Here is a 56,264-nt window from a genome sequence, read left to right on the forward strand (position 1 = left end):
GAGTGCGCAGCGCTCCCAAGATTTTGGGGCCGCTTCGCAGCCCAGCGGGAGCAAGCTCCCTCGCCACAGCAAGCTCCCTCACTACAGCAAGCGCCCTCACCACAGAGCCTCCCTTGTCCACATTAAGTGTTTTACACGGGCTGAGGTTTCAGCGCTCGAACGCGTAAGACCGCTCCACCTTGCACACCCGCGTATGGCACGCCGAGTACCAGGTGGCGCGGCCCTGTTCGCGCACCTCAGTGTGTTCGGCGTGCTGCTTCCAGGCCAGGATCGCGGCTTCGCTGCTCCAGTAGGACACCGTGATACCCAGCCCGTCGTCCCCGCGCGCCGATTCCACGCCGAGAAAACCGGGTTGTTGCCGGGCCAGTTCCAGCATGCGGTCGGCGGCTTGTCCGTAACCGTTGTCACCTTCAGTGCGCAATGAGCTGAACACCACGGCGTAGTACGGCGGTTTGGGTGTCTTGGCGATCATGCGCAGGCCTTCAGCAGCGCAATGGCCAGCGGCGGGGTGACGTCTTTAAGCGCCGCACGTTCCGGCTGGAACAGGGTGGCGACAAAAAACGGATGGCCCAGCAACTCCACCGCCCGCAGGTCACCCGCCGAGTCATGGCCGCTGGCAATCAGGTCGGCTTCCAGCAATGCGCTTTCGAAGTCTGGATTGATGCCATAGCGGCAACGGTAGCCTTCATGGATATCCAGGGTGGCGTAGGCCTCGGCGATGCGGGTATAGGCCATCAAGCGGATGGTGTCGGTCGCTTCCACCAGCGCACAGGTCAGGGGCGTGAGTACTGCACGGGGCGAATCGGGGGCCAGTTCGCCATGTTCTGCGTCGGCCCAGCCCAGCACGTTGCGGGCATATTCCAGCACCGCGTGTTGAAAACCGCCGCAGGTGCCGAGGAAAGGGCGCCGCTGTTCACGGGCATAACGGATGGCCAGCAGGGCGCCGTCCAGATCACGGTAAGGGCTGGCGGGGACGCACCAGAAGCCGTCGTAGTGCTGCAGTTGTTCGGTGGATTTGATCGTGTCGGTGGCCAGCCAGTCGAACCGCACCGTCAGGCCCAGCGCCGCGCCGGCCTGTTGCAACGCCAGGGGAATGGCCTGGTGGGCGGTGACTTGGGCATCGTAGTCGCCGATCAGGGCCAGGTGCAGGGTGGTTTTATTCATCGAGGGTATCCGTGGCTTGTTGAGTCCTGGCGCTCACTATAGATTGGCGCTCACGCAATCAATATTGGCGTTAACACACATGTTCAATGCAGCGGTGCACTATCAGATCGACTACCCCGACCTTTCCCTGATCCTCGCCCTGGTGCGCGGCGGCACGCTCGCGCGGGCGGCGGCGTTGCTGCGGGTGGATGTGTCTACGGTGTTTCGCGCAGTGCGGCGGCTGGAGACGGCGCTGGGCCAGACGCTGTTCGAAAAGAGCCGCGCCGGCTACCTGCCCACCACCTTGGCCACCACCCTCGCCGAGCAGGCCGAACGTGCCGAACAGGCGCTGGAGGCAGCACGGGTGGGAGTGGAGCAGGGCGGTGAAGTGATCAGCGGTACGGTGCGCCTGACGTGCACGGACTCGGTATTGCAGTCACTGTTGCTGCCGGCCCTGGCGCAGTTCATGCCGGGTTACCCGGCGCTGACCCTGGAGCTGAGCACGTCCAATGACTTCGCCAACCTCAGTCGCCGCGATGCGGATATCGCCCTGCGCCTGACCAAGGCACCGCCCGAGCATCTGGTAGGACGTTGCCTGGGCACGGTGTCGTATCGGGTGTGCGCCAGTGCCGACTATGCCCGCCAGCATGGGGGGGAGGAACTGGCGGCCCTGAACTGGATCGCGCCGGATGACTTCCTGCCGGATCACCCCACCGTCACCTGGCGGCGCCAGCACTTGCCGGGAGTGATGCCAGCCTATCGCTGCAACAGCATGGTTTCGGTAACCGAGCTGGTGCGCGCGGGACTCGGCGTGGCCGCGTTGCCGGATTACCTGCTGGGCGCGGGTCTGGAACCGTTGAGCCCGCCGCTGGTGGGGCACGACACCGCCCTGTGGCTGCTGACGCGCCCCGATTGCCGGGCCTTGCGCTCGGTGGTGACGTTATTTGATCAGTTGGGCCAGCATGTGCGCTTGCCGGTGAGATAACTGTGGGAGCTGGCTTGCCTGCGATACAGGCGCTGTGGTGCATCAGGCATACCGCGGTGATGCAATCGCAGGCAAGCCAGCTCCCACACTGGATGCGTGGGAGGGTCAGGTCTTGCGCACGAATTGGTCGTGCATTTCGCTGGTCAGCCCTTCGATGCGTTCGGTCAGTTGTTTGGTCATCTCGGTGAGCTTGGTGTTCTGCTCCAACAGTTCCAGCAGTTGCTTGGTGGTCTGCGCCGCCTGGGCCTGGCGTTCGGTGTTGGCCACGGCCAGGGCTTCGCGGTGCTGGGCGTCGGCGTCGGATTGGGCCTTGTCCCGTGCGGCCTGGCGGGTCTGGGCGAGCAAAATCAAGGGGGCGGCATAGGCCGATTGCAGGCTGAACGCCAGGTTCAAGAGGATGAACGGGTAGACGTCAAAGTGCGTGATGCCGGTCATGTTGAGCACGACCCACAGAATCACGATTGCCGTTTGCGCCCCCAGGAACGTCGGGGTGCCAAAGAAGCGCGCGAAGGCTTCGGCTTTCAACGCAAAGGTGTCGTTGCCAAAGGTCGGCGCGAGATGGGCGTGTTTACGATGAAAGCGCAGGTGGTCAACGTTGGCTTCAGGTTTATCCGGGGTCATGGCGGGCTCGAATCCGTGGCGTAAGACAAGCCACCACTATAGACCGAGCCCTCGGCCTGGCACATGAAGAAGCCTGTCGCTTACCTGTTGCCCCGTTCATTGGCAAACGCACTCACAGCCTGCACCGCCTCGCTGGCGCCTTCGCGAATCTGCAGGATCACCGTACCCGCCTGGTTGGCCAGGTCCACGCCCTGGGCGGCGCGGTCGCGGGTACCGTCCATGCTGTCGATGGCCTGGCGGGTTTCGGTCTGGATCATCTCGATCATCGACGAAATCTCGGCCGTTGAACCGCTGGTGCGCGCCGCCAATTGCCGCACTTCATCGGCCACCACCGCAAAGCCACGCCCTTGTTCGCCGGCGCGTGCGGCTTCGATGGCAGCGTTCAATGCCAGCAGGTTGGTCTGGTCGGCAATCCCGCGAATGGTGTTGACGATGGCGGTGATCTGCTGCGAACGCTCGCCCAACTTGGCGATCAGCGCGGAAGAACCGTCGATATTGGCGGCAATCTCACGCATGCCGGTGGCGGTCTGCTGGATCACCTCGGCGCCTTTTTCGGCGATGTCCCGGGTTTGCAGCGAGATGTGATAAGCCTGGGTGGCGCTTTGCGCGTCGGCCGCGTGTTTCTCCACCATGGCCGTGACGTCGGAGGCGTATTTCACCACCTTGCACAGGCGCCCGCTGGCGTCGTATACCGGGTTGTAGTTGGCTTCCAGCCACACCACCTGGCCGTTTTTGTCGATGCGTTCGAACTGGCCGTTGAACAGCTCACCCTGGTTCAGCCGTCGCCAGAAATCGCTGTAGGCGCTGCTGTTGGCCAGCTCCGGTGTGCAGAACATGCGGTGATGCTTGCCCTGCACCTGCGCCAGGTTGTAGCCCATGCGCTGCAGGAAATTCTGGTTGGCGCTGATGATGGTGCCGTCGAGGTTGAACTCGATCACCGCCATGGCGCGGTCGATGGCCTGCAACTTGGCGTTGGCTTCACTCTCGGCCTGCATTTTCGGGGTGACGTCCATGGCGTACTTCACCACTTTCACCACGCTGCCGGACTCGTCGCGCACCGGGTTGTAGCTGGCCTCCAGCCAGATCGGCTGGCCGCCGCTGGTCACGCGCTCAAAGGTGCCGGACTGGAATTGGCCGTTGCGCAATTGTGTCCACAGTTGGCCGTACTCGGCGCTGCGGGCAAAGGCCGGGGTGCAGAACAGGCGGTGGGACTGGCCCACGACTTGGTCGGCGGTGTAGCCCATGGCCTTGAGGAAATTCTCGTTGGCCCGCAGGACTGTGCCTTGCAGATCAAATTCAATCACCGCCATGGAGCGGTCGATGGCGTCGAGAAGGCTGGCTTGCTGGGCAAGGGTGGCTTGCAGGGTACTGATGGTTTTTTTATGGGCGTTGAATAGCATGGTCGTGTGCTCGGGGGAAGCAAGCGTCAGGGGTATCCATGGGGGCGCCTGCCACCGTAAGGCCTGGCCATACGGCAAACGTGCTCATTGCCAGCTTCCTTGTGCTGGCAGCGGGGTGGAACAGCGGGTTCTGAGTCGTATGGCCGGCAAGAAGTTCTATGCCAGTCGACCAATGGCGGCATTATGCTATCGGTCGGCGACGGGCGCGTTTAATTCAGACGAGATGCAGAGGGCGGGATTCAGGCGGAATGGGCGACCACGTAGTCGCTGATATTGACTCGGTTACGGCCGGTGTCCTTGGCCGCGTACAGCGCGCGGTCCGCTGCGTTGAGCCACATGGCCGCGTCGGTGAAGGTGCTCTGGAAAGACGCCAGGCCAATGCTCAGGCTGACCCGCAGCTCGGGGATTTCCGGGTTGCGGTAATTGCTGAACACCTCGCGCATGCGTTCCATGACTTGCGCGGCCTGTTCCATGGGCATGTCCGGAAGAATCACACAGAACTCGTCGCCGCCGTATCGCCCGGCCAGGTCGTTTGCCCGCAGGTTGCGTCGAAGTTCCAGGCTTAGTTGGCGCAGAACCTGGTCACCGATGATGTGCCCATAGCTGTCGTTGATCTGCTTGAAATGGTCAATATCGATCAGTGCGATGGTGGCGTTCCCATGTTGTTGCTGGCACTTGTGAAACTTCAGGTGCAGCAGGTCTTTCCACGAACCGTGGTTGAGCAGGCCGGTGAGGCTGTCGGTGCGGCTCAAGGCGCTCAGGGCGCGTTTGTGTTCCGACAATTTGATCGCCAGGCGGTAGCAGACCATGCCCAGCGCCATGGGATACAGGGTCAGCATCGGCAGGCAGGCGTAGACCTGGACCAGGCTGACGTCGGGATTGAAGTGGATGCCAAACAGCAGCCAGGACACGCCGATACCTGCCAGTTGCGCCACGATGCCGTGGAGGAACAGGCGTTTGCCGCCGGCGGCGACGTTGTTCATGGTCATCATCGACAGGATGGTCACGGCCGTCAGTGGCGTGAACTGTGTAGTCGCCGCCCAGAACCCGCCGAGCAGTGAGTCGTAGAGCAGGTTTCGCCGTTCCGCCTTGTAGGGGAAATCAGAGCGGGTCGAAAGTTGATAGGCCAGGTGCGCCCAGCCAAAACCGTTGAACAGCAGCAACGCCCAGACCCAGCCTGGCATTTGCAGTGGGTAGAGCGCGGCGATGACGCTGATGCAGCCGATGCCCAGGCCGATGATCCTTGGCCTGTAGATACGTCTGGCAAATGACAGCCCTTTGCCTCGTTGGTTTTCCATAGATTCCTGGGTCGATTCTTTTTTTGCAGGTACGACGGCACACGTGATCGGGAAAACCACTGGTCGGATAATACGTGTGAATATTGTCAGTTATTCGCGTGGGAATAATCAGTGTCCTTCCAGGCCATTTGCAAAGGACACGCGGCGAATCAGATAAAAACGACCTTGAATGTCGTTCCTGCAACAGGTCAGTGCTGCGGCACGACCTCATAGCCTGCGAGGAACAGGTCGATGGCCGACTCGATGACGTTCGCTTGGGCGTCGGCGTCCAGGGTCGGCTGGCCGAGGGTGATCTGTGGCCAGAAGGCAAAGGCCTTGAGCAGGCTTTGCACCTGGTGGGCGGCGAAGCATGGGTCGGTGCAGCTCAGCCGGCCGTCTTCCTGGGCGGCGCGCACCCATTGGGTGAAGCCTTCTTCACGCTTGCTCAGGCGGTTGACCATGTCCTGGGCACGTTCCGGCGAGTGGATGGTGGCGGCAATCGCGACCCGGGCCAGGTCGAGGAAGTTGGCGTCCGACATCATCGTCATCTTGGCCTGCAGCAACCCGCGCAGTTGCTCCCGCAGCGGGCGGTCGCTGGCGTAGCTGACGTCCAGTTGCGCAACACTGCTGGCCCACAGTTGATGCAGGATCTCGGCGAACAGCTCTTCCTTGCTCGGGAAGTGGTTGTACACCGTGCGCTTGGAAACCCCCGCCGTGGCGGCAATCTTGTCCATGCTGGTGACCTCGAACCCGTTGTCACGAAACTCGGCAATGGCGGCTGCCACGATGGCTTCGCGTTTACGGTCGGTGAGGCGCAGGGGTACAGTCATGGTGGGAGTTCGGCTCTGAAGGGAAACTTACACTCGGTAGTTTACTTGCTCCCGGTTTTGTTGCAATCTAGAAACTACACTGTGCAGTGTAATTTTTAGAGCAGTCTGCAGGAGTTCCTCGGTAATGGCCACGATCTCAACCCGTCTCGACAGTTCTTCTACAGCGCCCAAGTCTTCCGAACAGCATCAAGGTCACTTCACCAATCAGAAGCCCATCCAGCATGGCGGCTTGGGCAAGACCCTGGGCATCATGTGGAAGATGCTCTTCCAGAAGCCCCGCAGCACGCGCCCGGTGGGTGAGATCCCGGTGCAGCCGCTGACTCGCGAGCAACTGTTTGCCGCCCCGGACCATAGCGTTTTCCGCCTCGGCCATTCCACCGTGCTGCTGAAAATGCGCGGCAAGTTCTGGCTGACCGACCCGGTGTTCGCCGAGCGTGCTTCGCCGTTCAGTTGGGCGGGGCCCAAGCGTTTCCATCAGCCGCCGATCAGCCTTGAGGACCTGCCGCCGATCGAGGCGGTGATTCTTTCCCACAACCACTACGACCATCTGGACCACAAGGCGGTGGTGCAACTGGCGGACAAGACCCGCTATTTCCTCGCGCCGCTGGGTGTGGGCGATACCCTGGTCAAGTGGGGTGTGGATGCCAGCAAGGTGCGGCAGCTGGATTGGTGGCAGGGCACTGAAGTGGACGGGATTCGTTTTGTGTCCACGCCGGCCCAGCACTTTTCCGGGCGCGGCCTGTTCGATGGCAACCAGACGCTGTGGTGTTCGTGGGTGATGATCGACGGCTCACGGCGAATTTTCTTCAGCGGTGATACCGGCTATTTCGAGGGCTTCAAGCGTATCGGCGAGCAGTACGGCCCGTTTGACCTGACCCTGATGGAGACGGGTGCCTACAACGTCGACTGGCCCCACGTGCACATGCAACCGGAAGAAACCCTGCAGGCGCACATCGACTTGAAGGGCCGCTGGCTGCTGCCGATCCATAACGGCACGTTCGACCTGGCGTTTCATGCATGGCACGAACCCTTCGACCGCATCATGGCGCTGGCATGGGAGCGTAACGTGTCGATCACCACACCGGCGATGGGGCAGGCGTTCATGCTCAACCAGCCGGAGCGCGGGCAGGCCTGGTGGCTGGAAGTCGAGCATCAGGGCAGTGAAGCGCACGTCAGCGGATAATCACCGTCTGATCGCGCGCTCAGGGATTTTGAACGAGCCATAACCAGCCATTTCCGACAGACATCCACCTCGCTTAAGGGATGCAATCACGCCTCGAAACTTTATTCCGGGGCGTGGGAGTGTATGGAAGATAAGAGTAGGAAGGTCACGGGGCCGGGCGTGCGCTGCCTGTTCAAGCCTTCAGGATCGGGGGACAGTTGTACTCCCCAGCCTTGCGCCCCCGCTGCCAGCCAGGGCGTCGTGTTTGGCAGTCATGCGGCCGGTACGATCGTCAATTCGGCCACTCACCAGGGCGGCCTGGAGTTCGGCTCCACGGGCGGTTACGGCCCCAGGCTCGACCTCCCTGGCCCCATGATGCACAGCGTGCGCGATCCCGCGTTATCACTGATTGCCCTCAGCGGTGTCGACCCCGAGGGGCGGGTGATGGTGGAGATTCCACCCGTCGCTGATCCGGGTCATCTGATCAACACACCGCCCCTGGCTGGCAGCCGTATTGGTTTTGCCAGCGAGTACGTTACCGGTGATGTGCGCAAACCCGCCAAACACAGCCCGCACTTTGCCCGGGTACTGGACGTACTGCGTGCAGCCGGTGCGCAATTGGTGCCTGTGACGGCGCAGGTGACCGATGACACACGTCACTTCACCCTGGACCCCGGGAATGAGATTAACGACCGGGTCACGGAAAACCGCCTGGATGGGGTGGTGGCGGATGCGCAAGGTGTTGCTTTCCACAAAGCAGCGACTGCCGATAACCCACGCTTCAGCGTGCCCGCGGGCACCGACGTCGACGGGGTGTCGAGGGTCGTCTGGTTCTATGGTGCGCACTGGTCCAGAGATCGTCTGGCGGCGTTGGTGCGAGGTTGTCAGCAGGTTCTAGGGCGGCTTTAAGGGCCTACGCCATGGGGAGAGTGATCGTACGCCGCGGTAAGAGTTGCCCCCGAGTCATCGAGTATTTCGCTTCTTAGACTGAGGCAGGGATATCGAACGGTATTCCCAACATTCAGGCAGGCGGGGAGTATTTATGATTGGACCAGGTTTGGGCGCGGGATGGGCAGCGGGGCTTTTCGATGCAGTGGTGAACCCGCCACAGGCCTACAGGAGTGCCGACGATTTGGCGGCGGCCATGACCCGGCCCAATGGGGCCAGTTCCGATTCGGTGGTGAGGGATTCGCTGAAGCTGATCGCCAACATGGACAAGGGCTTGCAGGGCGGCAATGCATTCATTGAAATCAATCCTGACGCTCGTGTGAAAGCCCGTGCGCTGGATCTGGAACGGGCCGAAGGCAAAGTGCGCGGGCCTTTGCATGGCGTTCCGATAGCGCTCAAGGATGTGTTCGAAACCGGCGACAAGATGCAGACCAGCGGTGGCTCCATGGCGCTGGTGGGCAGGCCCGCTTCAAGGAACGCCAGGGTGGTGGACAACCTGCTGAAGGCTGGCGTTGTGATTATTGGAAAAACCAACATGAGCGAATTGTCCAATTTTCGCTCTGAGGCTCCGGTTGATGGCTGGAGCTCCAGGGGCGGCTTGACCCTCAACCCGCATCGGCTGGATGGCCAGGCGGCGGGCTCGAGTACGGGCTCTGCGGTAGCCGTTGCTCAAGGGATTGTGCCCTTGGCATTGGGGGTCGAAACCAATGGTTCAATCATTACGCCGGCGGCTTACAACGGTGTTATTGGTTTCAAACCGACCGAAGGGTTAGTGAGCACTGAAGGGGTGATGACCAGTTCCCGCCAGGACACGGTGGGCACCTTCACCCGTAACGTACGTGATGCGGCGCAAGCACTGGATGCGATGACGGATACCAACCGCTACACCCAGGGAATCAAGCCTGACGCCTTGGTGGGCAAGCGCATCGGCTATACGCCGTTGCCTGAGTTATCAGCAGAAGATGCCAACGACCCGGCGAAAATAGCCGACAGGCAGCACTTCGAGGATGCCATTACGTTGCTGCGGGGCAAGGGCGCGACATTGGTACCCGTGGGTCAACTGGGTGAGGGCGTCCCGTACGAAACCCATGAACAATATAACGACGCGTTGTTATCGGACGTTAAACACCAGCTTGAAGCCTACCTGGCCGGACGGGCAGGCTTGCCGGTGAAGTCGCTGGCTGAGCTGATTGAATTCAACGAGCGCAACAGCGGTCCGGGTGTGCCGGACCAACAGATGCTCACCATGATCAACGGGATGGATATCAGTGATGAGGCGCGCAATGAGTTATGGGCTGCCATCGGCCCGATTTTCAAAAGCACCATCGATAAGCCGCTGGCCGAGCATAAGCTTGACGCAATAGTGTCCAATTTTCACTCGTACAGTTACTACTACTCGGCAGTGGCCGGTTATCCCGGTATCTCGATGCCATCGGGAATGGACGACGAAGGGATGCCAACGGCTGTTCACTTTTATGGGGCAAATTTGAGCGAAGCCACGTTGCTGTCGGTCGCCTACGGGTATGAGCAGGCCTCCCATGCAATTAGGAAGCCTGCGTTTACACCCGGCCTGCGCTAGTCCGGATTACTTCAACCCATAACGAGCGGCGGGTTCACGGTGCGACAGGTTCGGGCCTAGGGCCAGCCGTGCGCTTTCGTAGGTGTCCCAATCGGCGCTGTCCGGCAGGGACGGAATCGTCACGGCTTCACCCTGGGCAAGGCCTGCCAGGGCGGCGTCCACCAGGTTCTCGGTGGTCATCACCATGGCTTCCGGCAGGTTGTTCACAGGCAGGCCGGCGATGTCCCAGAACTCCGTGGCGGTAGCGCCTGGCAGCACTACCTGGACCACCACGCCCTTGTCACTCAGCTCATGCTGCAGCGATTCGCTGAACGCCTGCACGAACGCTTTGGTACCGCCATACACGCCGTTCAGCACTTTGGGAGCGAGAGCGACAATCGAGCCGATATTGATAATCGTGCCACGGCCCTGGGCGACAAAGTTGGTTGCCGCGGCTTTGGCCAGGCGGGTCAGCGCCAGTACGTTCAGCAGAATCATCGCGTCCATTTTGTCGGCATCCGACTCCAGCAGCGAAGCCGTGGCGCCCACACCGGCGTTATTCACCAGCAGGCTGATACGGCTGTCTTCGTGCGCGATCCGGGCGATTCGCGCCAAGTCGGCTGGCAGATTGAGATCGGCCGCTATCACCTGCACGTCACGCTGGGTATTGGCTTTCAAGCGTGTTGCCAACTGCTCCAGACGTTGCTGGTTGCGGGCCACCAGAATCAGATCGTAGCCGGCACGGGCCAGGCGGTCGGCATACACCGCACCAATTCCTGACGAGGCACCGGTAATCAGGGCATAACCTTTGTGTTGCGACATGGCAGTTGCTCCAAATGGGCCGGGGAGGGGATCGGCCTTGTTGGAACCAAGATTATGGGTGTAATGTGATGGCTGCAATGTCATATATCCCTCCTTTAGAGACATGAGGTTTGGCCATGGTGTCCGTCGGTATTCTGCTTTTTCCCGGTTTCCAGGTGCTCAGCCTGTCCACCAGCAGCGTGTTCGAATTTGCCAACTTCGTGGTGGGGCGACCGTTCTACCGCGTGGACTTGTTGTCGGAGCATGGCGGGCCGATAAGAAGCTCCATGGGCTTTGCCATTGATAGCCTGGCGTTCGGGCAGCAGGTCTACGACACGATCCTGGTGCTGGGGGACAACGAACTACTTGAGCCCACTCCCGGCATGGTGGAGTACCTGCAAGCGTCATTGACGGCGTCGCGCCGGGTTACATCGGCCTGCACCGGTTCGTTCCACCTGGCAGCGGCCGGCCTGTTGGAAGGGCGCAAGGCAACCACCCACTGGTACCACGCCATGACGTTTCGCCAGCGCTACCCCAATGTGAAGCTGGAGGAAGACCGGATCTTCACCGTCGATGGCCCGCTCTGGACCTCTGCCGGGATGACCGCCTGCATCGACCTGGCCCTGGCCCTGGTCGAGCACGATTTGGGCGTGGAAGTGGCCCGCGACGTGGCGAAAAAACTGGTGGTTTACCATCGCCGTGCCGGTGGCCAGTCACAGTTCTCGGCGTTGCTGGAACTGGACCCAAAGTCCGACCGCGTACAAACCGCCCTGGCGTGGGCCAAAGGGCACTTGCACGAGGACCTCTCGGTAGAGCAACTGGCGCAAGCGGCACACCTCAGCCCGCGTCAGTTCAGCCGACTGTTCCGCGCCGAAACCGGGCAATCGCCGGCCAAGGCGGTAGAACACCTGCGCATTGAAGCGGCGAGGTTGATGCTCGAATCCGGCAGCCACTCCATCGACGTTGTCGCCCGGGAGACGGGCTTCGGTGACCCGGAGCGCATGCGTCGAGCCTTCCTGCGAGCGTTTGGCCAACCGCCACAAATGATCCGTCGGGCGTTGCAGTTGCAGGCGTGAACTTGCGGGAGCCAGAACCTAGGGCAACTCAGGCGAATAGCACTTCAATACGTCCTTGAGTACGTGAAGCTGGCGCAGCCGTAATAACGATTTGCACATCGCGCCCCAGGCGCGACAAACACTCAAGCATTTTGGCTTCACTGATACCCCGAAACCTGCCACGCAGCATTTCAGACACCTTGGGTTGGGATAAACCGAGAATGACGGAGGCTTGTGCCTGAGTGAGGCTACGTGCCTTGAGAATCTCACCAATCTTCGTCGCCAGCTGTGCCTTGACCTGCATTTCACTGGCGTCGGGCTGCCCGATGTCTTCATAGACATTGCCGGTGCTTTCTTCGATCTCAATCGCGTTGTGATGCTTGTGCATGATCCTGCGCCGCCTTGAGTCGCTGTTTGATCAGTTGTATGTCGTGCTGTGCTGTAGCGATGCCTTTCGTCGACTTTTTCTGGAAGCAATGAAGGACATAAACAGCTGAGTCGAAACGGACGGTATACACACCACGATAAGTGTTGCTGTCGAAATCCTCCACCACCTCAAGTACCGCGTTACCGCCAAACCCTTTCAATGCCTTGGTCTGTGAGTGCTTGCCTCCTCCTTGGGCGAGGTGGAGCGCAAAGCCAAACACATCTTGAACAGGCCCAGGCATTTGCTGCAGATCTTTCTTGCTACCGCCCACCCAGAGGAGTGGCTTCCATGAACTCATGAGAGGATATACCTAAATAGGGATAAGCGTCAGCGCGAAGAGAAATCTTACTCAACCGTTTCAAGCACTGAATGCTCTGACGACAGTGGCAAAGAGCCCCGCACATTCATCCCCCAACCCGGCGCAAACCCCGGGAAAAACACCAACCCTTCAGCCTCCAGGCGAAACGCCACACTCAGGCGGATAGCATCGTCCACATCGCCATGGCTTTCAAAACGTTGAAGGGCGTCCACTTCCACATCCGCTTCCCGGGCCAGGTCTTCCCGGCTCCAGCCCAGCATCAGGCGGGCCTGGACGCTGTGCCGTGGGGTGAATTGATGAAGGACGATCTGCTGTTCTACAGTGCTGCTCATTGCCAGAGAGGACATGGACTTTCTCCAGGTTCGACGGGGGAGGGCAAACTATACTGTGTTTTTGTACAGTTGTTTTGACCGCTCATCAACTGGATTTTCCGATAGCGCTGCCGCCGCTCTATTTCGCCCCTTCCAGGTAGGTGCTCGGTGACTGCCCAAGCACCCGGCGGAACATGCTGGAAAATGCCGCCGGGTTTTCATAGCCCAGGTCCAGGGCGATCCGGGTGACGCTTGCACCGCTGGCCAACCGCGCCAAGGCCTGCACAACACAGGCTCGCTGGCGCCACTGCACGAAGCTCAGGCCGGTTTGTTGGCGGAAATGCCGGCTGAAGGTGCGCAGGCTCAGGTGCGATTGTTGCGCCCATTGAACCGGTGACTGGTGCACGTCCGGCCGCTGCAGAAACGTCAGGCACAGCTCAAGCAGCCGTGGTTCCTCCGGCAGCGGGATATGCAGGGGCAAGTGCGTGGCGCGTGCCAGTTCATGCAACAGCAGGCTGACCAGCGCACCGTCGCGCCCGGCCTCGTCGTATTCCAGCGGCAGCTCCACCGCCTCCATCAGCAGCTGGCGCATCAGGGGGGAAACGTTGATGACGTGGCAGTCGGTGCCCAAGTCGGTGACGGCGTGCGGTTCGATATACAGGCTGCGCGTCGACACGCCGAGCATCAGCACTTCATGGGGCACTTGGGCCGGAATCCACACCGCGCGCTGGGGCGGCACAACCCAGTTGCCTTGCTGGGTGCTGACTTGCATCACCCCGGTGGCGCCATACAGCAACTGGCCGCGGCGATGGCTGTGGCGCTTGAGCAGATAGCCGTGGGGATAGTCGGTGCCGATTGCCACGACCGTTCGCGGGGTCAGGTCGAGCTGAGCGATGGAAACGTTGCGCATGGAGCTGATTCCGGAAGTGGCAATATCTCGCATATTATTGGCCGACATGCGCAAGCGGGCCAAGCCTTGAATCTCTATCGTCGACAGCTCTCCCTGATACTGAAGGCGATTCTCGATGTTCTATCTATTACTGGCACTGTTCGGCTGCATCACCGGCGTAACCGCTGTGCTGTTCGGCTTCGGTGGCGGGTTCGTGGTGGTGCCGTTGCTGTACGGCATGCTCAAGCTCAGCCACGACGCGGGCGTGAGTGAATCAGCGATGCATATCGCGGTCGCCACCTCGACCTGCGTGATGATCGTCAACGCGCTGATCGCCACTGGAAAACACCGTCGCAAAGGTAATCTGATTCGCCACTACCTGTGGCCGTTGGGCGGGTACATCGGGGTTGGCGCCGTGCTGGGGGCAGGGGCTGCAATGTTCGCCAGCGGCGATTTCATGCGGTACGCCTTTATCGCCTACCTGGCCATCACCATCGTCGATTGTCTGTTGCGCAGGGGCTTTCTCAGCCAGGACGACACACTCCAGCCACGACGCCTGAGCGGCATGGAAGTGACGGGCGGCGGCATCGCCATTGGCCTGATCGCGACCTTCCTGGGGGTGGGCGGCAGCGTGATGACCGTGCCGCTGTTGCGCCGTTGTGGCTTGAGCATGTCCCAGTCCACGTCCATGGCTAATCCGCTGAGCGTGCCGGTGGCGCTGGCCGGTACATTTACCTACATGCTCATGGCGGGATTCGCCAAGGTGCAATTGGGCGCGTGGTTTGTCGGCTATGTCGATTTGCTGGCGTTTGCCATCCTCACCCTGGGTTCGCTGCTGGGCATTCGCCTGGCCACACCGTGGATCGGTCGCATCCCGGATGCACTGCATGCGCGGGTGTATATCGGGTTGTTGGGCGTGGTGATGGTGAGCATGCTGGTCTGACGCAAGTGGATTTTGCGTTCTTTTAGCCGCAGGCTAGGGTTACTTCTCTATTCAAAAGAAAGTGACCGGGGGAATGTCATGTCCATTTCCGAAAGCGATTGGCAGAAGTTCAAAGTCCTCAGGGCATTGGCGCTTGAACGCTTTTACCTAGGCGTACTGGCTGATGCAAAGACCATCAGCGAGCGCGAAACGCTTTCTGCCGAGGCTCGGTACAGGACGCTGTATATCCTCACCAGGGATCGCGATAACGATGTCGTCCGAATGTTTGATCTCTACAGTCGTTCGAAAGCCCGCGAGAGCCTTGCGCAAATGATCAGGCATGATTTGTTGAGTGATTCAGAGTTGTCGGTATTAAGCGAAGAGACATTGAGCGCTATCGGCTACGCGGTCAGGCAGCGTTACGAAATCGAGTGGGTTGCTGCACACGTACAAGGCGACTGAGTCTTGTCTTAGACTTCAGTCAGAATGTTCAGGAAATATCTTGATGCTTAGTTTTAATTGTACGCAGGCGGCTGGTAATTTTTTTAGCCGGGTTCACAAAGGCAAAAAAATTACCCCGGTTCAAAAACTGCCGACACAAGAGCGCCAGGGCGATGACCTGTACGCCGACCCTCATCAGTGGCTGGTCCATGCCGCGACGGTGCAACGTAAACATGTGCTGTTGGCGATACATCTGAAAACCCGCTATTGCATGCTGTTTTTTGATATGAAAAAAGCCGACGCCGATGGCTTCGTGCGCACCTTTATTAATCGGTGGATGAGTGGTGTTTTGGATCTCGCCTTGAAGTCTGATGTTTTGGATTTGGTTGATCCGTCTGTGCCTGAGCAGCAATTCGTCAATTTGGTCGAGTCGTACTCTCTACAGCAGCGGGGTGATCGGAGTGCGCAGACTCAAATCAACGAAATATTGCGGAGTTTTGAGATGGACGCAGAAGGCGTGGATCTTGTTGCAATGCCTTGGAGCGCTCTGCATTACGACGCTCGAATCAACCATACGCCTCGAAGCTTGAAAGATGTGAAGGGGCTTCATTTACCGGATGAGGAAATGCTGATTCACTGGTTGGTCACGGTAGGCGGCTTGGACCCTGCGGGCGCCGCACTTGCACGTGAAAAGTACCGTTTATTCAGCCGAAGGGCCTGACCTGGAATCGCATTACCGTTCTCCCAACCCCGGCGCCTCGCGAATAATCAGGTGATCCAGGTTCTCGATATTGGCACTGAACACCCCGAACGTCTGCTCGGGGTTTTTCTTGCTTGGCACCTGTTTCAGCTCCGGCGTTACCCCGTAGAAGAAGCAATACAGCGCTCGATCACTGTCCACCGCGGCCTTGATCTGCTCCAGGAACGCCTTGCGCTTGCGGTAGTTCTCGATCAGTTTTTTGCTCAGGTAAACGTTGATGGAATAGGGCTTTTTGTCGAGCCAGGCCTTCTTTTCGAAGTCGATGCGAAAGCTGCTGGTGTAGTCCTTGATCTCCTTGATCTTGCCCCAGTAGATCAGGCCTTTATTGTCTTGCAGGTATTCGATCTTCTTGAAAAACGTCCAGTAGGTCGCGGTGTGATCGCCGATCTTCAAGGGCATGCTTTTCAGCTTTTCCTTATCGCCGATATTCGACACGTAGCATTCCACGGGGTGGGCAAAGACGCTGGTCTTGTCCGGGGTGGTGTCGCTTGAGCTGTGAGACAAGGCGTTGCGGGTTGCCGGCGTTTTCGGTGGTTCTTGTGGGGTGCCAGCCTCAGCACCGATGACCGGCGTTTTGCGTTCGTACTGGCGCCGCGTCAGGACAAATTCCGACGGAAAGTTTTCCTCCGGCCCATCCTCAGATTCGCCTTTTCCGGCAGGGCGACTGGCGTAACGGCAACCCTCGATATGCCGGGTGCTGGGGATGTTCTTGAAGTGGGGCGTACGCAGGTAATTGACGTTTTTTGCATTGAACGTGCCCAACACATTGCCCGCCGCAAACGCCGCCCGGCATTCGTCGTTGGGGCACAGGAAACTGTCCTTGTCGGAATCGAAGGCGGCGGTTTCGTCGAAATTCAGGTCGCGCACGTCATAGATCGACAGCTTGTCGTCGAGACTCAGGCTGTAGGCCGTGTCGAATTTCATGGGGCTCGGGTCCGTGAGAGGTTTCGCTATTAATAGCGGGATATCGAGCAAATATCAGTAGAAATTACGCACGGACCACCACACGCCGGCCACTCAGGAAACACAAGGTGCCACCCACCGCCGTCAGCCCGCTGAGTACATAGAACATAGAGGCGGGGGATGCGTTGATCAGCAGGTAGCCGCAGATCACCGGGCTCAGCGCCCCGCCAAATGCCGCCAGGTTTTGTGCGCCGTAATAACTGCCGCGCAGGGCGTCCGGGGCGATGGTGTCGATAAACAGGAACTCGGACGGGTAGATGATCATCTCCCCGAGGGTGAACACAAACATCGCGACACACCACGACACCAGGCCGTCCGCCATGCTGAAGCCGATCAACCCGGCAATAAACAGCGAGGTGCCAAGCACGATCCAGTAGCGCAGTTGTTCACGCTTGAGGAAGCGGCCGATCTGGTATTGCATCAGGATCACCGTGATGGCGTTGCACGCCAGCACCGCAGAGAGAATTTTCAGCGCGTTCTCCGGCTTGTAGGCCACCAGCAGAAATTGCGACAGATAGAGGGTGTAGCGCCCGTGGACAATGGTGCTCAACAGGCTGCCGCTGGTGAACAGGATCAAGGTGCGATCGCTGCGCAGGGTCCTCAGGGTGCTGAGAAAACTTAAGGGTTTGTTGCTGTCGTCGCGCTGGGTCGGTGGGATGCCGATCATCAGGAACAGGCTGCCAAAGGCAATCGCGCTGGCGATCAGGAACGGTGCCAGGGGCATCTGCCCGGCAATCACCACGCCGAGCATCGGGCCGGTGGCGTAGCCGACATTGGTCAGGGTGTAGCGCAGGGAAAACACCTTGGCCCGCTGGCCCACCGGCAGGTTCTCGCTGATGATCGCCTTGGAGCCGATCAGGAACAGCGCCGAAGCGGCTTCGGTGATCACCAGGGTCAGGGTGGTCAGGTACAGGTTGCTGGCAAAGGTCAGCAACAAAAAACCGATGGAGCTGGAAAGCATCGCCAGGATCAGCAGCTTGCGCTTTTCCAGGCGGTCGATGATGTAGCCACCGTAGAGGCCCAGCAGGGTGGCGATGAACACGGCGATGCCCATCAGCAAGCCGATGTCTTGCTGGTTGAGGCCCAGGCGGGTGCTCAGCAACAGGGCGAGCAATGGGCTGGTCATGGCGCGGCTGACGACGATGGTCACCGAGCAGATCATCAGGCGGCGGATTACCAGGGAGTATGTGGCCACGGTGGGGCGGATGTCCTTATTCTTTTTTCAAGGCGATGAAGATCCAGTGTGGGAGCGGGCTTGCTCGCGAATGCGGTGTGTCAGTGCCAACTGTACTGGCTGATCCACCGCATTCGCGAGCAAGCCCGCTCCCACATTTAGATCGCGTTACTGGCCGGCATTGATGCTGATCTTCTCAACCGCACCCTGCTCCAGATCCCACTTCTGCAGAATCTTGCCGTACGTCCCATCATCAATCATGCCCTGCAACGCCTCACTGATGGCCGTGACCAACTCGGTATTGCTCTTCTCAATCCCAAGCCCGGTGAACTGCTTGGAAATCGCCAGGCCCACCGGCTTGTATTTACCTTTGTCCAGCGACATCAGGTAAGGAATGGTTTCACTGCCTTGCATCGCCGCATCCAGACGGTTCTGCTGCAACTGTGCCCGCGCATCCGCCGAACCCTCAGTGCCAATCACTACGATGGCTGGCTTACCGGCCTTTTCGCAGTTTTCCTTGCTCCACGCGGCAATTTCCGACGGCCAGGTGGTACGTCGGCTGGTGCCGACTTTTTTACCGCACAGGTCAGTCAATTCCTTCAGATCTTCACGCTTGGCCAGGGTGTACAGCTGCGGGCCGCTGGTGAAGTAGTCGATAAAGGTCACCGCCTTCTGACGCTCGGCAGTGTCGCTCATGCCCGACAGCACAATGTCCACGCGCCTGGTAGTCAGGCCGCTGAGCATTTGTTCGAAGCCGGTTTCCTGCCACTTGATCTTCACCCCCAAACGCTCGGCCAGGGCGTTGCCCAGGTCAAAGTCCAGGCCGGTGAGCTTGTTGGTGGCGGTGTCCTTGAAATCCATCGGCGGGTAGTTCGGCACGATGGCCGCGCTGATCTCACCCTTGTCCTTGATCGCTGCCGGCAATGCCGCCAAAACCGAAGTGGAGGCCATCAGGCCTACGAGCAAACTTGGAAGAAACAGATTTTTCATGGGGGCGTTCTCGTTAGTTTTTTAGTTAAGTGCGAACGGCAGAAATAAAGCTTTGGGTACGCGGGTTTTGTGGGCTTATTAGAATTTCTTCCGGGCTGCCGGCTTCCACAATCTGGCCGGCATCCATAAACACCATGCGGTTGGACACTTCGCGGGCGAAGCCCAACTCATGGGTGACCACAATCATGGTCATGCCGGTGGTGGCCAAATCGCGCATCACCGACAGCACTTCTCCTACCAGCTCCGGATCGAGGGCTGACGTGGGTTCGTCAAACAACATCAGCTTGGGGCGCATCGCCAACGCACGGGCAATTGCCACACGTTGTTGCTGGCCGCCGGACAACTCCACCGGGTAGGCATTGCGTTTGTCCGCCAGGCCGACGCGGGCCAGCAACTCCAGCGCGTCCTCGGTGGCTTCCTTGGGCGAGCGCTTGAGCACCTGGCACGGGCCCTCGATGATGTTCTGCAACACAGTCATGTGCGGGAACAGATTGAAGCGCTGAAACACCATGCCGGTGGCCAACCGCTGACGGGCGATCTGTGATTCATTCAATTCGTGCAGCTTGTTGCCGACGACCCGGTAGCCCACCAGTTCGCCATCGACCCACAGGCCGCCCTTGTCGATTTTTTCCAGCTGATTGACGCAGCGCAGCAGGGTACTTTTGCCGGAACCGGACGGGCCGATGATGCACAGCACTTCGCCTTGTTCGACTTCCAGGTTGATGTCCTGCAACGCGTGATACTGGTCGTAATACTTGTTCAGGTTCACGGCCTTGACGATGCTTCTCATGGGGCAAATCTCCTCAGTCAGGGCTTACGAACGCTTGCCGGCGCCGCGGGCAAAACGACGCTCAAGGCGGCTCTGACCGAATGAAAGAACAGTCACCACCGCCAAGTACCAGATGCCGGCAACAATCAGCAGCTCCATGACCCGGGCGTTGGCGTAGTAGATGTTTTGCGCGTTGTGCAGCAGCTCCGAGTACTGGATCACACTCGCCAGGCTGGTCATTTTCACCATGCTGATGAACTCGTTGCCTACAGGCGGAATGATCACCCGCATCGCCTGGGGCAGAATCACCCTACGCAGCGCCTGAAGGCTCGGCATGCCGATCGACTTGGCGGCTTCGTACTGACCGGTGTCCACCGACAACAGGCCGGCGCGCACCACTTCAGCGGTGTAGGCACCCTGGTTGATGCTCAGGCCGAGGAGGGCGGCCACGAACGGCGTCATCAGGTCCACGGTGTCGATGCTGAACAGGCCGGGAATCGCGATCACCGGGAAAATCAGCGCCAGGTTGAACCACAACAGCAGTTGCAGAATCAGCGGCGTACCCCGGAACAGCCAGGTGTAGGTGATGGCCACGTAGCGCAGGATCGGGTTGGCCGACATGCGCATGATCGCCGTGATCACCCCGATCACCACGCCCAGCGCCATGGCCAGGATCGACATGATGATGGTGTTCACCAGGCCCCAGATGATCGCCTCGGACGTGAGGAACTGACCGATGTAGGACCATTCGATCTGGCCGTTGGCGAATGCACGCAGCAAGGCAGCCAGTGCGATCACGATCAACGTGGCAAAAAACATCCGCCCGTAATAGCGACGCGGCACATGCTCGTACTGGGTGATATCGAACTGGTTCTCGGTCTGCTGGCGCTCGGCTTGCAAGCGCTCTGCCGGGGTTTGTTTCATGGTGACTCTCCAAAACAACTGAATACACTGATCGTTCCCACGCAGAGCGTGGGAACGATCTTTAAATTCGAAAGCCGGTGTAGTTTTCTGCCCACTTCTGTTGCGCAGCCAGGGCCACCTTCAACCGCCCAATCTGCTCCCGCACCCGATCCGGCGCCGTACCGCCCCAACCACTGCGCGCCGCAATCGCCGCTTCCAGGGTCAGGCACTCACGCACTTGCGGCGTCAGCCGCGTATCCACCTCTGCCAACAACGCCGGCGAGGCTTCCCACAATTCAATTTCATGCTTCTCACAGGCCTGCACCAAGGCACCGGTAATCTCATGGGCCTCCTTGAACGGCACACCACGAGTGGCCAGCCAATCCGCCACCTCAGTTGCCAATGTGAAACCCATCGGCGCCTGACGCCGCAGCTCTTCCACCTGCACCTTCATCGTCGCGACCATCCCGGCCATCGCCGGCAGCACCAACAGCAACGTATCCACGCTGTCCAACACACTGTGTTTGTCTTCACTCAAATCGCGGTTGTACGACAGCGGCAAGGACTTGAGCGTCGACATCAACCCGGTCAGGTTGCCAATCAATCGCCCGGCTTTACCCCGCGCCAGTTCGGCAATGTCCGGGTTCTTCTTCTGCGGCATGATCGAGCTACCGGTGGCGTAGGCATCGTCCAACTGCACCCAGCGAAACTGCCGCGACGACCACAGGCAAAACTCCTCCGACAGCCGCGAAATATTCACCCCGAGCATGCCCGCCACAAACAGAAACTCCGCCACGTGGTCGCGACTGGCTACAGCGTCGATAGAGTTTTCGCACGGCCCGGTGTAACCCATCTCCTTGGCCGAATGCTCCGGCTGGCGCGCAATCGCCGAGCCGGCCATCGCCGCAGCACCCAACGGCGACAACGCCGTACGCGCATCCCAGTCCACCAGGCGCTGCACATCCCGCAGCATCGATTGCGCATGAGCCAACAAGTGATGGGCGAACACAATCGGCTGCGCCTGCTGCAAGTGAGTAAAGCCCGGGCAGATGCTCTCGATATGCTGCTCGGCCTGGTCCACCAGCGCCTGCTGCAAGCCCAACACCTCGGTGGTGATGGTGCGCGCGTGGTCTCGCAGGAACAGGCGCAAATCGTTGGCCGTCTGGTCATTGCGCGAACGTCCGGCGCGCAGCTTGCCGCCCAGGGCGCCCAAACGCTCGGTCAACACCCGCTCGATGAAGGTGTGCACATCCTCGTCATCCAGCGTCGGGTGCAGGCGGCCAGCGGCAAAGTCCTCACCGATGCGGTCCAGCGCTTCCAGGGTGCGCAAGGTTTCCGACTCATCCAGCAACCCGGCGCGCTGCAACTCACGGGCATGGGCCCGGGAGCCGGCCAGGTCGTAGGGCGTCAGGCGAAAATAGCGCTCGGGGCAACGGGACAGCGCCGCCAAAGCAGCAGACGGGCCGGACTTGAAACGAGCACCCCAGAGGCGATCGGTGGGCTGAGACATGGTGTTCCTCACGCTTGTTTTTAGAAGTGACAAGCCCGATGGACGTGGCTTGGCCTTATGGATTCGGAGGGCAGTAGCAAAACGAAAAGTCCTGATCGTAGTGTCAGGTTTTTATGGCCGTTAAATCAGCCGGTAAAAGCTGTTCAACCCGCTATATTCAAGGTTGCCAAGGGCGGTTAAGTATGTTCATTATTGCCGCCCGGCGATGTTCATGGAGTAGGTCAAAGCCTGTTGAATATGGCACTTGAGGTCAACACGTATTATGGAAACCCCACTTTCCAATTCTGGAAACATACCGCCAAAACCCGGCACAAGACCGCCCCTGCAACTCAGCGGCCTGGACTTCAAATTGCTGCGGGTGTTCAAGGCTGTGGTCGAAGCGGGCGGCTTCAGCGCGGCGCAGAACGAGCTGAATGTGGGCCTGGCGGCGATCAGCAAGCAGATTTCCGACCTGGAAATTCGCATCGGCATGCGCCTGTGTACGCGAGGGCGGGAAGGATTTGGCCTGACCGAAGAAGGCAAATTAGTCTATCAAGCGTCCATTGAATTATTTGCCTCGGTAGACAGTTTCAGGGACAAGCTTAGTTCGGCACAGAACGAACTGATCGGCGACCTTAGTGTGGGCGTTATTGATAACACCGTCTCCGACGTTAATTCACCGTTGATTAACGCGCTGGGAAGATTACATACAGAGTCGCCAAAAATAAGATTACGCCTACATGCCTCGCAACTGGACGAAGTTGAACGGGGCGTGGTGGAAGGGCGGCTGATTGTCGGCATCGTCCCGGTGTACCAGCGACGGGAAGAATTCGATTATTTCCCGCTATACGAAGAAAAGTCCCACGCGTACTGCGCCGTCGGGCATCCGCTGTTTGAAGCAAGTGACATCAACGCAGATGTGTTGCGCCAGCATGAAGTGGTCAACCATCGTTACGCGATCCACAGCGACAAGGCCAACTTCGTCAGCTACGACAGCCAGTCCGCCTCGGCCTCCCAGGTAGAAGCCGTGGCCATCCTCATTCTCACCGGCCGCTTCCTGGGCTTCCTCCCCGAACACTACGCCGCGCCGCTGGTGAGGGAAGGGCGCCTGCGCGTGTTATGCCCGGAGCAGATCCACCTGAGCACAGCGTTCAACCTTATCCTGCGCCACAACGCCCCACGAAGCCCGCTGGTCAAAGCCTTCGCAACGGCATTGGGCGTGGATCTGAAAGCGCCAATCTAATCCGCTCATCCAACCCTGAGGACATACAGAGACCCCCTGTGGGAGCTGTCGAGCCCCAGCGAGGCTGTGATGGGATCAACTCGGTCTACCCGCAGACCCTATCCACCCGCATCACCGCCGCAACTTGCCCAACTTCTTCTTCGCATGAAAATGCGCTTCCTGCGCCGCTACCAACAGCTACTGTTCGGCTACGCTCGTCGGGTAGCTGCTATAGAGCTATGCAATAGAGCACCTGCAAACTATCATTCTTACCTGTCTTCCCATGCCTAGAGAGGTGTTCCTTATGTCTACTGGAACGATCTTCACCAATAACCGTACACAAAATATCCGCATCCCTGCTGATATGCGTTTTCCCGCTGGGGTGAAAACTGTAGAGGTGCGTGCCGTGGGGCGCGAACTGATTATTTCGCCGGTTGAAAACACTTGGGACAGCTTTTTCCTTGCAAGCGAATCGGTATCTGATGATTTTATGGAGGAGCGCGCCGACCAAACCCAGCAAGAGCGAGAGTCCTTTGATGATTAAGTACATGCTTGATACGAACATCGTGATCTACATCATCAAGCGTCGGCCTATGGAAATACTGGAAAAATTCAATGCGAATGTAGGTCGTATGGTGATCTCTTCGATCACCCTTGCGGAATTGATGCACGGGGCCGAAAAAAGCCAGTTTGTTGAGAGAAATACTCGGGCGGTGGAGGACTTCATCTCCCGGCTTGACGTCATTCACTACGATGACAAGGCCGCTTTTCACTACGGCTCGATCCGCTTCGATCTCGAAAAGAAGGGCACTCCAATCGGCGTAAATGACCTGCACATCGCGGGCCACGCCAGAAGCTCAGGATTGGTCTTGGTGACTAACAACGAAGGTGAGTTCAAGCGAGTGAATGGCTTGATCGTGGAAAACTGGATCGCCGCCTAAGGCAGTCAATCCAGCGCACACAGATAGGTCGTCCAGGCGATTCAGCGTTGCTTGATTCGTTTCTTCTTCGCATGAAAATGCCGAAAATGCGCATCCTGCGCCGCCGCCAACAACTCCCGATCCCCGCGCGTATCACCCCAGGCCCTGAGCCGATACTCCCCCAGATCCCCATAAACCGCCTCAAGCCGAAGCACCTTATTCTCACACCGGCAATTATTCCCTGTGAGCTTGCCCGTCAATACCCCGTCAACCACCTCAAGCTCAGTGCCGATCAACCGGATCCCAAGCCGATCCGCAAACGGCTGCAACACCAACGCCGGCGACGCCGAACACAGCGTCACCACCGCCCCGGACTTCACCTCATCGGCCACCGATTGCAGCCCGGTTGGCCGCATCAACTTGTTCCAATAGGCCTGGCAATACGCTTCCGCTTTCTGCTGAACCCACGCCTTATCCACGCCGGTCATAAAGGTGCGGATCAACTGCGCCTTGAGCTCATCACGGCTGATGACGCGCAACAGAAACTGCGCGCCAGGCACCGCCAGCTTCACCATCCTGCGCACGAACTCGCCTTTACCAAAGGCGAACTTCAGGAACGGCACGAAGCTGTCGTGGTGGGTCAGGGTGCCGTCGAAGTCAAAGACGGAGAGTACTTTGGCATCCAAGGGGCCGGATTCGAGCATGTCTGGGTTCACGGGCGGGTCTCGGTCCTATCTACTATTTTTTGGAAGGTGCATCTGCTCTGACAGCAGGAGTTTACTCCGGTATCAATCTAATGATTTTGGAGTAAAGCCCTTTGGTGAAAACATCCCGGTCACTCGACCGGTGACAACGCTGATGGCAATTGGGGCACAAGGCTACAGCATTGGTAACGCGATCCGAACCCTTCTGGGCGAGGTGCTTGACGTGATGTACTTCAAGAAATGGCAAGCCATCCACTTCGAAGGGAGCGTTTGAACCGCAGCCTTCGCAAATGCCATTGGCCTCATTCAATACCCAAGCGCGTACTTTGGGATCGCGAACAAAAGCCGTACCGACAATGGACACTTTCTGTGGCTTCGCAATTCCGTCCGGCACCTTCTCGATGGGCTGCTGCAGTAGCTTGGATGCTCGGCGGACGAGGGTTTGTTCATCTGCAGTTTGCGCTGTTTCATCTGATTCAAATATACGAAGGGCAGTGAGGGCTTTGCGAATCTGTTGTTCTACTCCCGAGCCCACGTTATTTGCAGGTTTGTACCCCTTGATCCGATACAGGCCCATTTGGACCAGAACCGCAGAGATATTCTGCATGCGAAACTCGATGGAGCCTTCTGTACGACCTGCGATTGGTCCCTGACGTAGCAATCGGTTTTCATGGGCTTTATTAAAGGGTTGGCCGTTCTTCTCCAACGCCAACATCTTCAAGTAGGTCTCGACTGCCGCGGCTAATTCCTCGTCGCTCCAGTCGATGCTGTCTTTTGTAATATCCATACAGTCGCCGAGGGTAGAAAGTCCTCGGACGATACTGAGTGGCCACTAGCACGTCTACGAAATTTCCTACGAGACTGTAGGATTTGGCACTCTGCAAATACAAAAAAGCCCTGAACAAGTCAGGGCTTTTCAGTTGGCTAAGGAATCAATCCCAGCTCAGCGCGCCACCAGTCTGATACTCGATCACACGAGTCTCAAAGAAATTCTTCTCTTTCTTCAAGTCCATGATCTCGCTCATCCACGGGAACGGGTTGGTGGTGCCTGGGTATTCTTCTTTCAAACCAATCTGCGACAGACGACGGTTCGCGATGAACTTGAGGTAGTCCTCCATCATCGCCGCATTCATGCCCAACACCCCACGCGGCATGGTGTCACGCGCGTATTCGATCTCCAGCTGAGTCCCTTGCAGGATCATCTGGGTCGCTTCTTCCTTCATCTCGGCATCCCACAGGTGCGGGTTTTCGATTTTGATCTGGTTGATCACATCGATACCGAAGTTCAGGTGCATCGACTCATCCCGCAGGATGTACTGGAACTGCTCGGCCACGCCGGTCATTTTGTTGCGACGGCCCATGGACAAAATCTGGGTAAAGCCGCAGTAGAAGAAGATGCCTTCCAGTACGCAGTAGTAGGCCACCAGGTTGCGCAGCAGCTCTTTGTCAGTCTCAACGGTACCGGTTTCGAACTTCGGATCGGAGATCGAACGGGTGTACTTCAAGCCCCAGGCAGCCTTTTTGGCGACCGATGGAATCTCGTGGTACATGTTGAAGATCTCGCCTTCATCCATGGCCAGCGATTCGATGCAGTACTGGTAGGCGTGGGTGTGGATCGCTTCTTCGAAGGCCTGGCGCAGGATGTACTGGCGGCACTCCGGGTTGGTGATCAGGCGGTACACGGCCAGTACCAGGTTGTTCGCGACCAACGAATCCGCAGTGGAGAAGAAGCCGAGGTTGCGCATCACGATGCGACGCTCGTCGTCGGTCAGGCCTTCCGGGTTTTTCCACAGGGCGATGTCGGCGGTCATGTTGACCTCTTGCGGCATCCAGTGGTTGGCGCAGCCGTCGAGGTACTTCTGCCAGGCCCAGTCGTACTTGAAGGGTACGAGTTGGTTGAGGTCGGCGCGGCAGTTGATCATGCGCTTTTCGTCAACGGCGACGCGGGCGGCGGAGCCTTCGAGTTCGGCGAGGCCTTCGGCGACGTCGAGTTTGTCGAGGGCGGCCTTGGCGCGCACGATGGCGGCGGAGTCATTGGCGGTGACGGCGCGGGCTTCGATGGCGGCGGCAGCGCCGGCACCGTCGAGGCGGTCCATGTTGGCTTCGGTGGCGTGGCCGGCGTTGGCGCCTTTGGCAACTACTTCGCCGTCTTCTTCTTTGTCGAACTCGTCCCAGCTCAGCATGACGTGTCGTCTCCTGCGTGAGGGCTCTAAGGTGCCCGTGTGAAACCGGATGGTTGGGTGTTCACACGGCCCAAAGGCCGCGGTGGATCTTAAGGAATCGTTTGTTGCAGCTAGCGCACGCATTAAACGGAATCAGGGTTACGGGTGTTCTGCTTGAGGCTTGAGGGGCGGAGCAATGCTTACTGGCTCCAGCGGGGGCCTCAGGTCTGGCTCTTCGTCCCCATGTAAAGGGATATTGCAGGCCCGATTTACCCGCGCATTATAGGGAAAAATTCGACTTTGTGTTGCGGCGGATGGTCTCGGTGAGCGGCCAAAATGGTGGTGTTTGCAGCCAAGGTCCGGGTTTACAAGGCTTTGCCTGGCTTGGATTTTTTTGACGGGCGGTAGGCGTTTGTTTCAGCGCGCCGAACTGGGGCAGATTCGGTCTGGAAGTTCTTGCGCCGTTTGGCGCAAGAACGGGTCGCGGGGGGGTTACTGGGCTGCGGCTTTGATGCTGGCAAACATCTGCTTGCCAGCCTTGGCGGGGTCCGCGTCTTTATTGCTCATGAAGTTGCTGACCACATCAAACACCGCCCCTTGCACCGCCTGGGACGTGGACATGTTGAAGGCCATGCTCGGCTCCAGCGTGCCGGCGTTCTCGGCTTCGGCGAAGTCCTTGGCGGAAGCCTGGGCACAGCTGTCGAACTGGCTCATGTCCAGGCCCTTGATCACCGGGATGGAGCCTTTGTTCTGGTTGAACACGCTCTGGAATTGCGGCTCCAGGGCGATCTTGGCCAGGTCGTCGCGAGCCGCGTTGTTGCTCGGCGTATCATTTTTACTGGACGGTTTGAACATGGCCAGTGAGTCGATGGTGTAGCTATAAATGCCTTGTGAGCCGGGGAAGGGCACGCATTCATAATCGGCCCCGGCTTTTTTACCCGCCGCGGTCCACTCACTCTTGGCCCAGTCCCCCATGATTTGCATGCCGGCCTGGCCATTGATGACTTTGGCGGTTTCCATGTTCCAGTCCTGGCCTGCGCCGTTGGGGTCCATGTAGGTCTTCAGCTTGCGCAGCGCGACGAAGACTTCGGTCATTTTGGGGCCGGTGAAGGTGGCTTCGTCGTTGTCGATAAAGGCTTTCTGGAAGCCATCGGCGCCCAGGATGCTGAGCACCAGGCCTTCAAATACGGTGGTGTCCTGCCAGGGTTGGCCGCCGTGGGCGATGGCGATGAAGCCGGCGGCCTTGAGTTTGTCGCCGGCGGCGTAGAGTTCTTCCAGGGTGGCCGGGGCTTTGGACACGCCGGCTTTCTTGAGCACCTCGGGGTTGATCCATAACCAGTTGATGCGGTGGATGTTGAGCGGTACGGCGACGTAGTGGTCGTCGAACTTCATCAGTTGCGCAATGCTTTCGGGCAGCAGGCTGTCCCAGTGATTGGCCTTGGCGACGTTGTCGACGCTGGTCAGCAGGCCCAGCTTGCCCCACTCCTGAATGTCCGGAGCTTTGATCTGCGCGGCAGAGGGCGGGTTGCCGGAGACGGCGCGGCTCTTGAGGACGGTCATGGCAGCAGCGCCACCGCCGCCGGCCACGGCACTGTTTTGCCAGATGAAGCCGTCTTTCTCGATCAGTTGTTGCAGCACCTGTACAGACTTGGCTTCCCCGCCCGAGGTCCAGTAGTGGACGACTTCAACAGTGCCTTTGCTGTCGGCTGCGTGAGCGGCGAACGTGCAAAGGCTGGCGAGGGAGATGGCAACGGCAAGGCGATGGGGGATTTTCATGTGGGATAACCCTTTTTGTTGTTTTAGGGAGCGGTGCTTATTCCAGCCCCAGCCCTTTGCGGCCGAGGGTGTTCAGTTGCGGCGTCATGAAGCGGTCTTTCCACTCTTTCTCGTAGTCCTCCCGGGCGAAATCATCCGGTGAGGCCCCTTGCTCGAACGCCCTGAGCACATCCTTGGCGTACCGCAGGTTTTTCGGGCACATGGGCGCGGCGGGCACGTACATCACGTTGCCCCAGCCCTGTTGATTTTCGACGGGGGCGACGCTGTGGATCACGTCGCAGTGCCACCACACCGAATCGCCGGCCTGCACGTCCGGAATCGGGGTCATGCCCTGGACCAGCAGCGGGTGCCATTTCTCTGAAACTGGCAGCACCTTGCCCGGCGCAACGCCGCACAGCTCATCTTCGGGGACATCGTCCAGCAGCGGGCGCAGCAGCATGTAGGCCATGGCCTTGGGGATCGGCAAGGTATGCAGCACGCCCTGGTCGGCCTGCATGTCGCACAGTGCGGTCCAGCCCTGGAAGGTGCGGAAGGCCGAGCATTTCACCGTGTCCTTGTAGGCGTATTCATCGACTTCGGTGCGATGGGCGGCGTCCCAGGGGTCGTAGGACTTGAAGTCGTTGCGGTAGATCTTGTCGAACACCTTGAGGTAGGCGGGGTGCAGCCAGCGTTCCAGGGCGCCCGAGTCGGTGTGGGGGCCAAGCCCTTTGGAGGTGGTGCCGGGTGGGCGGCGGCGGACGCGGTCGGGGTACAGCGCATTGATGTCTGGGTCGAACCAATGCCGGCCTTGGGAGTTGTAGGTCCACAGGCGGTTCAGGAACGACTGTGCAGCGCCCATGCGTTCGTGTTGGCGCACTTGCATCTGGGCGTCGGACCAATAGATGGGGAATATTTCCGGGCGTGAGGCTTCGAGGTTGCCGAAGAAGTTGTCAGCCGGGCCGCGATACACCTCGTCGAAAAGGTTGTGGTCGAGGTAGTCCAGCAGGCTCTTGTCCCACGCCAGCACCTGTTCCCTGGGAAAGTGGTTGCGGATCACCAGGCAGCCCCGGCGCTTGATGAGGGCTCGTTGTGCTTCGGTGACCTGGCCGGTGGCGATGGTTTCAAAGTCGAGTTCGGGCCAGGCAGACTGCTGGGCCTTGATCGAGGCGATTTCAGCCCTGATGAACTCGCTGACCTCGGCGAACAGCCCAGGCACGTCGCCGATCTGCGCGCGCAGGGCCTTTTTCATGGCGACGATGCTGCGCTTGTAGTCGTCCGGCAGCTCGGCACATTCGAAGGTGTGGTAGTTGCTCATGGGGTGACCTGTCTTGTTGTTGTGCATACAGGTATGGAATCACCCCGGCCTGCTTGGGCGGCAGCCTGATTTGGAGCGTTGAGTAGTACGATTGTGGCGTTTGTTTCGAGGCGTATAGAAGAATCGGCTTATTGAAAGTGATGCCCGTGTTGAAGCCGAAACTGTGACGGCGTCATGCCCTTGTGCGCCTTGAACTGCCGATTGAACAACGCCTGGGAGGCATAGCCGACCTGTTCGGAAATCGCGCTGACCGCCAGGTTGCCCCGCATCAATAAAGCGCAAGCATGTCCGATGCGTAGCCGGACGATGTAGTCCAGCGCCGTGCAGCGTGTGTGTTTGCGGAACATGCGATGGAAGGCTGAAACGCTGACGCAGGCCATTTGCGCCAGCTCGGGAATGCCGACAGGTTGCGCATAGTGGCCGTGCAGGTAGTCCAGAACGCGGCGGATGCGCGCGTCTTCAACGATGTGAGGGGCGGCGTTTTCCGTCGCGATGCGCTGCGCGGCGATATCCCGGGACAATGTGTTGAGCACGCTGAGCAACGAGATCAGTCGCTGGGAAGCGTCTTGCTCGACCATGGCTTCGATCACCGGGCGCAGCGCCCGGGACGTAGCATCACTGAAACTCAACGCCTGTCGCGCTGCAGCCAATAGCGCACGCGTCGACCCCATCTCCGGAAACAGTTGCACCAGCGAGTCCGCCCAGGCCTCGGAAAACCAGATGACCAGGGCAATGTGCGGTTTGGCGGGGTCGATCAGCTCGGCGGAAGACCAGCTATGGGGCACGTTCGGGCCCACCAGCACCAGGTCGCCATCATCGTAGAGCGCCACATCGTTGCTGATATAGCGGTGCCCGCGGCTGTTGAGGGTGAGGGTCAGTTCGTATTCGGGATGGTGATGCCATTCAAACGGAATCGCCTCCGGTAGACGCCTGTTCAGCAGGGTCCAGGAGGTGTTCGCCTCGGTGGGGATTTTTTCGAAACTGGCTCGCATGAATGCATCCTGCCTTGCAGGTGAGGTGGCGGCGCCACAATCGTAGCATTCGATTCAAGCGGTAGGGGATAAGCCGGCTCTTTGCCGCAAGAACGATTTCTTGCGGCGAATAAGATCAGGTTCAGTTCAAACTAACGAAGTTATTATCCGTTAGAGCAACCGTTACCCATGACCTGATATTGAAGAATATGACGCTGACCTTGTGAGTCTTCATATTCCATCTTTACCGGTACTACTTGGCATACATCCGGGACTTCACTCATGGACAATACTTTGGCGACGTCCAAGTGGGTGCTGTAGGTGTAGTCCTCAACGATGGGAGTGCTCTGGCTGGCTACGTCAGTCGGGGCTTCGTCGGCCAGGGCGGCGGTGGCGCACAAGCTGCTAAGGGCCATAACTAATAACGCTTTCATTTGACTATTTACCTTTTGGCGGTCGAAAGGGGTCACGGGGCCCTTGTGAGGCCACGTGTGTAACTTGATTGGGAAGTTCGGATTAACGTTGCCTTCGTGGGGGCTGTTACGTTGTTAATCACAGTGCCTTGATGGCGAGGTTGATTTTAGGCGTCCGAGTTATATTCATATACCCGTGCTTTTGATAAACACTATTGGTGGTTTTTGTAACAATCGCGAAATGAAGGTTTTTTCAGAAACCTGCAAAGCGCCACGGGCCGCGGGCCAGAGCGCTGCCAGGGGATAGGTGGGCAATTTGTAGGGGCTTGTTACTACCATCGTCGAATGGTTCTATAGGTCCGGCCCGGCTACAACAGGGCCATACAACAACAACTATGTCACCGAGGTAAGAAAGATGAGTGCGGCTTCTCTGTACCCCGTTCGCCCCGAAGTAGCAGCCAATACGCTGACCGATGAGGCGACCTACAAGGCCATGTACCAGCAGTCGGTGGTCAACCCCGACGGTTTCTGGCGCGAGCAAGCCAAGCGCCTTGACTGGATCAAGCCTTTCACCACGGTGAAGCAGACCTCCTTCGACGATCACCATGTCGACATCAAATGGTTTGCCGACGGCACCCTCAACGTTTCCTACAACTGCCTGGACCGCCACCTCGCCGAGCGTGGCGACCAGCCAGCAATCATCTGGGAGGGCGACGACCCTGCCGAAAGCCGCACCATCACCTACCGCGAGCTGCATGAAGAAGTCTGCAAGTTCGCCAACGCCCTGCGCGGCCAGGATGTGCACCGCGGCGACGTGGTGACTATCTATATGCCGATGATTCCCGAAGCCGCGGTCGCCATGCTGGCCTGTGCCCGGATCGGTGCGATTCACTCGGTGGTGTTTGGCGGGTTCTCGCCAGAGGCCCTGGCCGGTCGGATCATCGACTGCAAATCCAAGGTGGTGATCACCGCCGACGAAGGCATTCGTGCCGGCAAGAAAATTTCCCTGAAGGCCAACGTCGACGACGCCCTGACCAACCCGGAAACCAGCAGCATCCAGAAAGTCATCGTGTGCAAGCGCACCGGTGGCAACATCAAGTGGAACCAGCATCGCGACATCTGGTACGAAGACCTGATGAAAGTGGCGGGCACCGTGTGTGCGCCGAAAGAGATGGGCGCCGAAGAAGCGCTGTTCATCCTTTACACCTCCGGCTCCACCGGCAAGCCGAAGGGCGTGCAGCACACCACCGGCGGCTACCTGTTGTACGCAGCCCTGACCCACGAGCGCGTGTTCGACTACCGCCCGGGCGAAATCTACTGGTGCACCGCCGACGTCGGCTGGGTCACCGGCCACACCTATATCGTCTATGGCCCACTGGCCAACGGCGCGACCACGCTGATGTTCGAAGGCGTGCCGAACTATCCGGACATCACCCGGGTGGCGAAGATCGTCGACAAGCACAAAGTGAACATCCTCTACACCGCACCGACCGCGATCCGCGCCATGATGGCCTCCGGCACCGCCGCCTGCGAAGGCGCCGATGGCAGCAGCTTGCGCCTGCTGGGTTCGGTGGGTGAGCCGATTAACCCGGAAGCGTGGGACTGGTACTACAAGAACGTCGGCCAATCCCGTTGCCCGATCGTGGACACTTGGTGGCAGACTGAGACCGGCGGCAACATGATGAGCCCGCTGCCGGGCGCCCATGCACTCAAGCCGGGTTCGGCGGCACGTCCGTTCTTTGGCGTGGTACCGGCGCTGGTGGATAACCTCGGCAACCTGATTGAAGGCGTGGCCGAGGGTAACCTGGTGATCCTGGATTCGTGGCCGGGCCAGGCACGTACGCTGTATGGCGACCATGACCGGTTTGTGGACACTTACTTCAAGACCTTCCGTGGCATGTACTTCACCGGTGACGGTGCGCGTCGTGACGAGGATGGCTACTACTGGATCACCGGGCGGGTGGATGACGTGCTGAACGTGTCCGGCCACCGCATGGGCACCGCCGAAATTGAGAGCGCCATGGTTGCCCACCCGAAAGTCGCGGAAGCGGCGGTGGTGGGGGTGCCTCATGACATCAAGGGCCAGGGCATCTATGTGTATGTCACGCTGAAAAACGGCGAAGAGCCGAATGAAGCGTTGCGCCTGGAGTTGAAAAACTGGGTGCGTAAAGAGATCGGGCCGATTGCTTCACCGGATGTGATCCAGTGGGCACCGGGCTTGCCGAAGACCCGTTCGGGGAAAATCATGCGCCGGATCCTGCGCAAGATTGCCACCGCTGAATACGACGGGTTGGGCGATATCTCCACCCTGGCGGATCCGAGTGTGGTGGCGCATTTGATCGAGACGCACAAGACCATGAACGTCGCGTAAGGCGGGTTTGTGGGACGAAGCCCCATTCGGCGTAGGCCGGGTGGGGCTTTTTTGTGCGATCGGACAGGCGACCTATAACCCCTGTGGGAGCGGGCTTGCTCGCGAAGGCGGCGTGTCAGCCAGCACATCACCCACTGACACACCGCCTTCGCGAGCAAGCCCGCTCCCACATTTTGATTGCATTCCAAGATTGGTCATTCAGTGGGGCGACTTACACAAAGCCAATAAATATCGGATTGTGTTGTAGGAAGTTTCTGAATGTTACCGAACCTAGCAAATGTGTAACCCCACGCCCAAACATGAGGCAAAGTGCTACGCCGTTGCCCCGAAAACCCGCGTCTTAGACGCCCTGAAAAATTAGATCCAACGCTACACTTGCCGTGCTAGAAGGGTTTGCGAATAATAGGCCCGCAACTTGCAGCGTTAACAGGTTTAATATCTTTTGCCTCTGCATAAAATCAAGAGGCTGTCAATGTGCTGGAACCGCTTTCTCGGTGCTTCTGTAAATTGTTGTCGCATTGAGGAAATATCGGCTTCCGGCCTGTCGTTAGAATGCCGATCACTCGCTCGTCGTCGCCGATGCTGAACTGGCGCAGGACGCAGCACCGCTATTCGGTTTCACTCATTCGCATCGTGGGCCCTGGCTCATACTGCTGTTTTGCCCTATACCGATGGAGTCCCAAGATGAAGAAACTCGTGCTGTTGGGCGCCCTGGCGCTGTCCGTGCTGTCCATGCAGGCTTTCGCCGAAGGCAAGCCACTGAAGATTGGTATTGAAGCGGCTTACCCTCCGTTTGCCTCCAAGGCACCGGACGGCAGCATCGTCGGTTTTGACTACGACATCGGCAACGCCCTGTGTGAGCAGATGCAGGTCAAGTGCACCTGGGTCGAGCAGGAATTCGACGGCCTGATCCCGGCGCTGAAAGTGCGCAAGATCGACGCCATCCTGTCCTCGATGTCCATCACTGACGATCGCAAGAAGTCCGTGGACTTCACCAACCGCTACTACCTGACCCCAGCTCGCCTGGTATTGAAGGAAGGCACTGCCGTCAGCGACAGCCTGGATGAATTGAAAGGCAAGAAAATCGGCGTGCAGCGCGGTTCGATCCACGACCGTTTCGCCAAGGAAGTGCTGGCTCCCAAAGGCGCCACCATTGTTCCTTACAGCTCGCAGAACGAAATCTATCTGGACGTAGAAGCCGGTCGCCTTGATGGCACCGTGGCCGACGCCACCCTGTTGCAGGAAGGCTTCCTCGACACGCCAGCCGGTAAAGGCTACGCGTTCACCGGCCCGGCCTTCACCGACGCCAAGTACTTCGGCGACGGTATCGGCATCGCGGTACGTAAAGGCGACAAGGAAAACCTGGACCGCATCAACGCTGCAATCGCTGCGATCCGTGCCAACGGCAAGTACAAGGCAATCCAGGACAAGTACTTCAACTTCGACATTTACGGCCCAGAAGCCAAGTAAACCGTCGCAGCTGTCTGTCCAGAATGGCGCAAGCACCAGGATCTCTGAAGTTTGCGCCATTTTTTCATCCCCCTTTTCGAGGACCTGAATCATGTTGAAAGGCTACGGGGCTGTCATCCTCGATGGCGCTTGGTTGACGCTTCAGCTCGCCTTGTCGTCCATGGCCCTGGCCATTGTTCTGGGTCTGATCGGGGTCGCGTTGCGCCTCTCGCCGGTGCGCTGGTTGGCCTGGCTGGGCGACCTGTACTCCACGGTGATCCGCGGGATCCCCGACCTGGTGCTGATCCTGCTGATTTTCTACGGCGGTCAGGACCTGCTTAACCGCGTTGCGCCGTTGCTCGGCTACAACGACTACATTGACTTGAACCCCTTGGCCGCCGGTATCGGCACCCTGGGTTTCATCTTTGGCGCCTACCTTTCGGAAACCTTCCGTGGCGCCTTCATGGCCATTCCCAAGGGCCAGGCCGAAGCCGGCCTGGCGTATGGCATGAGCCCGTTCCAGGTGTTTTTCCGGGTGATGGTGCCGCAGATGATTCGGCTGGCGATCCCCGGGTTTACCAACAACTGGCTGGTACTGACCAAGGCCACCGCATTGATTTCGGTGGTGGGCCTGCAAGACATGATGTTCAAGGCCAAGCAGGCGGCAGACGCCACCCGCGAACCTTTTACCTTCTTCCTCGCAGTGGCGGCGATGTACCTGGTGATCACCAGCGTGTCGTTGCTGGCCCTGCGTCATCTTGAGAAGCGCTACTCGGTAGGCGTAAAGGCGGCTGATCTATGATCTTCGACTACAACGTCATCTGGGAGGCCATGCCGCTGTACCTCGGCGGCTTGCTGACCACCCTGAAACTGCTGGCCATTTCGCTGTTCTTCGGCTTGCTCGCGGCCTTGCCCCTGGGCCTGATGCGCGTGTCCAAGCAGCCGATCGTCAACGGTGTTGCCTGGCTCTACACCTATGTGATTCGCGGCACGCCGATGCTGGTGCAGCTGTTCTTGATCTACTATGGCCTGGCCCAGTTCGAAGCGGTGCGCGAAAGCTTCATGTGGCCACTGCTGTCCAGCGCGACCTTCTGCGCGTGCCTGGCGTTTGCCGTGAACACCAGCGCCTACACCGCCGAGATCATCGCCGGCAGCCTCAAGGCCACGCCCCACGGCGAGATCGAGGCAGCCAAGGCCATGGGCATGTCGCGCTACAAGCTGTATCGCCGGATCCTGCTGCCATCGGCCCTGCGCCGGGCGCTGCCGCAATACAGCAACGAAGTGATCATGATGCTCCAGACCACCAGCCTGGCCTCCATCGTCACCCTGATCGACATCACCGGTGCCGCACGCACGGTGAACGCCCAGTACTACTTGCCGTTCGAAGCCTATATCACGGCGGGTGCGTTCTACCTGTGCCTGACCTTTATCCTGGTGCGCCTGTTCAAGTTGGCCGAAGGCCGCTGGCTGAGCTACCTGGCTCCACGGAAGCATTGATATGGAACGTATCGATCACCTGTTGCCCTGGGGTCACCTGGGCTGCGAACGCCAGCTGACGGTGTTTCGTTTCGGTAGCGGCGAGCGCAAGGCTTATATCCAGGCCAGCCTGCACGCGGATGAATTGCCCGGCATGCGCGCCGCCTGGGAGCTGAAAAAGCGCCTGACGGAGCTGGAACAGCAAGGCGCCCTCAACGGCGTGATCGAGCTGGTTCCCGTCGCCAATCCGATGGGCCTGGGGCAACTGCTGCAAGGCAGTCACCAGGGCCGTTTCGAGATCGGCAGCGGCAAGAATTTCAACCGCGACTTCGTTGAGTTGAGCGAGCCGGTTACCGAGTTGCTCAACGGCAAGCTGGGGGATGATCCTCACGCCAATGTGCGCTTGATCCGCCAGGCCATGAGCGATGCGCTCAATGCGTTGCCGGCGCCGAGCAGCCAGTTGCAAGGCATGCAGCGAGTGTTGCTGAGCCATGCCTGCACCGCCGACGTGGTCCTCGACCTGCATTGCGACGCCGAAGCCGCGTTGCACATGTACGCGCTGCCGCAACACTGGCCGCAGTGGCGTTCGCTGTCGGCGCACCTGAATGTGAAGGTCGGCCTGCTGGCGGAAGATTCCGGCGGCAGTTCGTTTGACGAAGCCTGCTCGCTACCGTGGCTGCGCCTGGCCCGGGCGTTCCCCGAGGCGCAGATTCCCCTGGCGTGCCTGGCGACGACTCTGGAGCTGGGTGGCCAGGCCGATACTGGCCGTGACGAAGCGATTTTCCACGCTGAAGGCATCCTGGCGTTCCTCGCCGAGCAAGGCCTGATCCGTGGTGAATGGCCCGCGCCGCAGCACGAACCCTGTGAAGGCCTGCCTTTCGAAGGCACCGAGTTGTTGTTCGCGCCCCACGCCGGTGTGATCAGCTACCTGCGTAAAGCCGGTGACGTAGTCGAAGCCGGCGACCCGATATTTGAAGTGATCGATCCCTTGTCCGACCGCGTGAGCATTGTTTGCGCGGGTACGTCTGGGGTGTTGTTTGCCGTTGAACGGCTACGTTATGCCCAAGCGGGTTTCTGGCTGGCCAAGGTGGCGGGGCGCGAAGCGCTGCGGCACGGGCGCTTGCTCAACGACTGACCAACTGTTTTTGTGAGAACCGACCGCATGTACAAACTTGAAGTCCAAGACCTGCATAAACGCTATGGCAGTCATGAAGTGCTCAAAGGTGTGTCCCTGGCCGCCGCGGCCGGTGATGTGATCAGCATCATCGGGTCCAGTGGCTCGGGCAAAAGTACCTTTTTGCGCTGCATCAACCTGCTGGAGCAACCCCACGCCGGCAAGATTCTGCTCAATAACGAAGAGCTGAAACTGGTGGCCAACAAAGACGGCGCCATGAAGGCTGCAGACCCGAAACAGCTGCAACGCATGCGTTCGCGACTGTCGATGGTGTTTCAGCACTTCAACCTGTGGTCCCACATGACCGCGCTGGAAAACGTCATGGAAGCACCGGTGCACGTCTTGGGCATGTCGAAAAAAGACGCCCGGGAAAAGGCCGAGCACTACCTGGCTAAAGTGGGTGTGGGCCATCGTAAGGATGCGTTCCCTGGCCACATGTCCGGCGGTGAACAGCAACGCGTGGCGATTGCCCGTGCCCTGGCGATGGAGCCTGAGGTGATGCTGTTCGACGAACCCACCTCGGCCCTCGACCCGGAGCTGGTGGGCGAAGTGCTCAAGGTGATGCAGGACCTGGCCCAGGAAGGCCGGACCATGGTGGTGGTGACCCACGAAATGGGCTTTGCCCGTGAAGTCTCCAACCAACTGGTGTTCCTGCACAAAGGCATCGTTGAAGAACGTGGCAACCCGCGCGAAGTGCTGGTAAACCCACAGTCCGAGCGTTTGCAGCAGTTTCTTTCCGGCAGCTTGAAGTAAACAGAACTGCTTTTATGCACTGAATTAGTGCAAGCTTCACAATCCTGAGGTTGCCCAATCCCCTGTGGGAGCGGGCTTGCTCGCGAAAGCAGTGTATCAGTTGATACATCCGGTGACTGATCCACCCCATTCGCGAGCAAGCCCGCTCCCACATTTGGATCTTCACCCGCTTTAGAGATTTGTGTTGGTTTACCGGCTAGCATTGGCCTTTGTCTTCATTACTGTTACTCGCTTCGGATAGCACTCCATGACTGCCCATCGAATTGGTTTCCTGATTTGGCCCAGCACTAAAGCACTGACGCTTGCGCTGGCTGAGGAGGCCTTGCGCGTTGCTCAGCGGGTGCATCCGGACGTGGTGTACGAACTCTCGTTTTTGCAGGCCGAACCGCCAATCGACGGCGCCTGGCAACTGCCGGGTGAGCCCTGGGCTGGCAAGCTGGAAGGTTTCCAAAAGCTGTTCCTGCTGGCCGATGAGCCACCGACCGTCATCGCCTCCCAGCTCAGCACCGCCCTCAAGCAACTGGTGCGTGCCGGGTGTGTGATCGGCGGCCTGTCGGCCGGTGTGTATCCGCTGGCCCAGCTCGGTCTGCTTGACGGTTACCGCGCCGCTGTGCACTGGCGCTGGCAGGACGATTTCGCCGAGCGTTTCCCCAAGGTCATCGCCACCAGCCATCTGTTCGACTGGGACCGTGACCGCCTGACCGCCTGCGGTGGCATGTCGGTACTCGACCTGCTACTGGCGGTGCTGGCCCGTGACCACGGTGCTGAACTGGCCGGTGCCGTCTCGGAAGAACTGGTGGTAGAGCGCATCCGCGAAGGCGGCGAGCGCCAGCGCATCCCACTGCAAAACCGCCTGGGCTCCAGCCATCCAAAGCTGACCCAGGCCGTGTTGCTGATGGAAGCCAACATTGAAGAACCGCTGACCACCGACGAAATCGCCCAGCACGTGTGCGTATCCCGACGACAGCTCGAGCGGATCTTCAAGCAATACCTCAATCGCGTCCCCAGCCAGTACTACCTGGAACTGCGCCTGAACAAGGCCCGCCAGATGCTCATGCAAACCAGCAAGTCGATCATCCAGATCGGCCTGTCCTGCGGCTTCTCCTCGGGGCCGCACTTCTCCAGCGCCTACCGCAACTTCTTCGGCGCCACCCCTCGTGAAGACCGCAACCAGCGCCGCAGCAGCAGCCCGTTCGAATTGTCGTCGGTGCCGTCCGAGCGCGGCTAGGCATCAGTGCTCGGCCGGCATCTCCAGGCATGACGCTGTTCCTGTGCGCGGATGAGATCAACAGCAGACCAAAACGGCCATCGGCGACGGCATTGGATAGTTGTGCCTCACCGACCGCCCAAAACCGGCCCGGGCGGTTTAAACTGCGCCATTGCGATGCTATTTGTCGCATTGGCGTAAACCCGCGAAAATCGCGGGTTGGCGCTATAAGAAGTTGTCGCTTGGCGGCAAGGCCGCGCTGAAAACTGTCCTTACAATCCCTGCATCGCCCGCCAGTTTCAGGCAGGCGTTCCTCTTCAGGAGACTCCGATGTCCGTTGAGCAAGCCCCGGTGCAACGTGCCGATTTCGACCAGGTCATGGTTCCCAACTACGCACCTGCCGCTTTCATCCCCGTGCGTGGCGCAGGTTCGCGCGTATGGGACCAGGCGGGCCGAGAGCTGATCGACTTTGCCGGCGGCATCGCGGTCAACGTATTGGGCCACGCCCACCCGGCGCTGGTCGGTGCACTGACCGAACAGGCCAACAAGCTGTGGCACGTGTCCAACGTCTTCACCAATGAGCCGGCCCTGCGCCTGGCCCATAAGCTGATCGACGCCACGTTTGCCGAGCGTGTGTTCTTCTGCAACTCCGGCGCCGAAGCCAACGAGGCCGCCTTCAAGTTGGCCCGTCGTGTCGCGTTCGACCGCTTCGGCACCGAGAAATACGAAATCATCGCCGCGCTGAACAGCTTCCACGGCCGTACCCTGTTCACCGTGAACGTGGGTGGCCAGTCGAAGTACTCCGACGGCTTCGGTCCGAAGATCGTCGGCATCACCCACGTGCCTTACAACGATCTGGAGGCGCTGAAAGCCGCCGTCTCGGACAAGACCTGCGCCGTGGTGCTGGAGCCGATCCAGGGCGAGGGCGGCGTGCTGCCGGCAGAACTGTCGTACCTGCAAGGTGCCCGCGACCTGTGCGACGCGAACAACGCGCTGCTGGTGTTCGACGAAGTGCAAACCGGCATGGGCCGCAGCGGCGAGTTGTTCGCCTACCAGCATTACGGCGTCGTGCCGGACATCCTCACCAGCGCCAAGAGCCTGGGCGGCGGTTTCCCGATCGCGGCCATGCTGACTCGCGAAGATCTGGCCAAGCACCTGGTGGTCGGCACCCACGGCACCACCTACGGCGGCAACCCGCTGGCGTGCGCGGTGGCGGAAGCGGTGATCGACGTGATCAATACGCCAGAAGTGCTGGCCGGCGTTAACGCCAAGCACGACCTGTTCGTTTCCCGTCTGGAGAAGATTGGCCAGCAATACGGCATCTTCACCGAAGTGCGTGGCCTGGGCCTGCTGCTCGGTTGCGTGCTGAGCGATGCCTGGAAAGGCAAGGCCAAGGACATCTTCAACGCCGCCGAGCGCGAAGGCTTGATGATCCTGCAAGCCGGCCCGGATGTGGTGCGCTTCGCCCCGAGCCTGGTGGTGGAAGATGCCGATATTCAGGAAGGCCTGGACCGCTTCGAACGTGCGGTGAAAAAGCTGACGCAAGCCTGATGGACCGCTGGGTGCCCGGCGAGTCGGGCGCCCAACACAAATTTTGTATGCCGGACTCTTTAGTTGAAGCTGTGAAGATCAAATGTGGGAGCGGGCTTGCTCGCGAATGCAGTGGCTCAGTCACCTGAAATGTTGAATGACACACCGCTTTCGCGAGCAAGCCCGCTCCCACACTTGACCTCACTGATTTCAAGATCGTGTCCGGCATTTTTTCCTGTGAGTTTTTCGAGTTAAGGAGTGACACCATGCTGGTGATGCGCCCCGCGCAAATGGCTGATCTGGGCGAGGTACAGCGTCTGGCTGCGGACAGCCCGATTGGTGTCACCTCCTTGCCGGATGATGTCGAACGCCTGAGCGACAAGATCGCTGCGAGCGAAGCGTCCTTCGCCGCCGAGGTCAGCTTCAACGGTGAAGAAAGCTATTTCTTCGTCCTGGAAGACACCGACGCCGGCAAGCTGGTGGGCTGTTCGGCCATCGTTGCCTCGGCCGGCTACTCGGAACCGTTCTACAGCTTCCGTAACGAGACCTTCGTGCACGCTTCCCGCGAGCTGAAGATCCACAACAAGATCCACGTGCTCTCGCAGTGCCATGACCTCACCGGCAACAGCCTCCTGACCAGCTTCTACGTGGTGCCGGAGCTGGTGGGTTCGCCGTGGTCGGAGCTCAACTCCCGTGGCCGCCTGCTGTTCGTGGCCGGCCACCCGGAGCGCTTCGCCGATTCGGTGGTCACCGAGATTGTGGGCTACAGCGACGAGAACGGTGATTCGCCGTTCTGGGACGCCATCGGCCGCAACTTCTTCGACCTCAACTACGCCGCTGCCGAGCGCCTGTGCGGGTTGAAGAGCCGGACCTTCCTCGCCGAGCTGATGCCGCACTATCCGATCTACGTGCCGCTGTTGCCCGACGAAGCCCAGGAAGCCATGGGCCAGGTGCACCCGCGGGCGCAGATCACCTTCGACATCCTGATGCGCGAAGGCTTCGAGACCGACCATTACATCGACATCTTCGACGGCGGCCCAACCCTGCATGCGCGCGTCTCGGGCATTCGCTCGATCGCCCAGAGCCGTGTGGTGCCGGTGAAGATCGGTGAGATGGTCAAGGGTGTCGGCCGCCAGTACCTGGTGAGCAACGGCCAGTTGCAGGATTACCGCGCGGTGATGCTGGAGCTGGACTACGCGCCGGGCAAGCCAGTGACCCTGGACCTGGAAACCGCCGAAGCCCTGGGCGTCGGCGAAGGTGCCAGCGTTCGACTGGTAGCGGTTTAAGAATGAGTTTCGCGGGTGGCTTGCAAGGCGGCCCGTTTGAGGAGATAGCATGATCGTTCGTCCCGTACGCAGCAGCGATTTACCGGCCCTGATTGATCTGGCGCGCAGCACCGGCACCGGCCTCACCACCTTGCCGGCCAACGAAGAGCGCCTGACCCATCGGGTCGGCTGGGCTGAAAAGACCTTTCGCGGCGAAGCCGGGCGCGGTGATGCGGACTACCTGTTCGTGCTGGAAAACGACGAAGGTCGCGTGGTGGGGATTTCCGCCATCGCCGGTGCAGTCGGCCTGCGCGAACCCTGGTACAACTTCCGGGTCGGCCTGACGGTCAGCGCCTCCCAGGAGCTGAACATCTACCGTGAAATCCCGACGCTGTTTCTGGCCAACGACCTGACCGGCAACTCCGAGTTGTGCTCGTTGTTCCTGCACGCCGATTACCGCAACGGCCTTAACGGCCGCATGCTGGCCAAGGCGCGCATGCTGTTTATCGCGGAATTCCCGCAGCTGTTCGGCAACAAGATCATCGCCGAGATGCGCGGCATGTCCGACGAAGCCGGGCGCTCGCCGTTCTGGGAAAGCCTGGGCCGGCACTTCTTCAAGATGGAATTCAGCCAGGCCGACTACCTCACCGGCGTGGGCAACAAGGCGTTTATCGCCGAGCTGATGCCGAAGTTTCCGCTGTACACCTGCTTCCTGTCTGAAGACGCGCGCAACGTGATCGGCAAGGTCCACACCGACACCGAGCCGGCCCTGAGCATGCTCAAGAGCGAAGGTTTCAGCTACCAGGGCTACGTCGACATCTTCGACGCGGGCCCGGCGGTGGAGTGTGAAACCACCAAGATCCGCGCCGTGCGCGACAGCGAAGCGCTGGTGCTGGCGATTGGTACGCCGGGCGACGACGCCACGCCGTTCCTGATCCATAACCGCAAACGTGAAGATTGCCGTATCACCGCCGCGCCGGCGCGGTTGGCTGCGGGCACCCTGGTGGTCGATCAACAGACCGCCAAGCGCCTGCAACTGATCGCCGGTGATCAAGTGCGTGCCGTACCGTTGTCCGCTGCCCGGGAGTCGAAATAATGAATTCGCTATACATCGCAGGTGAATGGCTGGCTGGCCAGGGTGAAGTGTTTGAGTCGCTGAACCCGGTGACCCAGCAGGTGGTGTGGTCGGGTAATGGCGCCACCGCCGAGCAGGTCGAGTCCGCCGTCCAGGCCGCACGCCAGGCGTTTCCGGCCTGGGCCAAGCGTTCGTTGGAAGAGCGCCTGAGCGTGCTGGAAGCCTTCGCCGCCAACCTGAAGAGTCGTGCTGACGAACTCGCCCGCTGCATCGGTGAGGAAACCGGCAAGCCTTTGTGGGAATCGGCGACTGAAGTCACCAGCATGGTCAACAAGGTCGCGATCTCGGTGCAAAGCTACCGCGAACGTACCGGCGAAAAGAGCGGCCCGTTGGGCGACGCCACTGCCGTATTGCGCCACAAGCCCCACGGTGTGGTGGCGGTGTTTGGCCCTTACAACTTCCCCGGTCATCTGCCTAACGGCCACATCGTACCGGCCTTGCTGGCGGGTAACACCGTACTGTTCAAACCGAGCGAACTGACCCCGAAAGTCGCCGAGTTGACCGTGCAATGCTGGATCGACGCCGGCCTGCCGGCGGGCGTGTTGAACCTGCTGCAAGGCGCACGGGAAACCGGGATCGCCCTGGCGGCGAATCCGGGCATCGACGGTCTGTTCTTCACCGGCTCCAGCCGCACCGGCAACCATCTGCACCAGCAATTCGCCGGGCGCCCGGACAAGATCCTCGCGCTGGAAATGGGCGGCAACAACCCGCTGGTGGTGGACGAAGTGGCCGATGTGGATGCGGCCGTGTACACCATTATCCAGTCGGCGTTTATCTCCGCTGGCCAGCGTTGCACCTGTGCCCGTCGCCTGCTGGTGCCGGAAGGCGCCTGGGGCGATGCGTTGCTCGCACGCCTGGTGGCGGTGAGCTCGACCATCGAAGTCGGCGCATTTGACCAAACGCCGGCGCCGTTCATGGGCTCGGTGATTTCCCTCGGTGCTGCCAAGGCGTTGATGGATGCCCAGGAATTGCTGTTGGCCAATGGCGCCGTGGCGCTGTTGGAAATGACTCAACCCCAGGCCCAGGCTGCGTTGCTGACGCCGGGGATTATCGATGTGACCGAGGTTACGGAACGCGCTGACGAAGAGCTGTTCGGCCCACTGCTGCAAGTGATCCGCTACGCTGATTTCGAGGCGGCGATTGCCGAGGCCAACAACACTCAATACGGCTTGGCGGCCGGGTTGCTGTCGGATTCCGAGGCGCGTTACCAGCAGTTCTGGCTGGAAAGCCGTGCCGGGATCGTCAACTGGAACAAACAGCTGACGGGTGCTGCGAGCAGCGCGCCATTTGGCGGGGTAGGGGCTTCGGGCAACCATCGCGCCAGCGCCTATTACGCGGCGGACTATTGCGCGTACCCGGTGGCCTCCCTTGAGACCCCGAGCCTGGTGCTACCGGCGACGTTAACCCCGGGTGTGACGCTGATCTAAATGTGGGAGCGGGCTTGCTCGCGAAGGCGGTGTGTCATTCAACATTTCAGGCGACTGAACCACCGCTTTCGCGAGCAAGCCCGCTCCCACACTTGATTTGTGGTGTGTTCAAGTAATTTGATGCCTATAAAAATACAGATGTTCGTGGAGCCTCGCCGATGAAATCCTGTGAAGTCAATTTTGACGGTCTAGTGGGGCCGACCCATAACTACGGCGGCTTGTCCTACGGCAACGTCGCGTCCCAAAGCAACAGCCAGCAGTCCTCCAACCCGAAGGAAGCGGCGCTGCAAGGCTTGGCGAAGATGAAGGCCCTGATGGAAATGGGCTTTGTGCAAGGTGTGCTGGCGCCCCAGGAACGTCCGGATGTGGCCGCCTTGCGCAACCTCGGTTTTGCCGGCACCGACGCACAAGTCATCCAGCAGGCCGCCAAGCAAGCCATGCCGCTGCTGGTTGCCAGTTGCTCGGCGTCGAGCATGTGGGTGGCCAATGCCGCGACCGTCAGCCCGAGCGCCGACACCTTTGACGGCCGCGTGCATTTCACCGCCGCCAACCTCAACTGCAAATACCACCGCAGCATCGAACACCCGACCACCAGCCGCGTGCTGGGGGCGATGTTTGCCGATAGCAAACACTTCGCCCACCACGCCGCGCTGCCGGCCGTGGCGCAGTTCGGTGACGAAGGCGCGGCCAACCACACGCGTTTCTGCCGGGACTATGGCGAGGCGGGCGTAGAGTTTTTCGTGTTCGGCCGCAGCGCGTTCGACACCCGCTACCCGGCGCCGCAAAAGTACCCGGCGCGCCAGACCCTCGAAGCCTCCCAGGCGGTCGCGCGCCTGCATGGCCTGCGGGACGACGGTGTGGTTTACGCGCAGCAGAACCCGGCGGTGATCGATGCCGGTGTGTTCCACAACGATGTGATCGCGGTGGGCAATGGCGAGGTGCTGTTCTATCACGAGGACGCGTTCCTCAATACCGATCAGATGCTCGGCGAATTGCAGGGCAAGCTCGGCAAGCTCGGCGGCAATTTCCAGTCGATCTGCGTGCCACGGGCCCAGGTGGGGGTTGAAGACGCGGTGCGTTCCTACCTGTTCAACAGCCAGCTGCTGACCCGCGCCGACGGTTCGATGCTGCTGATCGTGCCGGAAGAATGCCGCGCCAACGAGCGTGTCTGGCAGTACCTGCAAGGCCTGACGTCCTCCGGCGGGCTGATCCGCGAAGTCAAAGTCTTCGACCTCAAGCAAAGCATGCAGAACGGCGGTGGCCCGGCGTGCCTGCGCTTGCGTGTAGCCTTGAATGAAACCGAACTGGCGGCGGTCAACCCAGGGGTTATCATGACGGCGCCGTTGTACGACACGCTCACCCAATGGGTCGACAAGCACTACCGCGACAGCCTGCGGGAAACCGACCTGGCTGACCCGCAATTGCTGCTTGAGTGCCGGACGGCACTGGATGAACTGACGCAAATCCTTAAACTGGGCTCGGTTTATCCTTTCCAGATCAATTAACGCCGCACGGCTGAGAACTATTTATGACCACCGACACCCTGAAACTGATCCTTGAAGACACCGACGGCACCCAGCTGGAAACCTCCTGCACCCGCGTCGCCGTGGTGTGGCAGGGCAAGGAGATCTGGATCCAGCACGACGGCCGTGGCCAACTGCTGATCGGCGTGGACGTGGAAGAAGGCGACGCGGAATACGCCAACCTGCTGATGCGCCCATTGGCCACCAACCTGATGAGCCTGCAACTGGAAATGGAACCGGCCGACGTTGAAGGTGATGACGACGATCACGTCCACGGTCCTGGCTGCAACCACTAAGGAAGCTGCGTATGCTCGCCCTCGGCAAACTGCTTGAACTGACCCTCGCCGGTCGCGAACCGGCGCAAAAAATTCAACTGACTGTCGACGGCGTGCAACTGCGCTGGCTCAGTGAGGGCGCGCTGGAAGTGCGGCCTCCTGAGGCGCGGGACAACGGCAGCGACGTGCTGCTGTCGTCCGGCATCCATGGCAACGAAACCGCGCCGATCGAATTGGCCGACCGCTTGCTGCAGGGCATCGCCCGTGGGGAGATCAAGCCCCGTACCCGTATTCTGTTCCTGTTCGGCAACCCCGAGGCCATGCGCCGCGGCGAGCGTTACCTCGAACTGGACGTCAACCGGCTGTTCAATGGCCGTCATGAACAAAACATCGGCCCTGAAGCCATGCGCGCCGCCGAGCTTGAACAGTTGGCCCGCACCTTCTTCAGCGTGCCTGGGCGTAGCCGTTTGCACTACGACCTGCACACCGCCATCCGTGGCTCGAAGATCGAGCAGTTCGCACTGTACCCGTGGAAGGACGGTCGCCAGCATTCACGTCGTGAACTGGCGCGCCTGCGAGCCGCGGGCCTGGAGGCGGTGCTGTTGCAGAACAAGACGTCGATCACCTTCACGGCGTTTACCTATGAGCAGCTGGAGGCCGAGTCCTTCACCCTGGAGTTGGGCAAGGCCCGGCCGTTCGGGCAGAACCAGGGCGTGGACGTATCGCGCCTGGAAACCCGCCTCACGCAGATCATCGAGGGTAACGAGCCGGCCACCGAGAGCCTGGATGGCCTGCAGCTGTTCAGCGTCTCCCGGGAAGTGATCAAGCACAGCGATACCTTCGTCCTGCATTTGCCGGCGGACGTGGAAAACTTTTCGGAGTTGGAGAAGGGTTATCTGCTGGCCGAGGACATTGCCAAGACCCGCTGGGTGATCGAGGAGGAGGGCGCGCGCATCATCTTCCCGAACCCGAAGGTCAAGAATGGCTTGCGAGCGGGGATATTGATTGTGCCGACCACGGATGCTGGCCTGGCCTGAACCCCGAGACCGACTCGGTCAAATGTGGGAGCGGGCTTGCTCGCGAAGGCGGTGTATCAGTCAGACATGTATTGACTGACACTCCGCTTTCGCGAGCAAGCCCGCTCCCACATTTGCTTTGCAGTGTTGCTTAAACCGCGAGAGCCCGTGGCTCATTGCGACGCAGTGCGCGAACCTTGTGCAGGGTGTCGGCGCAGGTGCGTGCCGCTTCCTGGCCCTTGTGCACGAAGTGCTCATAGAAGAACGTATGGTGCTCGCTGCCCGCGTGGAAGTGGTGCGGGGTCAGGGATACCGAGAACACCGGCACTTCGGTTTCCAGCTGGACCTGCATCAGGCCGCTGACCACGGACTGGGCCACGAACTCGTGACGGTAGATCCCGCCGTCCACCACCAGGGCGGCCGCGACGATACCGGCATAACGGCCGGACTTGGCCAGCAGCTTGGCGTGCAGGGGCATTTCAAAGGCGCCGCCGACTTCGAAGAAATCGATGTCCGATTCCTGGTAGCCCTGGGCGATCATTTCGGCGAGGAAACCTTTACGGGATTGGTCGACAATATCCTTGTGCCAGCAGGCCTGGATAAACGCGACGCGCTCGCCGTGGTGGTTTTTGCTTTTGCTGTCGATTGCGGTGGGTTGCATGTTCTGACTCCTGTTTAAGAAAAAAACAGGGCGTTATGAATCGAATGGGATTTAAGGGTACGCACAGCGGGCTCATGTGAACATGACGTCAGCGCGGCCCTTAGGTGCCAATCCCGTTCTCTCTTCATCCGGACTATGACCGTCGGCCCCGGGATCACACCGGGTCTGCTGACCTTGTCGCCGTCCTGCCGAGGCAGTTCGAGGCGCCAAGCGCTCGCGGGCTATGCACGTTGCGTGCAATTACCGCCGGTGGGGAATTACACCCCGCCCTGAGAACGTTGCCGCCAGAACCCTGGCGGCGGAGAGTTTTTATCATGGTTTTTCAGAAACTGCACGGTTGGTTTATCGATAACCTATATCGGTTTGTTTGGTTGGTATTCGATTGTGCAAGCACGGGGCTTGATATTCCGCGGGTTTGCCCGCAGTAATCGTTAACACAAGAAACGCTCCAATCCGCTAGAGGCTAGTTTGATGAACGTGATTGACCTGCGCAGCGACACAGTGACCCAACCGACCCCTGGCATGCTCGAGGCGATGGCCACTGCCGCCAGCGGCGACGACGTCTACGGCGAGGACCCGAGCGTCAATCGCCTGGAAGCCGAACTGGCCAAGCGCCTGGGTTTTCCCGCCGCGTTGTTCGTGCCCACCGGCACCATGAGCAACCTGCTGGCGTTGATGGCGCACTGTGAGCGTGGTGAGGAATACATCGTCGGTCAGCAGGCCCACACCTACAAATACGAAGGCGGCGGCGCGGCGGTTCTCGGCTCGATCCAGCCACAACCCCTGGAAGTGCAGGCCGACGGTTCCCTGAACCTGGAGCACGTGCTGGCGGCGATCAAACCGGACGACTTCCACTTCGCCCGCACCCGCTTGTTGGCGCTGGAAAACACCATGCAGGGCAAGGTCCTGCCGCTGGAATACCTGGCGGCCGCGCGAGCCTTTACCCGGGAACACGGCCTGGCCTTGCACCTGGACGGCGCGCGGCTCTACAACGCGGCGGTCAAGCTGGGTGTGGATGCGCGGGAAATTGCCCAGCACTTCGATTCGGTGTCGGTGTGCCTGTCCAAGGGCCTGGGCGCGCCGATCGGCTCGGTGCTGTGCGGCTCCACCGCGTTGATCGCCAAGGCCCGTCGTTTGCGCAAGATGGTCGGTGGCGGCATGCGCCAGGCCGGTTCGCTGGCGGCGGCGGGGCTGTACGCCCTGGATCACCAGGTGCAGCGCCTGGCCGACGACCACGCCAATGCCCAATGGCTGGGGGATGAACTGCGCAAGGCGGGTTATACGGTGGAGCCGGTGCAGACCAATATGGTCTACGTCGACATCGGTGATCGAGCCCAGGCCTTGAAGGCGTTTGCTGCCGAGCGCGGGATCAAGTTGAGCGCGGCGCCGCGCCTGCGCATGGTCACGCACCTGGACGTCAGCCGGGCGCAGATCGAGCAAGTGCTCGCGACATTTGTCGAGTTTTCCCGGAAATGACAGTGCAGACCGTCTAATTGACTGTTTCTATCACATAAACACGCTGTACCACGGGCAAAGGGCCGATATAATGCGGCCCTTTGCCGTCGCTCCGTCTGATGACGTTTAGCACTGGCCTTTGGCCGCAGCCTCCGTGGAAGAACCTAATGAAAAGCGCAGAAATCCGTGAAGCCTTCCTTCGCTTCTTCGAAGAGCAAGGTCACACCCGTGTCGCCTCCAGCTCCTTGATCCCAGGCAATGACCCAACCCTGCTGTTCACCAACGCGGGGATGAACCAGTTCAAGGACTGCTTCCTGGGCCAGGAAAAGCGCGCCTACACCCGCGCCACCAGCAGCCAGAAGTGCGTACGCGCCGGCGGCAAGAACAGCGACCTGGAAAACGTGGGCTACACCGCCCGCCACCACACATTCTTCGAGATGCTGGGTAACTTCAGCTTCGGCGACTATTTCAAGAAAGACGCGATCACCTTTGCCTGGACCTTCCTGACCGGCGTGCTGAAGCTGCCGAAGGAAAAACTCTGGGTGACCGTCTACGCCACCGATGACGAAGCCTACGACATCTGGACCCAGCAAATCGGGGTGCCGGTCGAGCGCATGATTCGCATCGGCGACAACAAGGGCGCGCCTTACGCGTCCGACAACTTCTGGACCATGGGCGATACCGGCCCGTGCGGCCCGTGCACCGAGATTTTCTACGATCACGGCGCCGACATCTGGGGTGGCCCACCGGGCTCGCCGGAAGAAGACGGCGACCGCTACATCGAAATCTGGAACAACGTGTTCATGCAGTTCAACCGCACCGCCGATGGCGTGTTGCATCCGTTGCCAGCGCCGTCGGTGGACACCGGCATGGGCCTGGAGCGGATCAGTGCGGTGATGCAGCACGTTCACTCCAACTACGAGATCGACCTGTTCACCAACCTGCTGAGCGCTTCGGCCGCGGCCATTGGCTGTGCCAACGACAACCAGTCGTCGCTCAAGGTGGTGTCGGATCACATCCGTTCCTGCGGCTTCCTGATCGCCGATGGCGTGCTGCCGTCGAACGAAGGCCGTGGCTATGTGCTGCGCCGCATCATCCGTCGCGCCTGCCGTCACGGTAACAAGCTGGGCGCCACCGGCAGCTTCTTCTACAAGATCGTTGCCGCGCTGGTGGCCGAGATGGGCGATGCCTTCCCGGAACTCAAGCAGCAGCAAGCCAACATCGAGCGCGTGCTCAAGGCTGAAGAAGAGCAGTTCTCCAAGACCCTGGAGCACGGCCTGAAGATCCTCGAGCAGGACCTGGTCGAGCTCAAGGGCACCGTGGTGCCGGGCGACGTCGTGTTCAAGCTGTACGACACCTACGGTTTCCCGATGGACCTGACCGCCGACATCGCCCGCGAACGCGAGCTGACCATCGACGAGGCCGGGTTTGAGCGTGAGATGGAAGCCCAGCGCGTCCGTGCCCGTTCCGCCAGCTCCTTTGGCCTGGACTACAACACCCTGGTAAAGGTTGATGTGGCGACTTCGTTCATTGGTTACGAGGCCACCGTTGGCTCGGCCAAGATCGTGGCTATCTATAAGGACGGCAAGTCGGTTGACGTGCTGAACGAAGGTGACGAGGGCGTTGTGGTCCTCGACCAGACCCCGTTCTACGCTGAATCCGGTGGCCAGGTTGGCGACTGTGGTTTCCTGAGTTCCACCTCCGGTCGTTTTGAAGTGCGCGACACCACCAAGACCGGCGGTGCGTTCCTGCATCACGGCGTGCTGGTGCTGGGCAACCTGACCGTCGGCGCGCCGGTGGACACTCAGGTAGATGCCGACGTACGGCATGCAACTGCCTTGAACCATTCTGCCACTCACTTGCTGCACGCTGCGTTGCGTCAGGTGCTGGGTGAGCATGTGCAACAGAAGGGTTCGTTGGTCGATAGCCAGCGCCTGCGTTTTGACTTCAGTCATTTCGAGGCGATCAAGCCTGAGCAGTTGAAGGCCCTGGAAGACATCGTCAACGCCGAGATTCGCAAGAACACCCCGGTGGAAACCGAAGAAACCGATATCGAGACCGCCAAGCAAAAAGGCGCCATGGCGCTGTTTGGCGAGAAGTACGGCGACGAAGTGCGCGTATTGAGCATGGGCGGCAGCTTCTCGGTGGAGCTGTGTGGCGGTATTCACGCCAGCCGTACCGGCGACATCGGCCTGCTGAAAATCATCAGCGAAGGCGGCGTGGCTTCCGGCGTACGTCGTATTGAAGCGATCACCGGTGCTGCGGCCCTGGCCTACCTCAATGCGGCAGAAGAACAACTCAAGGAAGCGGCCGGCCTGGTCAAGGGCAGCCGCGACAACCTGATCGACAAGCTCTCCGGCGTACTGGAGCGCAACCGTCAGCTGGAGAAACAGCTGGAGCAGTTGCAGGCCAAGGCGGCCAGCGCGGCGGGCGACGATCTGTCGGCTTCCGCCCTGGACGTCAAGGGTGTGAAAGTGCTGGCCGTACGCCTGGACGGTCAGGACGGCAAGGCGCTGTTGGCCTTGGTCGATCAGTTGAAGAACAAGCTCGGCCGCGCAGTGATCCTGCTCGGCAGTGTCCATGAGGAAAAGGTCGTTCTGGTTGCCGGTGTAACCAAGGACCTGACTGGCCAACTCAAGGCCGGTGATTTGATGAAGCAAGCCGCCGCGGCAGTGGGCGGGAAGGGCGGTGGTCGTCCGGACATGGCGCAAGGCGGTGGTATTGACGCCGGCGCCCTGGACGCGGCCCTGGCCCTGACCGTGCCGTTTGTCGAGGCAGGTATTTAAGACGCTGTTAATGAGCCCGTGGTCTAGTCGCGGGCTCAGTCAGTGCTGGTTGATTGAATAACAGGCGCCCCTTTACGGGCTGAGGCGGCTTAGAAATGGCTTTGATCGTACAGAAATTTGGAGGCACCTCGGTCGGCTCTGTCGAAAGAATCGAGCAGGTCGCCGACAAGGTTAAGAAATTCCGCGATGCCGGCGATGACCTGGTGGTGGTGCTGTCGGCCATGAGCGGCGAGACCAATCGCCTGATCGATCTGGCCAAGCAAATCAGTGGCGATCAGCAACCGGTTCCCCGTGAACTGGACGTGATCATTTCCACCGGTGAGCAGGTGACCATCGCATTGCTGGCCATGGCGCTGAACAAGCGTGGTGTGCCGGCGGTGTCCTACACTGGCAACCAGGTCCGCATTCTTACGGATAGCGCGCACACTAAAGCCCGCATCCTGCAGATTGATGACCAGAAGATTCGCGCTGACCTGAAAGCCGGTCGTGTGGTCGTTGTCGCCGGTTTCCAGGGCGTCGACGAGCACGGCAACATCACCACCCTCGGTCGTGGCGGTTCCGACACCACTGGCGTGGCCCTGGCGGCAGCCCTGAAGGCTGACGAATGCCAGATCTACACCGATGTGGATGGCGTCTACACCACTGACCCGCGGGTCGTGTCCGTGGCCCAGCGCCTGGACAAGATCACCTTCGAAGAGATGCTGGAAATGGCCAGCCTCGGTTCCAAGGTGTTGCAGATCCGTGCCGTTGAGTTTGCCGGCAAGTACAACGTTCCGCTGCGCGTACTGCACAGCTTCAAGGAGGGTCCGGGCACCCTCATTACTATTGATGAAGAGGAATCCATGGAACAGCCGATCATTTCCGGTATCGCTTTCAACCGTGATGAAGCCAAGCTGACTATCCGTGGCGTGCCAGACACCCCGGGCGTGGCTTTCAAGATCCTGGGCCCTATCAGTGGGGCGAACATCGAAGTCGACATGATCGTGCAGAACGTTTCGCACGATAACACCACCGATTTCACCTTCACCGTGCACCGCAACGAGTACGATGCGGCGGAGCGGATCCTGCAGAACACTGCGAAGGAAATCGGCGCCCGTGAAGTGGTCGGCGATACGAAGATTGCCAAGGTGTCGATCGTGGGTGTGGGCATGCGTTCCCATGCGGGCGTTGCCAGCCGCATGTTCGAAGCCCTGGCCAAGGAAAGCATCAACATCCAGATGATCTCCACATCGGAAATCAAGGTGTCGGTGGTGATCGAAGAGAAGTACCTGGAACTGGCTGTACGCGCACTGCATACCGCTTTTGAGCTGGACGCTCCGGCCCGACAGGGCGAGTGATGCGTTGCCAGGAAGGCGCGGTTATCCGCGCCTTTCATTTTTTTGCCGGGTGTGTGGTTAAGACCTGTTCTTTTACCTGCGCTCGACAATACTTAGGCGTGTAGGGCTATGGCCATTTGGTTGTAGGTCGAATGCCTTTTTTTTGCAGACTGTTGTTCCCGAAATGAAATGCGTGAGGAGAAAGGTATGCTGATTCTGACTCGTCGATGCGCAGAAAGCCTGATTATTGGTGATGGCGAAATCACCGTGACCGTGCTCGGCGTCAAAGGCAATCAAGTGCGTATCGGGGTTAACGCTCCGAAAGAGGTGGCTGTCCACCGCGAGGAAATCTACCTGCGGATCAAGAAAGAGAAGGACGAAGAACCAAGCCATTAATTTTTATCGTTTTTTATGTTTGCAAACGGGGATGAAGCTGGTTAATATACGCCCCGTGTTGCGGAGAGCTGGCCGAGTGGCCGAAGGCGCTCCCCTGCTAAGGGAGTACACCTCAAAAGGGTGTCGGGGGTTCGAATCCCCCGTTCTCCGCCATTATTTGCTTAGTACGTTGCAATCTGGTTTTTTCGCTAAGTTGTTGAAACTAAACGAAAAAATAGCTTTACATAGAGATTGAACGGCCTATAATGCGCGGCAACAAATGCACTCGTAGCTCAGCTGGATAGAGTACTCGGCTACGAACCGAGCGGTCACAGGTTCGAATCCTGTCGAGTGCACCATTTAAGAGTTAGTTGCAGCAATGCAGGTAACTTGGCTTCAACCAGTTGTGATCTGGTCTAAAAACACAATCTGCACTCGTAGCTCAGCTGGATAGAGTACTCGGCTACGAACCGAGCGGTCACAGGTTCGAATCCTGTCGAGTGCACCAAACAACAAAAAGCCCGCCTAGTGCGGGCTTTTTGCCGTCTGGGTTTTTTATTTCCCGGGGCGCCTTTTTCTCCCGCCCATGTGTTTTCCTTTCAAGCTGCGTCGTCGCAGTTCATATGTGTGGCCAATGCTCAGCTTTGTGTCGCAAGCGCTTGTTCTTTCCAGTTTTTTGACGTTAAAAGCGCCCGCCCGGTGTATCATTGCGCCCGTCAGCCCCGCCGGGGCTTGTGGAACACCTCCATGGACTTACCCAGTAGTTACTCAGTACCCCGTTTTACCAATCATGAATTGACTGATTGATCCTTCCGGCGTGCCCCGCTGCTGGGAGTGGAGTTCGCCTATGACCGAAGTTGAAGTAAAGAAAACACAAGAAAGCCTGCAGGATCGCCTGGCTCAAGTCGTCGAGCTGCTGCAGCGCCAGCGCGTGGTCGAAGACCTGACGCATCGCCAGGAAGGCGCGAACAATGACCGGGTCGAGAACCTGGTCCACCGGCAAAACCTTGTCGAGCTGCAACGCAAGCTCGATGACCTGCACTCCGCCGACGTTGCCTACATCCTCGAAGCCTTGCCGCTGAATGACCGCCTGACCCTTTGGCAGTTGGTCAAGGCTGACCGCGACGGCGACATCCTCCTCGAAGTATCCGACTCGGTCCGTGAAACCCTGATCGCCGACATGGACGATCACGAGCTCCTGGCGGCCGCTAAGGACATGGATGCCGACGAACTCGCTGACCTGGCTTCCGAGCTGCCGCGTGACGTCGTCCATGAGCTGATGGAAACCCTCGATGGCCAGCAGCGCGAGCGTGTGCGCTCGGCGTTGTCCTACGACGAGGAGCAGGTCGGTGCGTTGATGGACTTCGAGATGGTCACCATCCGTGAAGACGTCAGCCTGGAAGTGGTTCTGCGCTACCTGCGCCGGTTGAAAGAGCTGCCAGGCCACACCGACAAGCTGTTCGTGGTCGAC

55 protein-coding genes, 3 tRNA genes and 1 riboswitch (1 of these 59 running past the window's edge) are annotated in these 56,264 nt (G+C 59.7%); of the genes, 33 read left to right on the plus strand and 25 right to left on the minus strand.

The window, feature by feature from the left end; genetic code table 11:
• Positions 1 to 148 precede the first annotated feature (148 nt).
• Positions 149 to 472 carry an antibiotic biosynthesis monooxygenase gene (locus HX869_RS00315; RefSeq protein ID WP_003211463.1) on the minus strand — a complete coding sequence of 108 codons (324 nt, stop codon included), beginning with the start codon at positions 470 to 472 and terminating at the stop codon, positions 149 to 151.
• Positions 469 to 1,164, minus strand: coding sequence for a CTP synthase (locus HX869_RS00320; protein WP_102369737.1), 696 nt, complete (start codon positions 1,162 to 1,164; stop codon positions 469 to 471). The genes HX869_RS00315 and HX869_RS00320 overlap by 4 nt, the downstream gene beginning before the upstream one ends.
• 79 nt (positions 1,165 to 1,243) lie before the next feature.
• Here HX869_RS00320 and HX869_RS00325 point away from each other — a divergent pair, with 79 nt between their 5' ends.
• On the plus strand, positions 1,244 to 2,128 hold the full coding sequence (locus HX869_RS00325; RefSeq protein WP_178902583.1) for a LysR family transcriptional regulator: 885 nt from the start codon (positions 1,244 to 1,246) through the stop codon (positions 2,126 to 2,128).
• Between the two features lie 105 nt (positions 2,129 to 2,233).
• Here the strand turns inward: HX869_RS00325 and HX869_RS00330 are convergent, their stop codons facing one another.
• From HX869_RS00330 to HX869_RS00345, 4 genes are all read right to left on the minus strand, one after another.
• On the minus strand, positions 2,234 to 2,749 hold the full coding sequence (locus HX869_RS00330) for a DUF1003 domain-containing protein (RefSeq protein ID WP_003211469.1): 516 nt from the start codon (positions 2,747 to 2,749) through the stop codon (positions 2,234 to 2,236).
• A gap of 80 nt (positions 2,750 to 2,829) precedes the next feature.
• Complete coding sequence (locus HX869_RS00335) at positions 2,830 to 4,149, minus strand: PAS domain-containing methyl-accepting chemotaxis protein (RefSeq protein WP_177008446.1); 1,320 nt, start codon at positions 4,147 to 4,149, stop codon at positions 2,830 to 2,832.
• A 239-nt stretch (positions 4,150 to 4,388) separates the two neighbouring features.
• Positions 4,389 to 5,447 carry a diguanylate cyclase gene (locus HX869_RS00340; RefSeq protein WP_003211472.1) on the minus strand — a complete coding sequence of 353 codons (1,059 nt, stop codon included), beginning with the start codon at positions 5,445 to 5,447 and terminating at the stop codon, positions 4,389 to 4,391.
• A gap of 188 nt (positions 5,448 to 5,635) precedes the next feature.
• A complete protein-coding gene (locus tag HX869_RS00345) occupies positions 5,636 to 6,256 on the minus strand; it encodes a TetR/AcrR family transcriptional regulator (RefSeq protein WP_003211473.1) in 621 nt (206 codons plus the stop codon).
• A 124-nt stretch (positions 6,257 to 6,380) separates the two neighbouring features.
• Here HX869_RS00345 and HX869_RS00350 point away from each other — a divergent pair, with 124 nt between their 5' ends.
• The 3 genes from HX869_RS00350 (at position 6,381) to HX869_RS00360 (ending at position 9,945) form a co-directional block, all read left to right on the plus strand.
• Positions 6,381 to 7,439: an MBL fold metallo-hydrolase gene (locus tag HX869_RS00350; protein ID WP_003211475.1), complete on the plus strand. Its 1,059-nt coding sequence runs from the start codon at positions 6,381 to 6,383 to the stop codon at positions 7,437 to 7,439.
• A gap of 123 nt (positions 7,440 to 7,562) precedes the next feature.
• On the plus strand, positions 7,563 to 8,327 hold the full coding sequence (locus tag HX869_RS00355) for a hypothetical protein (RefSeq protein ID WP_178902584.1): 765 nt from the start codon (positions 7,563 to 7,565) through the stop codon (positions 8,325 to 8,327).
• A 235-nt stretch (positions 8,328 to 8,562) separates the two neighbouring features.
• A complete protein-coding gene (locus HX869_RS00360) occupies positions 8,563 to 9,945 on the plus strand; it encodes an amidase family protein (RefSeq protein ID WP_256736742.1) in 1,383 nt (460 codons plus the stop codon).
• Positions 9,946 to 9,951: 6 nt separating this feature from the next.
• Here the strand turns inward: HX869_RS00360 and HX869_RS00365 are convergent, their stop codons facing one another.
• On the minus strand, positions 9,952 to 10,746 hold the full coding sequence (locus HX869_RS00365) for an SDR family oxidoreductase (protein WP_008432939.1): 795 nt from the start codon (positions 10,744 to 10,746) through the stop codon (positions 9,952 to 9,954).
• 116 nt (positions 10,747 to 10,862) lie between these two features.
• On the opposite strand from HX869_RS00365, the gene HX869_RS00370 reads away from it, so the two are divergent.
• A complete protein-coding gene (locus tag HX869_RS00370; RefSeq protein WP_178902585.1) occupies positions 10,863 to 11,801 on the plus strand; it encodes a GlxA family transcriptional regulator in 939 nt (312 codons plus the stop codon).
• Between the two features lie 28 nt (positions 11,802 to 11,829).
• Here the strand turns inward: HX869_RS00370 and HX869_RS00375 are convergent, their stop codons facing one another.
• The 4 genes from HX869_RS00375 to HX869_RS00390 all read right to left on the minus strand — a co-directional run bounded on the left by HX869_RS00375 (position 11,830) and on the right by HX869_RS00390 (position 13,747).
• On the minus strand, positions 11,830 to 12,168 hold the full coding sequence (locus HX869_RS00375) for a helix-turn-helix domain-containing protein (protein WP_003211485.1): 339 nt from the start codon (positions 12,166 to 12,168) through the stop codon (positions 11,830 to 11,832).
• Entirely contained in the window at positions 12,143 to 12,505 is a 363-nt protein-coding gene (locus tag HX869_RS00380; protein ID WP_003211487.1) for a type II toxin-antitoxin system RelE/ParE family toxin, read from the minus strand. Before HX869_RS00380 ends, HX869_RS00375 begins: the two co-directional genes overlap by 26 nt.
• 47 nt (positions 12,506 to 12,552) lie before the next feature.
• Positions 12,553 to 12,873 (minus strand): helix-turn-helix transcriptional regulator, encoded by a 321-nt coding sequence (locus tag HX869_RS00385; protein WP_178902586.1) that lies wholly within the window; start codon positions 12,871 to 12,873, stop codon positions 12,553 to 12,555.
• Between the two features lie 103 nt (positions 12,874 to 12,976).
• A complete protein-coding gene (locus tag HX869_RS00390) occupies positions 12,977 to 13,747 on the minus strand; it encodes a helix-turn-helix transcriptional regulator (RefSeq protein ID WP_177067317.1) in 771 nt (256 codons plus the stop codon).
• 115 nt (positions 13,748 to 13,862) lie between these two features.
• Between HX869_RS00390 and HX869_RS00395 the strand changes: the two genes are divergently transcribed.
• The 3 genes from HX869_RS00395 to HX869_RS00405 all read left to right on the plus strand — a co-directional run bounded on the left by HX869_RS00395 (position 13,863) and on the right by HX869_RS00405 (position 15,810).
• Entirely contained in the window at positions 13,863 to 14,669 is an 807-nt protein-coding gene (locus tag HX869_RS00395) for a sulfite exporter TauE/SafE family protein (RefSeq protein WP_178902587.1), read from the plus strand.
• A 78-nt stretch (positions 14,670 to 14,747) separates the two neighbouring features.
• Positions 14,748 to 15,110, plus strand: coding sequence for a hypothetical protein (locus HX869_RS00400; RefSeq protein ID WP_178902588.1), 363 nt, complete (start codon positions 14,748 to 14,750; stop codon positions 15,108 to 15,110).
• Positions 15,111 to 15,153: 43 nt separating this feature from the next.
• A complete protein-coding gene (locus HX869_RS00405; protein ID WP_134327178.1) occupies positions 15,154 to 15,810 on the plus strand; it encodes a hypothetical protein in 657 nt (218 codons plus the stop codon).
• Between the two features lie 12 nt (positions 15,811 to 15,822).
• Here the strand turns inward: HX869_RS00405 and HX869_RS00410 are convergent, their stop codons facing one another.
• The 6 genes from HX869_RS00410 to argH form a co-directional block, all read right to left on the minus strand.
• Positions 15,823 to 16,773, minus strand: coding sequence for a hypothetical protein (locus HX869_RS00410; protein WP_178902589.1), 951 nt, complete (start codon positions 16,771 to 16,773; stop codon positions 15,823 to 15,825).
• Positions 16,774 to 16,837: 64 nt separating this feature from the next.
• The gene (locus tag HX869_RS00415; RefSeq protein ID WP_003211499.1) at positions 16,838 to 18,007 is read right to left on the minus strand and encodes an MFS transporter; all 1,170 of its coding nucleotides are present in this window, start codon (positions 18,005 to 18,007) and stop codon (positions 16,838 to 16,840) included.
• A 147-nt stretch (positions 18,008 to 18,154) separates the two neighbouring features.
• On the minus strand, positions 18,155 to 18,976 hold the full coding sequence (locus tag HX869_RS00420) for an ABC transporter substrate-binding protein (protein WP_178902590.1): 822 nt from the start codon (positions 18,974 to 18,976) through the stop codon (positions 18,155 to 18,157).
• A gap of 25 nt (positions 18,977 to 19,001) precedes the next feature.
• Complete coding sequence (locus tag HX869_RS00425; RefSeq protein WP_003211502.1) at positions 19,002 to 19,766, minus strand: amino acid ABC transporter ATP-binding protein; 765 nt, start codon at positions 19,764 to 19,766, stop codon at positions 19,002 to 19,004.
• 24 nt (positions 19,767 to 19,790) lie between these two features.
• Positions 19,791 to 20,669: an amino acid ABC transporter permease gene (locus HX869_RS00430; protein WP_003211504.1), complete on the minus strand. Its 879-nt coding sequence runs from the start codon at positions 20,667 to 20,669 to the stop codon at positions 19,791 to 19,793.
• Positions 20,670 to 20,730: 61 nt separating this feature from the next.
• Positions 20,731 to 22,158 carry an argininosuccinate lyase gene (gene argH / locus HX869_RS00435; RefSeq protein ID WP_102369728.1) on the minus strand — a complete coding sequence of 476 codons (1,428 nt, stop codon included), beginning with the start codon at positions 22,156 to 22,158 and terminating at the stop codon, positions 20,731 to 20,733.
• 262 nt (positions 22,159 to 22,420) lie between these two features.
• Between argH and HX869_RS00440 the strand changes: the two genes are divergently transcribed.
• The 3 genes from HX869_RS00440 (at position 22,421) to HX869_RS00450 (ending at position 24,300) form a co-directional block, all read left to right on the plus strand.
• Positions 22,421 to 23,380, plus strand: a complete 960-nt coding sequence (locus HX869_RS00440; protein WP_178902591.1) for a LysR family transcriptional regulator — start codon at positions 22,421 to 22,423, stop codon at positions 23,378 to 23,380.
• 283 nt (positions 23,381 to 23,663) lie between these two features.
• Positions 23,664 to 23,903 (plus strand): type II toxin-antitoxin system VapB family antitoxin, encoded by a 240-nt coding sequence (gene vapB, locus HX869_RS00445; protein WP_008432930.1) that lies wholly within the window; start codon positions 23,664 to 23,666, stop codon positions 23,901 to 23,903.
• Positions 23,896 to 24,300: a type II toxin-antitoxin system VapC family toxin gene (locus HX869_RS00450; RefSeq protein ID WP_178902592.1), complete on the plus strand. Its 405-nt coding sequence runs from the start codon at positions 23,896 to 23,898 to the stop codon at positions 24,298 to 24,300. The genes vapB and HX869_RS00450 overlap by 8 nt, the downstream gene beginning before the upstream one ends.
• 41 nt (positions 24,301 to 24,341) lie before the next feature.
• On the opposite strand, the gene HX869_RS00455 is transcribed toward HX869_RS00450, so the two are convergent.
• The 7 genes from HX869_RS00455 to HX869_RS00485 all read right to left on the minus strand — a co-directional run bounded on the left by HX869_RS00455 (position 24,342) and on the right by HX869_RS00485 (position 31,620).
• Positions 24,342 to 24,983 (minus strand): HAD-IB family hydrolase, encoded by a 642-nt coding sequence (locus HX869_RS00455; protein ID WP_003211514.1) that lies wholly within the window; start codon positions 24,981 to 24,983, stop codon positions 24,342 to 24,344.
• Between the two features lie 73 nt (positions 24,984 to 25,056).
• Positions 25,057 to 25,770 carry an HNH endonuclease gene (locus HX869_RS00460; RefSeq protein ID WP_178902593.1) on the minus strand — a complete coding sequence of 238 codons (714 nt, stop codon included), beginning with the start codon at positions 25,768 to 25,770 and terminating at the stop codon, positions 25,057 to 25,059.
• 145 nt (positions 25,771 to 25,915) lie between these two features.
• Complete coding sequence (locus tag HX869_RS00465; RefSeq protein WP_169355882.1) at positions 25,916 to 27,166, minus strand: ribonucleotide-diphosphate reductase subunit beta; 1,251 nt, start codon at positions 27,164 to 27,166, stop codon at positions 25,916 to 25,918.
• 471 nt (positions 27,167 to 27,637) lie between these two features.
• On the minus strand, positions 27,638 to 28,921 hold the full coding sequence (locus tag HX869_RS00470; protein ID WP_177035192.1) for an ABC transporter substrate-binding protein: 1,284 nt from the start codon (positions 28,919 to 28,921) through the stop codon (positions 27,638 to 27,640).
• Between the two features lie 37 nt (positions 28,922 to 28,958).
• Positions 28,959 to 30,215, minus strand: a complete 1,257-nt coding sequence (locus tag HX869_RS00475) for a DUF1479 domain-containing protein (protein ID WP_177035191.1) — start codon at positions 30,213 to 30,215, stop codon at positions 28,959 to 28,961.
• 128 nt (positions 30,216 to 30,343) lie between these two features.
• Positions 30,344 to 31,207, minus strand: coding sequence for an AraC family transcriptional regulator (locus tag HX869_RS00480; RefSeq protein ID WP_008435249.1), 864 nt, complete (start codon positions 31,205 to 31,207; stop codon positions 30,344 to 30,346).
• 143 nt (positions 31,208 to 31,350) lie between these two features.
• Positions 31,351 to 31,620, minus strand: a complete 270-nt coding sequence (locus HX869_RS00485) for a DUF2790 domain-containing protein (RefSeq protein WP_178902594.1) — start codon at positions 31,618 to 31,620, stop codon at positions 31,351 to 31,353.
• 394 nt (positions 31,621 to 32,014) lie between these two features.
• On the opposite strand from HX869_RS00485, the gene acs reads away from it, so the two are divergent.
• The 14 genes from acs to astE all read left to right on the plus strand — a co-directional run bounded on the left by acs (position 32,015) and on the right by astE (position 48,221).
• Positions 32,015 to 33,970 (plus strand): acetate--CoA ligase, encoded by a 1,956-nt coding sequence (gene acs, locus HX869_RS00490; protein ID WP_003214346.1) that lies wholly within the window; start codon positions 32,015 to 32,017, stop codon positions 33,968 to 33,970.
• Positions 33,971 to 34,654: 684 nt separating this feature from the next.
• Entirely contained in the window at positions 34,655 to 35,440 is a 786-nt protein-coding gene (locus HX869_RS00495) for an ABC transporter substrate-binding protein (RefSeq protein ID WP_003214343.1), read from the plus strand.
• 91 nt (positions 35,441 to 35,531) lie between these two features.
• Positions 35,532 to 36,221: an ABC transporter permease gene (locus HX869_RS00500; protein WP_003214341.1), complete on the plus strand. Its 690-nt coding sequence runs from the start codon at positions 35,532 to 35,534 to the stop codon at positions 36,219 to 36,221.
• Positions 36,218 to 36,916: an ABC transporter permease gene (locus tag HX869_RS00505; protein ID WP_008435252.1), complete on the plus strand. Its 699-nt coding sequence runs from the start codon at positions 36,218 to 36,220 to the stop codon at positions 36,914 to 36,916. Before HX869_RS00500 ends, HX869_RS00505 begins: the two co-directional genes overlap by 4 nt.
• 1 nt (position 36,917) lies before the next feature.
• Positions 36,918 to 38,030, plus strand: coding sequence for a succinylglutamate desuccinylase/aspartoacylase family protein (locus HX869_RS00510; RefSeq protein ID WP_177035190.1), 1,113 nt, complete (start codon positions 36,918 to 36,920; stop codon positions 38,028 to 38,030).
• Between the two features lie 27 nt (positions 38,031 to 38,057).
• The gene (locus HX869_RS00515; RefSeq protein ID WP_003214336.1) at positions 38,058 to 38,822 is read left to right on the plus strand and encodes an ABC transporter ATP-binding protein; all 765 of its coding nucleotides are present in this window, start codon (positions 38,058 to 38,060) and stop codon (positions 38,820 to 38,822) included.
• Positions 38,823 to 39,069: 247 nt separating this feature from the next.
• Entirely contained in the window at positions 39,070 to 40,050 is a 981-nt protein-coding gene (locus tag HX869_RS00520) for a GlxA family transcriptional regulator (RefSeq protein ID WP_003214334.1), read from the plus strand.
• A gap of 309 nt (positions 40,051 to 40,359) precedes the next feature.
• Complete coding sequence (locus tag HX869_RS00525; protein ID WP_003214332.1) at positions 40,360 to 41,580, plus strand: aspartate aminotransferase family protein; 1,221 nt, start codon at positions 40,360 to 40,362, stop codon at positions 41,578 to 41,580.
• 245 nt (positions 41,581 to 41,825) lie between these two features.
• On the plus strand, positions 41,826 to 42,845 hold the full coding sequence (aruF, locus tag HX869_RS00530) for an arginine/ornithine succinyltransferase subunit alpha (protein WP_003214328.1): 1,020 nt from the start codon (positions 41,826 to 41,828) through the stop codon (positions 42,843 to 42,845).
• Positions 42,846 to 42,894: 49 nt separating this feature from the next.
• A complete protein-coding gene (gene astA, locus HX869_RS00535) occupies positions 42,895 to 43,920 on the plus strand; it encodes an arginine N-succinyltransferase (protein WP_003214325.1) in 1,026 nt (341 codons plus the stop codon).
• On the plus strand, positions 43,917 to 45,386 hold the full coding sequence (gene astD, locus HX869_RS00540; RefSeq protein WP_168197533.1) for a succinylglutamate-semialdehyde dehydrogenase: 1,470 nt from the start codon (positions 43,917 to 43,919) through the stop codon (positions 45,384 to 45,386). Before astA ends, astD begins: the two co-directional genes overlap by 4 nt.
• Positions 45,387 to 45,544: 158 nt before the next feature.
• The gene (astB, locus tag HX869_RS00545; RefSeq protein ID WP_087694275.1) at positions 45,545 to 46,891 is read left to right on the plus strand and encodes an N-succinylarginine dihydrolase; all 1,347 of its coding nucleotides are present in this window, start codon (positions 45,545 to 45,547) and stop codon (positions 46,889 to 46,891) included.
• 23 nt (positions 46,892 to 46,914) lie between these two features.
• Positions 46,915 to 47,205, plus strand: a complete 291-nt coding sequence (locus HX869_RS00550; RefSeq protein ID WP_003214319.1) for a hypothetical protein — start codon at positions 46,915 to 46,917, stop codon at positions 47,203 to 47,205.
• An 11-nt stretch (positions 47,206 to 47,216) separates the two neighbouring features.
• Entirely contained in the window at positions 47,217 to 48,221 is a 1,005-nt protein-coding gene (astE, locus tag HX869_RS00555) for a succinylglutamate desuccinylase (RefSeq protein WP_003214315.1), read from the plus strand.
• 130 nt (positions 48,222 to 48,351) lie between these two features.
• Here astE and HX869_RS00560 read toward each other — a convergent pair whose 3' ends face one another.
• On the minus strand, positions 48,352 to 48,861 hold the full coding sequence (locus tag HX869_RS00560) for a 6,7-dimethyl-8-ribityllumazine synthase (RefSeq protein WP_003214313.1): 510 nt from the start codon (positions 48,859 to 48,861) through the stop codon (positions 48,352 to 48,354).
• 111 nt (positions 48,862 to 48,972) lie between these two features.
• Positions 48,973 to 49,142, minus strand: a riboswitch (FMN riboswitch).
• Between the two features lie 190 nt (positions 49,143 to 49,332).
• Between HX869_RS00560 and ltaE the strand changes: the two genes are divergently transcribed.
• The 8 genes from ltaE to mgtE all read left to right on the plus strand — a co-directional run.
• A complete protein-coding gene (gene ltaE, locus HX869_RS00565) occupies positions 49,333 to 50,337 on the plus strand; it encodes a low-specificity L-threonine aldolase (RefSeq protein WP_178902595.1) in 1,005 nt (334 codons plus the stop codon).
• 146 nt (positions 50,338 to 50,483) lie between these two features.
• Positions 50,484 to 53,102, plus strand: a complete 2,619-nt coding sequence (alaS, locus tag HX869_RS00570; protein WP_178902596.1) for an alanine--tRNA ligase — start codon at positions 50,484 to 50,486, stop codon at positions 53,100 to 53,102.
• A gap of 95 nt (positions 53,103 to 53,197) precedes the next feature.
• Positions 53,198 to 54,439 (plus strand): aspartate kinase, encoded by a 1,242-nt coding sequence (locus tag HX869_RS00575; RefSeq protein WP_003214308.1) that lies wholly within the window; start codon positions 53,198 to 53,200, stop codon positions 54,437 to 54,439.
• Positions 54,440 to 54,625: 186 nt separating this feature from the next.
• Positions 54,626 to 54,814, plus strand: a complete 189-nt coding sequence (gene csrA, locus HX869_RS00580) for a carbon storage regulator CsrA (protein ID WP_002554426.1) — start codon at positions 54,626 to 54,628, stop codon at positions 54,812 to 54,814.
• A 62-nt stretch (positions 54,815 to 54,876) separates the two neighbouring features.
• Positions 54,877 to 54,967: transfer RNA gene (locus HX869_RS00585), tRNA-Ser, on the plus strand.
• 108 nt (positions 54,968 to 55,075) lie between these two features.
• A tRNA-Arg gene (locus HX869_RS00590) sits at positions 55,076 to 55,152 on the plus strand.
• A 72-nt stretch (positions 55,153 to 55,224) separates the two neighbouring features.
• Positions 55,225 to 55,301, plus strand: a tRNA-Arg gene (locus HX869_RS00595).
• 339 nt (positions 55,302 to 55,640) lie between these two features.
• Positions 55,641 to 56,264 carry the start of a magnesium transporter gene (gene mgtE / locus HX869_RS00600; RefSeq protein ID WP_003214265.1) on the plus strand. 819 nt of this gene lie beyond the right edge of the window, so 624 of the gene's 1,443 nt are visible here — the first part of the coding sequence; it begins with the start codon at positions 55,641 to 55,643; its stop codon lies off the right edge, out of view.

This window comes from Pseudomonas sp. P7779 (assembly GCF_013386315.1).
Taxonomy (GTDB): domain Bacteria; phylum Pseudomonadota; class Gammaproteobacteria; order Pseudomonadales; family Pseudomonadaceae; genus Aquipseudomonas.

Coding starts and splice junctions, on each gene's coding strand:
- HX869_RS00340 (WP_003211472.1), bottom strand. CDS start 5,447: ATGGAAAACCAACGAGGCAAAGGGCTGTCATTTGCCAGACGTATCTAC.
- HX869_RS00510 (WP_177035190.1), top strand. CDS start 36,918: ATGGAACGTATCGATCACCTGTTGCCCTGGGGTCACCTGGGCTGCGAA.
- HX869_RS00475 (WP_177035191.1), bottom strand. CDS start 30,215: ATGAGCAACTACCACACCTTCGAATGTGCCGAGCTGCCGGACGACTAC.
- HX869_RS00365 (WP_008432939.1), bottom strand. CDS start 10,746: ATGTCGCAACACAAAGGTTATGCCCTGATTACCGGTGCCTCGTCAGGA.
- HX869_RS00495 (WP_003214343.1), top strand. CDS start 34,655: ATGAAGAAACTCGTGCTGTTGGGCGCCCTGGCGCTGTCCGTGCTGTCC.
- astA (WP_003214325.1), top strand. CDS start 42,895: ATGATCGTTCGTCCCGTACGCAGCAGCGATTTACCGGCCCTGATTGAT.
- HX869_RS00350 (WP_003211475.1), top strand. CDS start 6,381: ATGGCCACGATCTCAACCCGTCTCGACAGTTCTTCTACAGCGCCCAAG.
- HX869_RS00455 (WP_003211514.1), bottom strand. CDS start 24,983: ATGCTCGAATCCGGCCCCTTGGATGCCAAAGTACTCTCCGTCTTTGAC.
- HX869_RS00405 (WP_134327178.1), top strand. CDS start 15,154: ATGCTTAGTTTTAATTGTACGCAGGCGGCTGGTAATTTTTTTAGCCGG.
- HX869_RS00400 (WP_178902588.1), top strand. CDS start 14,748: ATGTCCATTTCCGAAAGCGATTGGCAGAAGTTCAAAGTCCTCAGGGCA.
- HX869_RS00560 (WP_003214313.1), bottom strand. CDS start 48,861: ATGCAACCCACCGCAATCGACAGCAAAAGCAAAAACCACCACGGCGAG.
- HX869_RS00420 (WP_178902590.1), bottom strand. CDS start 18,976: ATGAAAAATCTGTTTCTTCCAAGTTTGCTCGTAGGCCTGATGGCCTCC.
- HX869_RS00345 (WP_003211473.1), bottom strand. CDS start 6,256: ATGACTGTACCCCTGCGCCTCACCGACCGTAAACGCGAAGCCATCGTG.
- csrA (WP_002554426.1), top strand. CDS start 54,626: ATGCTGATTCTGACTCGTCGATGCGCAGAAAGCCTGATTATTGGTGAT.
- aruF (WP_003214328.1), top strand. CDS start 41,826: ATGCTGGTGATGCGCCCCGCGCAAATGGCTGATCTGGGCGAGGTACAG.
- HX869_RS00325 (WP_178902583.1), top strand. CDS start 1,244: ATGTTCAATGCAGCGGTGCACTATCAGATCGACTACCCCGACCTTTCC.
- HX869_RS00380 (WP_003211487.1), bottom strand. CDS start 12,505: ATGAGTTCATGGAAGCCACTCCTCTGGGTGGGCGGTAGCAAGAAAGAT.
- HX869_RS00320 (WP_102369737.1), bottom strand. CDS start 1,164: ATGAATAAAACCACCCTGCACCTGGCCCTGATCGGCGACTACGATGCC.
- argH (WP_102369728.1), bottom strand. CDS start 22,158: ATGTCTCAGCCCACCGATCGCCTCTGGGGTGCTCGTTTCAAGTCCGGC.
- HX869_RS00525 (WP_003214332.1), top strand. CDS start 40,360: ATGTCCGTTGAGCAAGCCCCGGTGCAACGTGCCGATTTCGACCAGGTC.
- HX869_RS00335 (WP_177008446.1), bottom strand. CDS start 4,149: ATGCTATTCAACGCCCATAAAAAAACCATCAGTACCCTGCAAGCCACC.
- HX869_RS00430 (WP_003211504.1), bottom strand. CDS start 20,669: ATGAAACAAACCCCGGCAGAGCGCTTGCAAGCCGAGCGCCAGCAGACC.
- HX869_RS00315 (WP_003211463.1), bottom strand. CDS start 472: ATGATCGCCAAGACACCCAAACCGCCGTACTACGCCGTGGTGTTCAGC.
- HX869_RS00460 (WP_178902593.1), bottom strand. CDS start 25,770: ATGGATATTACAAAAGACAGCATCGACTGGAGCGACGAGGAATTAGCC.
- astE (WP_003214315.1), top strand. CDS start 47,217: ATGCTCGCCCTCGGCAAACTGCTTGAACTGACCCTCGCCGGTCGCGAA.
- astB (WP_087694275.1), top strand. CDS start 45,545: ATGAAATCCTGTGAAGTCAATTTTGACGGTCTAGTGGGGCCGACCCAT.
- HX869_RS00515 (WP_003214336.1), top strand. CDS start 38,058: ATGTACAAACTTGAAGTCCAAGACCTGCATAAACGCTATGGCAGTCAT.
- HX869_RS00450 (WP_178902592.1), top strand. CDS start 23,896: ATGATTAAGTACATGCTTGATACGAACATCGTGATCTACATCATCAAG.
- HX869_RS00575 (WP_003214308.1), top strand. CDS start 53,198: ATGGCTTTGATCGTACAGAAATTTGGAGGCACCTCGGTCGGCTCTGTC.
- HX869_RS00375 (WP_003211485.1), bottom strand. CDS start 12,168: ATGCACAAGCATCACAACGCGATTGAGATCGAAGAAAGCACCGGCAAT.
- HX869_RS00440 (WP_178902591.1), top strand. CDS start 22,421: ATGGAAACCCCACTTTCCAATTCTGGAAACATACCGCCAAAACCCGGC.
- alaS (WP_178902596.1), top strand. CDS start 50,484: ATGAAAAGCGCAGAAATCCGTGAAGCCTTCCTTCGCTTCTTCGAAGAG.
- HX869_RS00330 (WP_003211469.1), bottom strand. CDS start 2,749: ATGACCCCGGATAAACCTGAAGCCAACGTTGACCACCTGCGCTTTCAT.
- HX869_RS00470 (WP_177035192.1), bottom strand. CDS start 28,921: ATGAAAATCCCCCATCGCCTTGCCGTTGCCATCTCCCTCGCCAGCCTT.
- HX869_RS00395 (WP_178902587.1), top strand. CDS start 13,863: ATGTTCTATCTATTACTGGCACTGTTCGGCTGCATCACCGGCGTAACC.
- HX869_RS00410 (WP_178902589.1), bottom strand. CDS start 16,773: ATGAAATTCGACACGGCCTACAGCCTGAGTCTCGACGACAAGCTGTCG.
- vapB (WP_008432930.1), top strand. CDS start 23,664: ATGTCTACTGGAACGATCTTCACCAATAACCGTACACAAAATATCCGC.
- HX869_RS00465 (WP_169355882.1), bottom strand. CDS start 27,166: ATGCTGAGCTGGGACGAGTTCGACAAAGAAGAAGACGGCGAAGTAGTT.
- HX869_RS00355 (WP_178902584.1), top strand. CDS start 7,563: ATGGAAGATAAGAGTAGGAAGGTCACGGGGCCGGGCGTGCGCTGCCTG.
- HX869_RS00425 (WP_003211502.1), bottom strand. CDS start 19,766: ATGAGAAGCATCGTCAAGGCCGTGAACCTGAACAAGTATTACGACCAG.
- HX869_RS00480 (WP_008435249.1), bottom strand. CDS start 31,207: ATGCGAGCCAGTTTCGAAAAAATCCCCACCGAGGCGAACACCTCCTGG.
- ltaE (WP_178902595.1), top strand. CDS start 49,333: ATGAACGTGATTGACCTGCGCAGCGACACAGTGACCCAACCGACCCCT.
- HX869_RS00500 (WP_003214341.1), top strand. CDS start 35,532: ATGTTGAAAGGCTACGGGGCTGTCATCCTCGATGGCGCTTGGTTGACG.
- HX869_RS00505 (WP_008435252.1), top strand. CDS start 36,218: ATGATCTTCGACTACAACGTCATCTGGGAGGCCATGCCGCTGTACCTC.
- HX869_RS00520 (WP_003214334.1), top strand. CDS start 39,070: ATGACTGCCCATCGAATTGGTTTCCTGATTTGGCCCAGCACTAAAGCA.
- HX869_RS00360 (WP_256736742.1), top strand. CDS start 8,563: ATGACCCGGCCCAATGGGGCCAGTTCCGATTCGGTGGTGAGGGATTCG.
- HX869_RS00370 (WP_178902585.1), top strand. CDS start 10,863: ATGGTGTCCGTCGGTATTCTGCTTTTTCCCGGTTTCCAGGTGCTCAGC.
- acs (WP_003214346.1), top strand. CDS start 32,015: ATGAGTGCGGCTTCTCTGTACCCCGTTCGCCCCGAAGTAGCAGCCAAT.
- HX869_RS00485 (WP_178902594.1), bottom strand. CDS start 31,620: ATGAAAGCGTTATTAGTTATGGCCCTTAGCAGCTTGTGCGCCACCGCC.
- HX869_RS00550 (WP_003214319.1), top strand. CDS start 46,915: ATGACCACCGACACCCTGAAACTGATCCTTGAAGACACCGACGGCACC.
- HX869_RS00385 (WP_178902586.1), bottom strand. CDS start 12,873: ATGTCCTCTCTGGCAATGAGCAGCACTGTAGAACAGCAGATCGTCCTT.
- HX869_RS00390 (WP_177067317.1), bottom strand. CDS start 13,747: ATGCGCAACGTTTCCATCGCTCAGCTCGACCTGACCCCGCGAACGGTC.